Here is a 57,671-nt window from a genome sequence, read left to right on the forward strand (position 1 = left end):
GAAACCCTCGACTTCGATCAGATCGGTGTGCATCCGGACAGCGCCATGTACGCCGTATTCCGGCGCCTTGCCGCCGAGCAGGGCAAGACGGTCAAGTTCCGAATCCATGTTTCCACGTTCGAAGCGGTGTGCCGCATGGTGCGGGCCCAACTCGGTCTGGCGATCGCCCCGAAAGAGGCCGTTGGGATCTATTCGCAGGTAACGAATGGCGAGGCACTGCGCATGGTGCCGTTGACGGATTCGTGGGCCGACCGGCGGCTGGTCGTCTGTGTGCGCCGCTACGACGCCTTGCCGGTGGTCTCGCGCATGCTGGTCGACCACCTGTGCGCACGTAACGTAACGGGGGGGAACAAGGACGGGACGCCAGAGGCATCGTGAACCGCGATGTCTGGCATGCCGAAACACCTCTTGTCGCGATGTCTCGTGCAGCGGATGCTCTGGAAGCCGATAGCGATTCCGGCCGGCGAGCCGGGGCGCGCCTGTATCTCGCACTGTGCGGGAGGAGACACGCGATGACACATGCCGAAGCGCGCCGCGTGCGCGAAGCCGTGGGACGTCTGGTTCTCGTCCTTACGCTGATGGCGTTGGGCCTGATAGCGCTCAGCCTTAGTGCCGGGGCGTCGGCCGCGCCTGCGCCACCCCTCGAAAAGCCCAAGATTACGATTGCCGTGGGCGGCAAGCCGGGCCTTTATTACCTGCCGCTCACCATCGCCGAGCAGCTCGGCTATTTCAAGGAAGAGGGGCTCGACGTCACCATCGACGATTTCGCGGGCGGGTCCAAGGCCTTGCAGGCCGTCGTCGGGGGGAGTGCCGACGTGGGCACCGGCGCCTTCGAACATACGTTGCTCATGCAGACCAAAGGGCTGACGTACCAGTCGTTCGTCGTGCTGGGCGCCGCGCCGCAACTGGTGTTGGGGGTGGTGAAAGCCAAGGCTGGCGAGGTCAGGTCCGTCAAGGATCTGAAGGGCCTGCGTGTCGGCGTGAGCGCGCCGGGATCGAGTACGCACATGCTGGTGAGTGTGGCGCTCACGAAAGCCGGACTCAAGCCGAACGATGTGTCGATCGTGGGCGTCGGAAGCAACGCGACGGTGATCGCCGCCACGCGCAACGCGCAGATCGACGCCGTTTCCAACGTGGACCCGATGATGACGTTGCTGCAAGAGTCGGGTGACGTGAAAGTGCTCATCGACACGCGCACGCAGGCCGGAACGCGCGCCATGTTCGGCGGTCCGATGCCCGCGGCCGTGATGTACGCCCCCCAGAGTTTCATCCAGAAGCATCCCCGCACGGTGCAGGCGCTGGCCAACGCCATCGTGCGCGCGGACAAGTGGCTGCAACGTGCGTCGGCGGCGCAACTGCTCAAGACCGTCCCCGAACCCTATCTGCTTGGCGACAAGACACTCTATCTGAAGGCTTTCGCGAATTGCCGCGAAGCATTTTCACCCGACGGCATGATGCCGGCCGACGGACCGGCCACGGCTCTTAGGGCGCTGGCGTCGTTTACACCCGAGGTCAAGCCGGCACAGATCCGGTTGGGCGACACATGGACCAATGCGTTCGCGGTGCAGGCGAATCGGCAGTATCCATGAGGGTGGTCGGGCGAACGGGCGTTTGGACGTCATGACTTCATTGTTTCCTCGCTGCCGCATGCCGGCCCGGCACGCAACTTGCAATCGAGACGGGTGACCCCATGGGGGAACATTCGAGGAGCGATCTCATGCAAGCGACCGTGCGACTGGATGGGCGGGTGCTGTGGTTGAGCGATCGTGCCGAGGCGATGACCCGGCAGCTCGCGGGCGAGACATTGACGAGGGCCGAGGCGAGCCCGCTTCGCGATCAGATTTCCACCGACGAAATGACACCGGCGCGGGCGTGTCTGGCGTTCGACGATTCGCTGGGCGATTACATCTACGTCGGATTGCGATGCAACGACGGGATGGCCGAACCGGAGGGCGTGTTTCCGGTCAAGCCGAAAGCCGTGCGAGAGGGGGGCTTCGCGCTGTCCGTGGCGGGGCTTCGGCGCGGCAAAGGCTCGTCGCGCGAAGCCAGTCCGTTTGCGGAGTGGTGTGCCGGTATCCGCATCGTGATCGCGGAGAGTTTCGAGCGAATCTACGCACAAAACTGCCAGAACCTGGGGCTTCTCACGTCCACCGATCTCTCGCTTGCCGAACGTTTGCAGGCAGGCGAGGCGGTTCCCATCGAAGCGTTTCTTGAAGACTGCGATCCCCTTGGCGAAGCGATCGTCCGTAGCGGCGGGCTGTTCGGCTATACGCGGCGCAGGTTGTCCGGGGACATGGTGCCGCCGAAGCCTGCGCATGCGCCGGGTGCCATGACATACGGCGAAAAGATCATCGCGAGGGCGCTCGGCGTGGACCGCATACGTGCGGGAGATGCGGCGTTTGTCCCCGCAGATTGGCGGTTCTCGCACGAGTACGTGACCCCGATGGCAGTGAGCGTTCTGCGGCACGCCTTCGGCGATGAAATGCCTGCACTTCACGATCCTGCGTCGGTCTTGTGCTTCGAGGACCACCTGACGCATCTCGATGCGGTGTCAGGCGACGGCAGCCGCACACCGCAGATCGTGGATGCCGCGCGTCGCCTGGGCAGCGTGCAACGGGCGTTCTGCGCCGAGCAGGGCGTGCGTCTGCATGGCCGCGCGGCGGGCGGTGGGTCGGAAGGCATCTGTCACGCGTTGATGCTGGAGCGTTACGCACTGCCCGGTCAGGTCGTCGTCGGTACCGATTCGCACACGCCGCATTGCGGTGCGGTCGGTGCCTTCGCATTCGGAGTGGGCGCGACCGAGATGGCGAACGCATGGCTTACCGGGGATGCGCGACTTTCGGTGCCCGGCACCTGCCTCATCCATCTGCGCGCGCGCCTGCCCGCTGGCGTCGGCGCTAAGGACCTCGCACTGCATTTGCTTCATTTGCCTTATATCCGCGAGGGCCGCGCCATTGGTCAGATCATCGAGTTTTCCGGTGGGGCGGTGGCGCATCTGTCGACCGACGAACGCGCGACGCTGACCAATATGGTGGCCGAGATCGGTGGATTGACGGGGCTTGTGGCGCCCGACGCCGAGACGGTTCGCTACCTGCGTGAGCGGCGCGGCATCGATTTCACGCTGGAGGCGTGGATGAACAGCGATACGCAGGCGTCGTACGCCCACGTGATCGAGATCGACTGTGCGCGACTGGGGGCCATGGTGGCGAGTCCCGGCGACCCGGGAAACGGTGTGGTACTCGACGAGTTGCCGGCCGCCGTGCCGATCGACATTGCGTACGGTGGCTCTTGCACCGGAAGCAAACGCGACGATCTGCGGGCGTGCCACGACGTGCTCGCATGGGGACTCTCGCGGGGACATCGTGTGGCCGACGGCGTGCGCTTCTATCTGCAATACGGCAGCGAGGACGTTCGCCTCTGGTGCGAGGCACAGGGGTACGCGGACGTGTTCAGGGCCGCGGGCGTGACCATGCTCTCTCCGGGGTGCGGCGCCTGTGTCAACGCGGGGCCCGGCGTGTCCACGGCGCCGGACGACGTGGTCATCAGCGCTCAGAACCGGAACTTTCCCGGGCGCTCGGGACCCGGGCAAATGTGGCTGGGCAGTCCGGCTACCGTGGCGGCGAGTGCGCTGGCAGGGTACATCGTAGGCTTCGATCAATTACGGCGTGATGGATTTGCCGCTTACGCGGCCGGCCGGCGGGCGCGGCAATGCGGCGATACGTTACGTACGTCACGCGCAGGTTCGGGAGGGTAGCCAATGCAGGACGCGTCCCCTGCGGCGCCGATGCCGTTGAAAGGCATTCGTGTCGTGGAGTTTTCTCATATGGTCATGGGGCCGGCCTGCGGCATGGTCCTCGGTGATCTCGGTGCGGACGTCATCAAGGTCGAGCCGGTCGGCGGCGATGCAACGCGTCGTCTGCTTGGCACCGGCGCTGGCTTTTTCCGCACGTTTAACCGTAACAAGCGTAGCCTCGCCGTAGATGTCAACCGGCCGGAAGGTCGGGAGTTGATTTTACGGCTGGTGAGTGTGTCGGACGTCGTGACCGAGAATTTCAAGCCTGGGCGCATGCGTCGGATCGGACTCGATTACGCGACGCTGTCGCGCCTGAATCCGGGGCTGGTGTATGTGTCGTTGAAGGGATTTCTGCCCGGGCCCTACGCTGCCCGTACGGCGCTCGACGAGGTCGTACAGATGATGGCCGGCCTCGCCTATATGACGGGGCCGCCTGGACAACCGCTGCGCGCGGGAGCGTCCGTCAACGACATCATGGGGGGCGTGTTCGGTGCGCTCGCGGCCATCGCCGCCCTCTACGAACGCAAGACGACCGGGCGTGGGCAGGAGGTGCAGGGCGCGCTCTTCGAGAATTGCGTGCTGCTCGCGGCGCAACACATGCAGCAGTACGCCGTGACCGGTGTGGCGCCCGATCCGATGCCGGCGCGCGTATCGGCCTGGGGAATTTACGACGTGTTTACCGCCCGTGACGGCGTACAGATCTTTCTGGCCGTCGTGAGCGACTCGCAGTGGCGCATTTTCTGCGACGTGTTCGGCCGTCACGATCTGTCGGAGGATCCGAGGCTTGCCACAAACAATGACCGCGTGCTCGCGCGCGACTGGTTGCTGCCGCTGCTGAGGGACGTGATGCAAGGGTTCGATGCGAGCTATCTCGCAGCGGCCTTCGAGCGCCACGGCCTGCCGTTTGCGCCGATCGTGAAACCGGAAGCGTTGTTCGACGACCCGCATCTGCTCGCGAGCGGCGGCCTTGGCGAACTGATGGCGGAGGACGGCGAATCGACGCGGGTGCCGCTGTTGCCGATCACGATGGCCGGGCAGCGTTTGCCGGCACGTCGGCCGTTGCCCGTGTCGGGCGAGCATACCAGCGAAATTCTGCGGGATCTGGGGTATCTCGACAGCCAGATCTCGCGTCTGTTGAGCGAGGGGGTAGTGGCGGGACCGGTAGACGGACCGGCGCCGGACGATGCATCCGGCTCGGGCGATTCTGCCGGTTCCGTTTTTTTGAAGGATGGCGCGAGCCAGGGGTGACGGCCCCCTTTTAAGCGTTTTCCGAACGAAGTCGGCGTGTTGTCTGCTTGCGGCGGGAGGGGCGGGCGCGGTACGGTGTGAACATCCACCGACACCGACCCTTGCCATGACCGAATCGCCCGACGTTGCCAATGCCCGTGAATCGTCCGCGCCCGCCGATGCATCCGACAAGCCGCTGTCCGGCGTGACGGTGTTGGATCTCACGCGGCTTCTGCCCGGCCCGCTCGCAGGGCTGCGCCTTGCGGAGATGGGGACGCACGTCATCAAGATCGAGGACAAGGGGGCGGGTGACTACGCCCGCGAGATGATGCTGGGCGAAGGCGAAACGCCGCCCGGCGCGTTCTGGCGTCTGCTCAACCATGGCAAGACCGTCGAGCGGCTCGATCTCAAGAGCGACGCCGACCGTGCCGTCTTCCTGGACCACGTGGCCCGTGCCGATGTTTTGCTCGAAGGCTTCCGGCCCGGTGTCATGGCGCGTCTGGGTTTCGATTACGAGACGCTGGCACGTGTGAATCCGGCGTTGGTCATGGGATCGATTTCCGGCTACGGTCAGCAGGGGCCGATGTCGCAAGCGGCAGGGCACGACATCAACTACATCGGCTATGCCGGGGTACTCGATCAACTCGGCGATGCGGGCGATGCACCGATTGTCCCGAACTTTCAGATCGGCGACTTGTATGGTGGCGGGCAGGCCGCCGTGCAATCCGTGCTGGCGGCGCTCGTGGCTGCGCAACGTACAGGGCGCGGGCGTTGGCTCGATATCTCGATGACCCATGAGGTGTTTCGCTCGAACATTGTGCCCGCGGTAGCGCTGCACCGGCAGGGGAAGGTGTCGCGAGCGGGCATGGATCTGCTTAACGGCGGGGTGCCGTGCTATCAGGTGTACCGCACGCTCGACGCGCGTTACATGGCGGTAGGCGCGCTGGAACTCAAGTTTTGGGAGACGCTTTGCGACGTGATCGGGCGTCCCGACTGGAAGGCGCGTCACTGGACGCTGGGGCAAGTCGTCGGCGGCGAGGACGCGCTGGCGCTTCAGACGGAGTTGGCCGCCATGTTCGCGAGCGCGTCACAAGCCGACTGGACGGCGCGCTTTGCCAACGTCGATTGCTGTGTCACCCCGGTGTTGCGGCTCGAAGAAGCAATGGCGCACCCACTGTTCGCGCCGCTGCGCGAAGCGTTGATGCCATGATGGCGGTTCGGCCGGAAAGTGAGGTGCGTGTTTGCGGGCCGATGCTCGCGCGAGGGGCGACGCGTTACCGAATGTCACAATTTTTCGGCGGCACGGAAGGCTGACGGCGGGCCTCGATCGCGTAGAGTCGTTGCTGACTCAAAACGACATCGCCATGACACGACGGCTCGCCTTTCCCCGACGACGACCCCTGCCACTGCGCGCCGCGCAGTGGCGACTCGCGACGACGGTTGCCGTCAGCGCCGCGGCCACTGTGCTGATGTGTGCAGGTTGCGCATCGTATCAGGATGCGCCAGTGGACCATGGCAAGGTCCGCTCGACGTCGATGACGACCGCGGATCTTGCGCAGACCGATATCAATCGCATGGCGACATTGGGCATGCGTGCGAATCTGGAGAGTCTGTATCGGTTGGCGGACAAGCTCTATAAACGGAATCCACGTGAATGGCGCAAAGGTGGCGCGGCGACGCAGGCCGAAGCCATGACGCAATTGCGAGATGCTGTCGAGGGACGACGAACGTTGACCGGCCTGAAGGACCTCCGCGACGTACGGGCATTGTCGCTTTCGCTGGATCCGGCATTCGGTGGGGATCGCGTGGCGGCATTCGTCTTCAGTCTCTCGGATACGATCATCGCTGCCCACGGGGGTACCACCGTGTTTTATTTGAGCGACGGGCTCGATGCGCAGCGCATTTACAATGCGGCCCGCAATGTGGAAATCGCGGCGTGGTTGCTGGCAAGCCGTCGCGATGTGACGGGCAAGCCGCTGCTGCTGGCGAACGAAATCGCCGATGTGCGCAACGTCAGCTTCGAGCGGGAGTTCGGCAAGATCATTGGTCGGCTCGATCTCCTCGCGGAAATGCTTGACGAAAAGTACCGGCGCGCCGGTATCGGCTACGTGCAGAACCTGCTTGGGGCGCAGTTTCTGCAATTCTTGCCGGTGCGGTGACTTTGGGGTGGTGATGTCCGGCAGGTCGCCGCGCGGCGGGTGGGGAAGGCAGGCGACGAAAGCCGGTGACGAAAGCCGGTGACGAAAGCCGGTGACGAAAGCCGGTGATGAAAGCCGGTGATGAGGCAGGATGCGGACATGTTACTGATGGAGCGCGGAATATGCGTGAATGCTGTATATTTGCACAGTGTTCTCGCCGCTTACCATGACCACTTCTCTGCGCAAGATCATCCATTGCGACGCCGATTGTTTTTACGCCTCTGTCGAGATGCGTGACGACCCGTCGCTGCGTGGCGTGCCGCTGGCGGTCGGCGGCAAGCCGGATCAGCGCGGCGTGGTTGCCACCTGCAACTACGAGGCGAGGGCGTTCGGGGTGCGCTCAGCCATGCCCTCGGCGCAGGCGATCAAGTTGTGCCCCGACCTGCGCATCATTCCTGCGTCGATGCAGCGGTATCAGGAAGCGTCGAAACGGATCATGGCGATATATCGGGACTATACGGATCTGGTCGAACCGTTGTCGCTCGACGAGGCATATCTCGACGTCACCGACAGCGAACATTGCGGCGGCTCTGCGACATTGATCGCTCGCGAGATCCGCGCGCGCGTGGCGGCCGAAGTCGGCCTGACGGTGTCGGCGGGTGTCGCGCCCAACAAGTTCATTGCCAAGATCGCCAGCGACTGGCGCAAGCCCGACGGCATGTTCGTGGTGAAACCCGCGGACGTCGACGCGTTCGTCGCGGTACTGCCGGTCGAGCGTCTATTCGGGGTGGGCAAGGTGACGGCCGAGAAGTTGCGTGCGCTTGGCATCGACTCCTGTGCGGATTTGCGCACCTATTCGCTTGCCGACCTCACCGAGCGCTTCGGTGTCTTTGGTCAACGTTTGTATGAGCGTTGCCGCGGCATCGATACGCGAGAGGTCAGCCCGGATCGCGAGCGCAAATCGATCAGTGTCGAGACGACGTACACGCGCGATCTGCGCACGCTGGCGGAATGCGAGACCGCGCTCGAACCGTTGCTTCGTCAGTTGGGCGAGCGGATCGAACGGGCGCGTCGCAGCGAACCGGTGGCCATCGCGAAAATCTTCATCAAAATCCGATTTGCGGACTTCTCGCGAACCACGGCGGAAGCCGGGGCGCTGGGTGTCGATCCGGTGCAATGCCGGGAACTGCTCGCGCAGGCGGTGGGGCGAAAACGTCGGCCGGTGCGGTTGATGGGCGTCGGCGTGCGCATGCTCGAGGCGCAGGCAACGCGTCAGTTGCGATTGTTCGACGACTGGGACGACGTGCTGCCACTCAGGCCGCCGGCGGGCGATAATGCGCCTACCCAGACTTAGAACGCGCAGACGAGCGAGGTGAGGGATGGCGGAGATCATCGAAGTCACATTGCGGCTCACGGCGGCATTGATCCTTGGCGGACTCGTCGGGCTCAACCGGAATCTGCATCACAAGTCCGTCGGACTGCGAACACTCGCTATCGTCTCATTCGGCTCGGCGTTGTTCGTGCTCGCTGTCGTCCCTTTTCCGGGAACGGCGCTGCCTTATGACGGATCGTCCGTGAGCCGGGTCGTGCAGGGAATCGTCGCCGGCATCGGTTTTCTCGGGGCGGGTTGCATCGTACGGCCGAGCCATGGCGCGTCGGTGCATGGTTTCACGACGGCGGCGGCGTTATGGAGCACGACGGGGATCGGCATCATCTGCGGCCTCGGCCGCTGGCACATCGCGCTGGTTGCGATGGTGTTGCTGCTTATCGTGCTGGCGCTCGGCGGACGAATCGAATCGCTCGCACACCGTTGGCTGGGGCACGACGAGCCGGATAAACACTCGCCTGACGGGGACGCGCCGGCGCCGCGTGTGCACGATGACAAGCGAGCGCCGCGCGGCTAATGCGAAAGACGCACATCGTTGCCTCCTCGCCCTTAACGCCCGGGGCAAATTCCTGCGGATACCGAAGAAAAATGCCCGCCGAAGCGGGCAAATGACGTTGTCGCAGTACCCCCAAAAGGACGTAAGAGGGCGATTTCATTTTGGTCACCTGCCCGTATTTCGCCAATCGGGGCTTGCCCGATTAGGGAAAGCACGTTCGGGTGACTACGTAATCGCGGCCAGCATCGATGCCGTGCATTGGAGCGTCGCTTCGGCTCATTGAAGTGCGCGCAACTCCGTTGCGCGAGCGCGAGCGACGCGCAGGCCATCGGTCTGGAGGGCGAGCGTTGCGGCATCGGCTTGCTGCGCGGCGTCCGATGCCGAGGTGTACGTCATGATCGCTGCCTGTCGTTCGCGCCGAAATCGTGCGGTAATCGGGGCGCACTCGGCGGCAGCTTCGTCGGCAAGGCGAACGGGGTCGGGCACGAGATCGACGTAGCGCGCGACGTGCCCGTAGAGGCAGGTGCGATATTGATTGGCGGCCGCGTCCGCCGCAGCCAGATGCCGCTCGCGTAACGTGGCGGCGTCGGGTGCAGCCGGATGCGTTGCCGGCGATGCCGGCGAAGCACCATGAGGCTTCGTTGGGGCGGCGCAACCGGCAAGGAGCAGGGCGGCCGCGACGCAGAACAGGGCCGGCACAATACGGTGAGGGCGGTCAAAAATCGGAAACTTCCGAGTCATGAAGTCAGCGAGGCCGTTGGCGAAAAGTCCACGATCCCGCTATGGTACGAGATTTGGCGGATGCGTCCCGGATTCCGCGAGAACACCTGCGACTTAACCCGATGGCGGCGCGTCTTCGTCGCGCCGATCAGACATGAGCGAATTCCAAAAAGGGCTGGTATGGCTGCGGCGCGATCTGCGCTGCTCGGACAACGCGCCACTGGCCCAGGCCCTGGCAATCTGTGCCGAAGTCTATGTGGTGTTCGTCTTCGACACGACGATTCTCGACGCATTGCCGCGCGACGACCGGCGCGTCGCGTTCATTCACGACTGCGTGAGCGAGTTGGCGACGACATTCGCCGAGGCGGGCGGCACACTCATCGTGCGTCACGGGGACCCAACCCGTGAGGTTCCGGAACTGGCGACGGCCTTGGGCGTTCAGGCCGTTTTCGCCGGGCGTGATTACGAACCCGGCGCCGTCGCACGCGATCGCGCAGTGGCGCGCTCCCTCGGCGAGGCGGACATTGCGTTCGAGACGGTCAAGGACCAGGTGATCTTCGAAACGAACGAGATACTGACGGCACAGGGCGAGCCGTATAGCGTTTTCACACCGTATTCGCGGGCGTGGCTCAAACAGGTGCGCCCGGTGGACCTCGCGCCGCATGGCCGAAAGTCCGACCTGAAACGCCTTGCAAAGGCGATGGATGGCGAAGGTGAGGTTCCGTCGCTGGCGTCGTTGGGTTTCGACGTACCGGCGTCGCGTCGAATCGCGATTCCTGCGGGGGAGTCAGGGGCGCATCGGTTGCTGGACGATTTCCTGCCTCGCATGTCGCACTACCACGAGCGGCGCGACTATCCCGCGGTGCGCGGGCCAAGCTATCTGTCTGTCCATCTGCGCTTTGGCACTGTGTCGATTCGTGCGCTGGCGCGCGAGGCGCATGCGGCGATGCTCAAGGGGGGCGATGCGGGCAGCGGCGCGAAGACGTGGTTGAGCGAACTGATCTGGCGCGAGTTCTACTTCATGATCCTGCACCACCATCCGGAGGTTGTCGGCAATGCATTCAAGCCCGCCTACGACGCGATCGAATGGGCGTCGGGCCAAGCGGCCGATATCGCGTTTCAGGCATGGTGCGAGGGACGAACGGGATATCCGCTGGTCGATGCCGCGATGCGCCAGATCAATCGGACCGGATACATGCACAACCGGCTGCGGATGGTGACGGCCAGCTTCCTGGTCAAGGATCTCGGTATCGACTGGCGACGCGGGGAAGCGTACTTTGCGCGCCAGCTAAATGACTTCGATCTGGCCGCGAACAACGGCGGATGGCAATGGGCGGCGTCCACGGGCTGCGACGCTCAGCCATATTTCCGTATTTTCAACCCGGTCTCTCAGTCGGAGAAGTTCGACCCGGAAGGACGTTTCATCCGGAAGTACCTCCCTGAACTGGCGAATTTGTCCGACAGGGCGATACATGCGCCATGGCGTGCCGATGCGCAGGCGCTGGCGGCTGCCAATGTGACGCTGGGGCAGGATTATCCCTGGCCATTGGTTGCCCACGACGTGGCGCGTAAGGAAACGCTCGCCAGATATGCCGTCGTCAAGACGCCGAGGGTGTCCGGCAACGCGTACGGCGGCGTGCCCGGCGATTGACCGACCGCGTCCGGATGCGAGACCCGGGACTGGGGTGCGATCCGTGTATACCCCGGTCAACTTTTTGCGAAATCGTCCGTTGATACGCTTATGGCACGCAAGAGGCCTGGGCTTCGATACGGTTCGCAACGTCGGGGGGCGTTAGCGAGCGTCAGAGAGGAAGCAGTACTACAACAGTTGGGCTTAAAATGCTCTGAAATGAGCAAGGGCAGGCCAAAACCACACGGGGAAGCTGGAGAAGATCCTTTGCCGCATAGACGGCAGCTTCGAACCACGGGGTTCGCGTTGAGCGAGTGCCCGGAACGGACGTTCCGGGCATTTTTTTATGCCGCGGCAGCCCGACGGGGCTTTGCCGATATGCCCAGCACCGCCCATACGGCCAGATTGAACGGCAAGGTGAAATATGGCCAGTCCCACGATTCGAGCCATCCACCCAACACGACGCAGATCACCGCTGCCAGCGCGCCGCCGATCAACCGCACGGTGGGGTGACGTCCGAAAACGCCGAGGCCGAGTGCCGCGAGGAACGCATTGACGCCAACGCCCCCGGCCTGTGTTGCCATGGACGGCCAAACCGTGGCCAACGCGCTGAATCCCGCCCAGATCGCGGCACTCGCCACCAGCGCCCAGAGCGTAGCGCGGGGGGTAAAGAGTGCTACCACGTACCAGGTCAGCAGGCCGAGCGCGAGCGGGGCGATGAATACGACCTGTCCGACCGAACAAAAGACGAACGCCGGCGTACTAGCGTCGCAGGCCGGTGTGCCCGCACGCGGCGTTAGTTCGAGCCATGGCTGTAACGTCCAGGTGAGGATCATGGCGGCCACGAAAGGACCCGTCAGCGCCGGCAAGCGGTAACGCGCCAGCAAGGCCGTCGCCAGGACGGTCAAGCCGACACAGATCGCCAGCCACGCGGCGAAGGTCACATCTGGTTCCCATAACGTGCCGAACGCGATGCCCGTCAGCGCCCCGTTGTAACCGAGCAGTCCGGCGCGCCGCAGCGCATCCGGGAGTCGCAGAACGATGGCACACGCCGATGCGATCGCGCTCGCTGCCACCCCCGTCACGGCGGCGGGCAGATCGGCCAGCGCGAGTACCGCCAATAGCAGGGCGCCAATGCCGGCGGATGGGACGAAATAGATTTGTGAGAAATTAGCCGCCATTGCGCGCAGTTCGGCGATCAACCAACGGTGTTCACGGGCAAGCGACGGGGGGCGAATCGACGACGCCGTCGACGGTGATGGCTTGGACTGCGTCAAGGCGCCGGCGACGGGGACAGTTGGTACGGCAGGCGGGGCCGGCGAGGTGGGCGACGCCGACGAGGGGCGGGAGAGGGGCAGGGACATGGAAGGCGGCGCTGACGGACGTGACGGTAAGCCCCACAGCCGACATCGCCAGCGGCGCGCAAGGCTACGGAACATGGGAAGCGCGAGGAGCGCAAGGAGTGGTTCCGGGCGAGATTACGCCGAACCACCGATTTCGGGCTGGCTCGCGCCTTATAGTCGGTATTTGCGCGGTCCGGGGGCGCCTGCTCGTCCCAAAAAGCAAAACCCGCGCACGCAGGCGCGGGTTTCGTCCAACGAAGCCTGTGCGGCGCTTATTTGCCGCCGCCCTTGGCCGGCTTGACTGCCCAGCTGTCCTTGAGCGACACAATGCGGTTGAACACCGGCTTGCCCGGTAGCGAATCGTGGCGGTCGGCAACAAAGTAACCGTGGCGCTCGAACTGCACGCGGTCCTCGGGCGCGAAGTTCAGCATGCCCGGCTCGACATAAGCTTGCGTCACGCGCTTGGCGTTCGGATTGATCGCGTCGAGGAAGTTCTTGTCGCCGGCGTCCGGATTCGGGTCGAGAAACAGACGGTCGTAAATACGCACTTCCGCCGCCAGGGCATGCGGCGCGCTCACCCAATGGATGTTGCCCTTGACCTTGTAATTGTCGGCGCCCGGCGTGCCCGAACGGCTGTCTTCGAAGTAGTTGCAGTGCACGGCAGTGACGTTGCCGTCGGCATCGGTATCGAAGCTCGTGCATTCCACGACGTAGCCGTAGCGCAAACGCACCTTGTTCCCGGGGAACAGACGGAAGAAGCCCTTGACCGGCTCGGCCTGGAAGTCTTCCCGTTCGATCCACAACTCGCGCGAGATCGGGAACGTGCGCATGCCGCGTTCAGGGAAATGCGGGTGGACCGGTGCCAGACAATCTTCCTGCTGACCTTCCGGATAATTGTCGATGATGAGTTTGAGCGGGTCGAGCACAGCGGTGGCGCGCGGCGCCTTCGGGTCGAGGTCGTCGCGAAGCGCCTGCTCGAGAATGCTCATGTCGATCCACGACGCCGACTTGGCCACCCCGATACGATCGCAGAACAACTGGAGGCTTTCCGGCGTAAAGCCGCGGCGACGCAGACCCACGAGGGTCGGCATGCGCGGATCGTCCCAGCCATCGACGTATTTCTCGTCGACCAATTGACGCAGCTTGCGCTTGCTCGTGATCGCGTAGGTCAATTGCAGACGGGCGAATTCGATCTGTTGCGGCGTCGGACGTGTGAACATGCCCGCATCCGCCAACTCACCGAGCACCCAGTCGTAGAACGGACGCTGATCTTCGAACTCCAGCGTGCACAGGCTGTGCGTAATGTTCTCGATGGCATCTTCGAGCGGGTGTGCATACGTGTACATCGGATACACGCACCACGCGTCGCCTGTGCGATGGTGATGGGCGTGGCGAATACGGTAGATGGCCGGGTCGCGCAGGTTGATGTTCGGCGATGCCATGTCGATCTTCGCGCGCAGCACGTGCGTGCCGTCGGCAAACTCGCCTGCGCGCATGCGACGGAACAGATCCAGGTTTTCCTCGACCGTGCGCGTGCGGAACGGCGAATCCTTGCCCGGCTCGACGAGCGTGCCGCGATTGGCGCGCATGTCCTCGGCGCTTTGGCTATCGACGTACGCCTTGCCGCGCTGAATCAGGATTTCGGCCGCCTGATAGAGCTGCTCGAAATAGTCGCTGGCGAAATAGAGGTGTTCCTTCTGCGGCGTTTGATAGCTGAAACCGAGCCACTTGACCATGTCGATGATCGAGTCGACGTATTCGGTTTCTTCCTTCTCGGGGTTGGTATCGTCAAAGCGCAGGTGGCACACGCCGTCGTAGTCGCGCGCCATGCCGAAGTTCACGCAGATGGCCTTCGCGTGCCCGATGTGCAGATAGCCGTTCGGCTCCGGCGGGAAGCGCGTTTCCACGCGCTGACCCCATTTTCCCGAGCGGTTGTCTTCGTCAATGATGTTGCGGATGAAATTGGATGCCGCGTTCAGCTCTGTGCTCATGCCTGTCCAGTATTCGGAGTTTGGCGAATATTCTACCGTACCGCATTGCACCATGGGCGAGCGTCGACGCGGCACCACAACGTGATGCCGGCCGTATTTCCTCACCTCCCGTACTCAGGTCGTGCGGACCGGTGTGCGCTGACTCGGCCAGTTGGCGTAGGAGAGCAGCCAAAGGGAAATGATGTTCACTAGCGGAATGAAGGCCAGCACGGTGAGCCAGGGCGAGTAGCCGAGGCGGGTGAGAATGCGCCACACCGGCACGCCGATGAGCACGATGCTGACGAGGAGCGCGAGAAAACTGGACGTATTAGCCATCAGACATCTTCCTGAACACCCCGCCCAATGCAGGGCATACCGGCAAGTATAGGGGCGCGGGGGAGCGGGGGAGCGGCCCGGCGCGCCGGACCCATTTCCCGGATTGTGTCCTATGCTGGAAACACTGCCGGTCTTGCCGGTGGCTCTGTGCGTCACCCTCAACGGAGGAGATCATGGAACTGCATCTCAGCGCGCACCGCTATACGCACCGCACGCCGGATTGGGCGGCTGCCGCCGTTGCCGGCTTCGTCGCCTGTGCCTTCTTTTCCGCCGTGGAAATGCTCATGGTGCTGCTCGTCACCGGGCAGAGCCCGTGGGTGCCGCCGCGTATGGTCGCGGCGATTGTGCTGGGCCCGGGCATTTTGTCCCAGCCCGCCACGTTCGACGTGTCGATCGTCGCCATGGCGCTGTTGGTGCATGCCGCCATCGGCGTGGTGCTGGGGATCGTGCTCGGCGCGATCATCGCCCCATTCCGGCTCGATTCCGACATCGTGACGGTGTCGATTGCCGGGGGCATCTTCGGGCTCATCGTGTATGTCGTCAATTTCTACGTAATGACGCAAATGTTCCCGTGGTTCATGGAGTCGCGCGGCTGGACGATGGTGGCCGGCCATGTGATTTTCGGGGCGTTCGCAGGCTATATGTATTGGGTGTTGCGTCAAATGGACGATGCCGGCGCCCCGTCATAAGACCGGGTGATCCGATCGAATGGAGACCGCCGCGTCGGGGCGGGGCCACGCACTATGGTGCAGTTGGCCCGTTTTTCTGGTATGATTCGCCAACTGCATTCATCTGTGCGTCAACGTCGGGCTTGCTGAGTGTGGTTTCCAGTGGCATAGAACGGCATAAAACGCCTGGCAAGTTGCGCACCAGGTGTCGGTCAGGCTGCGGCGCGAAAATCATTACAGATGTGCCGCACGGTTTGCGCCGACATAGTTGTCGTCGGCATGCCACACGGAACGCTTTGGTGTTCCCGCCGCCGATCCGAATGGACGGCCGGCCATCATTCCCCGAAACAGAAGTCGCGAAGGGCGTTCGTACGCCCGGTCGTCCGATCGCATCCGCATTGGGCCTTGCGTGCGCAATGCGGGCGCGTACCGGACTTGCGCCGGCGCCAGGTCCGGTCGCCGTGTGCGTCGCATGTCGGTCACGTTTTTGTCGTGCGACTGTCACATTCGGTAGCTACGCTGCGTGCACTTCACGGAAACATTTGTGCAACTTTGCACTCTCACCACCGTAAGCCGATTCGAGAGGGATAGTTATCAGTCGAATTTTTTGCAGTAAAGAAGGATACAAAATGACAACATCGCAATATCAGGAATTCCAGTACAGCGTCCACGCCGTCGAACGAGATAACGCCCGTTGGGACGCGTTCTACGAAATTCACCGCCCGACCCATCAGGGCCTGGAAAAAGTTGGCGCCTATCAGGTACAAACCGCATACGGCTTTGCCACGCAAAGGAACGCCCTCGACGACGCCGAGCGCAATGCGCGCGCCGACATCGAGCAAGGCATCGTCTACTTCCAGTAAGTCCGGCGCTTCCCGGTTCGTCCCGCGTCTTCTCCCCTCTTCATTTCATGTGCGCGATCCTGGCATCGTCGCTTTGCGACGGTGCTATAGTCCCGCTTTTCGTCGTGTTGCAATGCCGCATTGCACGGGCTGGAGATTTGGGAATGGAATGGATGTGCAAGACGTTCGACGCGTTGGGCAGCACGCTGCTCTATCGTATTTTGGCCGCGCGTAATGCCGTGTTCGTGGTCGAACAGCAATGTCCGTATCAGGACATCGACGGACGCGATCCGCACTGCCTGCACCTCGTCGCGCAAGCGAATTCCGAAACATCGAACGTGCCGCAAATCGCTGCCTATTTGCGACTGTTGCCGCCGGGACTCGCTTATGACGAAGCGTCGATCGGACGTGTGATTACGGCTGCATCGCATCGGGGCACCGGCCTCGGCCGGGAATTGCTCGCACGGGCCATGGAGATTGCCGGCGCGCAATGGCCGGACGCCGCGCTGCGCATCGGTGCGCAGGCCCATCTCGAAGCGTTTTACGGCAGCTTCGGGTTTGTAAGGGCGAGCGAGCCGTATGACGAAGACGGCATCATGCATATCGAAATGGTGCGTGCGTCGGTTCGATCGTAGTGATAAGGTCGTCGACGTCCACCGCATTCCCGGCCGGGCCATCGCGCCCGGCACTACAATACCTCTCATCGTAGTTCACGCGTTTCCCGACACATGGCCTTGTATTCCATCACGGGCGCCCAATTGGCGTTCGGTCATCTGGCATTGCTCGACAATGCCGATTTTTCGCTCGAAGCCGGCGAGCGCGTCGGGCTTATCGGCCGCAATGGCGCAGGCAAGTCGTCGCTGCTCAAGATCGTGGCGGGCCTGACGTCTCCCGACGATGGCCTCGTGGCGCGTCAGGCGGGCTTGCACACGGTGTATGTGCCGCAGGAGCCGGTATTCGATGCCGAACAGTCGGTGTTCGAAGTCGTCGCGCTCGGCCTCGGCGATGCGCACGTGCTGCTCTCCGAATACGACCGTACGGCCGAAGCGCTTGCCGTGGCGCCGGAAGGCCCGGAGCACGACGCGCTGCTGGCACGTCTGAACACGCTGCAATCGTCGCTCGATGCGGCCGGCGCCTGGCAACTCAAGACGCGCGTGGAGACGACCATCGCGCAGCTCGGCCTCGACGGGCACGCCCGTGTGGGCGCGTTGTCGGGCGGGATGCAAAAGCGCGTCTCGCTCGCGCAGGCGTGGGTCGCCAAGCCGGACGTGCTGCTGCTCGACGAGCCGACCAACCATCTCGACTTCGACGCCATCCGCTGGCTTGAAGAATTGCTCGTCAACTATCGTGGCGCGCTGCTGTTCATCACCCACGACCGGAGCTTTCTCGATCGCGTGGCAACGCGCATCGTGGAACTGGACCGCGGCCGTCTGCTCTCGTACCCGGGCAATTTCACGCAATATCAGGAACGCAAGGCCGAGCAGCTTGAGATCGAGCGCGTCGAGAATGCGAAGTTCGACAAGCTGCTCGCGCAGGAAGAGGTGTGGATTCGCAAGGGCGTGGAGGCGCGTCGCACGCGCAGCGTGTCGCGTATCGAACGCCTGAAAGCGATGCGCAGCGAGCGTGCCGAACGCCGCGAGCAGCAGGGCAACGTGCGCATGGACGTCGCGCAAGCGGAGAAGTCCGGCAAGATCGTTGCGGAACTCACCAACGTGACGAAGTCGTACGGCGGGCGCACGATCGTGCGCGACTTTTCGGCGACCCTCATGCGCGGCGACAAGGTCGGTCTCGTCGGTCCGAACGGGGTGGGCAAGACCACGATGCTCAAGCTCATTCTTGGCGAGATTCAGCCGGACAGCGGCCAGATTCGCGTAGGCACGAACCTTCAGGTCGCGTACTTCGATCAGATGCGCGCGCAACTTGATCCCGAGCGCAATCTGCTCGACACCATCAGCCCGGGTAGCGACTGGATCGAGATCAACGGCGCGCGCAAGCACGTGATGAGCTATCTCGGCGACTTCCTGTTCTCGCCCGAGCGTGCGCGCTCGCCGGTCAAGTCGCTCTCCGGTGGCGAGCGTAACCGTCTGCTGCTTGCCCGATTGTTCGCGCGCCCGGCCAACGTGCTGGTGCTCGATGAGCCGACCAACGACCTCGATATTCCGACACTCGAACTGCTTGAAGAACTCCTTGAGGAATATAGCGGCACGGTGTTCCTCGTCAGCCACGATCGTACGTTCCTCGATAACGTCGTGACGTCCGTCATCGCGGCCGAAGGTGACGGCAACTGGCGCGAGTATGTCGGTGGCTTCACCGATTGGCAGGTGCAGAGCGAGCGCTCGGCGGCCCTCGCGGCGCAGCGTGCGCCTGTGGAAGCGGCGGCGAAGGAAGTCGCCGGTGCACAGAAGCGCGGCACGAACCGTACCGTCAAACTCAGCTACAAGGAGCAACGCGAACTCGACGGGCTGCCCGAGCGTATCGCGTCGTTGGAAAACGAGCAGAAAGAGGCCGCGGCGAAGATCGAAGACGGCTCGATCTTTGTGAAAGATCCGGCGGCGGGGGCGGCGTTGTCCGAACGTTTCGAAGCGATTGAACTGGAATTGCTCGAAGCGCTCGAACGCTGGGAAGTGCTTGAAGCCAAGCAGCGTGGCGAGAGCGCATAAGTTTGCCCCCGTCGTGTCGGCAATGTCGGCGGCCGGTTTTCCGGCCGCGTTTCGTTGGGTGCCGGGGCGCGCCTGGCAATGTCACGCGACCGCGTCACGAGTGACAGTACAATAGGCCGCGAATCATCAAGTGCGACACGCTCGCCGGACAACGGTACGACGTGATGCGCACCTTGAGTGCCCATTATGTGGGCGTCGCAACACAAGTCGTTGATCCGGCGTCACTTTTGTCATGTGTTAATGGGTTTTCCCCGTGGTTGTCCACAGGAAATGTGGATAATCGGCGGGCGTCGAACCCCAATTCAGTCACGCTATGTCGAAAAAAAATACGCCTGCCCAATACAGCGAAGCTTCCATCAAGGTCCTGAAGGGGCTTGAGCCGGTCAAGCAGCGCCCGGGCATGTACACCCGTACCGAAAATCCGCTGCACATCATTCAGGAAGTCATCGACAACGCTTCGGACGAAGCGCTGGGAGGCTACGGCAAGCAGATTCTCGTCACGCTGAACAAGGACGGTTCGGTGAGCGTCGAGGACGATGGTCGGGGCATTCCTGTCGGCATCCATCCGGAAGAGGGCGTGCCGGTCGTCGAAATCGTGTTCACGCGTCTGCATGCCGGCGGCAAGTTCGACAAGGCTGCCGGTGGTGCCTATACGTTCTCCGGCGGCTTGCACGGTGTCGGCGTGTCCGTGACGAACGCTTTGGCGACGCGACTCGCGGTCACGGTGTGGCGCGATGGTCAGGTCTCGGAGCTCGAATTCGCCGACGGTGGCAATGTCAACGTGGCGCTTCATTCGCGTGAGGCGCAGCGCGGCGAGAAGAAAAGCGGAACGCGTGTGACTGTCTGGCCGGATGCGAAGTACTTCGATAGCCCGGCACTGCCGCTGGGCGAACTGCAACGGCTGCTGCGCTCGAAGGCGGTGTTGTTGCCGGGCGTGCGCGTGACGTTGCGCCAGGAAAAGAACGGCGAAGAGCAGACCTGGTTCTACGAGCACGGCCTGCGCGGCTACCTCGTCGAATCCCTGGGCGGGGCGGAGCCGCTCATCCCGTTGTTCGAAGGCGAACGTTTCGCCGACGGCAGCGAAGACAGCTTTGCCGAAGGCGAGGGCGCTGCGTGGGTCGTGGCGTGGACGGAAGACGGTGCACAGGTGCGGGAATCCTACGTCAACCTGATTCCGACGCCCGCAGGCGGCACCCACGAGTCGGGGCTGCGCGAAGGTCTGTTTCAGGCGGTGCGGGGCTTCATCGAATTGCACAACCTTCAGCCCAAGGGCGTGAAACTGCTGCCCGAAGACGTCTTCTCACGCGTGTCGTTCGTGCTGTCGGCGAAGGTGCTCGATCCGCAGTTTCAGGGGCAGATCAAGGAGCGTCTGAACAGCCGTGACGCCGTGCGTCTGGTCTCGTCGTTCACGCGTCCTGCGCTCGAACTGTGGCTCAATCATCACGTCGAGCACGGCAAGAAGCTGGCCGAACTGGTGATCCGGCAGGCACAGGCTCGCACACGTGCGGGCCAGAAGATCGAGAAGAAGAAAAGCTCCGGTGTGGCCGTGTTGCCGGGTAAGCTGACCGATTGCGAGACGGAAGACATCGCGCGTAACGAGCTGTTCCTCGTCGAGGGCGACTCGGCGGGCGGGTCGGCGAAGATGGGGCGCGACAAGGAATTCCAGGCGATTCTGCCGCTGCGTGGCAAAGTCCTGAATACGTGGGAGACCGAGCGCGACCGTTTGTTTGCGAACAACGAAGTGCACGACATCGCGGTGGCTATCGGCGTCGACCCGCACGGTGCGAACGACACCCCCGATCTGTCGAACCTGCGATACGGCAAGATCTGTATTCTCTCGGACGCCGACGTGGATGGCTCGCACATTCAGGTGTTGCTGCTCACGCTGTTCTTCCGTCACTTCCCGCAACTGATCGCCAAGGGCCATGTGTACGTGGCGCGCCCGCCGCTGTATCGCGTCGATGCGCCGGCCCGTGGCAAGAAGCCCGCGCAAAAGCTGTATGCGCTGGACGAGGGCGAACTCGAAGCGATTCTCGACAAGCTGCGCAAGGACGGTGTGCGTGAGTCTGCGTGGTCCATCAGCCGCTTCAAGGGGCTGGGCGAGATGAGCGCCGAGCAACTGTGGGAGACGACGATGAATCCGGATACGCGTCGCCTGAGTCCGGTGTCGCTCGGTCAGCTCGACTTCGACGCGACCGTCGCCCGCATGAACATGCTCATGGGCAAGGGCGAGGCGGCGCAGCGGCGCAGCTGGCTCGAGGCCAAGGGCAACGAGGTCGAAGCCGATATCTGAGCGATGTCGGCGCACACACGGGTGGGCCGCATGCCGACGGACACAATCGGAGGCTTTCGGTCCGTCCACGCCGGCCCGCATGGTCGGAATGATCGAAGTGGCCTCATGCCTCGCCGGGCGGGCCATAGCGGACCCTTGCCAGGACATTGGCATTGTAGGAATGCGCATTTTCGCCGCACTCACGCGGGGCAAACCAGCGTGAGTGCTCACATAGTGGGATAATCCACCCCTCACCCTACCGGGAGTCGCGTTATGTTGCGTTCCATGCGTTACATTCTCGTGCCCATGCTGCTTGCTGGCGCAAGCGCCACCGCTTTGGCACAGTCGGCCCAACCGCGCGTCTTCTTCGTTGCACCGTCCAATGGTGCGACGGTGTCGAATCCGGTAGTGGTCAAGTTCGGCGTCGAGGGCATGGCGATCAAACCGGCGGGCGACATGGCGTCCGACACGGGCCACCATCACCTCATCATCGACGGCGATCCGGTTCCGGCAGGTCAGGTCGTTCCCACCGACGATACCCACCTGCATTTCGGCAAAGGCCAGACCGAGACGAGCGTCAATCTGACGCCGGGCGATCACACGTTGACGATGCAATTCGCCAACGGTGCCCACCAGTCGTACGGTCCGGCCATGAGCCAGACGATCAAGGTGCATGTCAAAGGTCAGCAATAGCGATGTTTCGACGGCCAAACGCGTAAGCGCGCTTCGCCGAAAGTTCTCTCTGCGCCAACTCGCAGGTCCCGCGCTCGCCGCTTTGCTGCTTGGCGCGGCGCCGCTCGCGCACGCCGAACTGTATGGCTACGTCGACGAAAACGGCGTAGCCCATCTCGCTGCGCGCAAGCTCGATGCTCGCTATCGGCTCGTTGTGGGCAATGGCGGTAACGTCGATCTGCGCACCGGGCAACGGCAAGGCGTGGTCAGCGGCCCCGACCGCTCACGTCTGTATGACGCGCTCGCACGTCATCCCAATCTGAAAAAGCTGGCACCGGTGATCGCGCAGGCGGCCCAAAAATTCAACGTCGACGCCGCGCTGCTCAAAGCGGTGATCGCCGCCGAATCCGGCTTCGACAGCGCGGCAGTGTCACCCAAAGGCGCTGTGGGGCTGATGCAGGTGCTGCCGGCAACGGGCGAGCGTTACGGTGTGCGCGCCGACGCACGACGCAGCGTTGCCGACAAGTTGACCGATCCGCGTGTCAATGTGCTGACCGGCGCCCGCTATTTACGCGACCTTCAGGCCCGTTATCCCGACCGTCTGGAATTGGTGCTCGCATCCTACAACGCGGGTGAGGGCGCGGTGGCGCGTCACGCCGATCAGATTCCGCCTTATGCGGAGACGCGCGACTACGTCGCTGCCGTCCTCGAACTCTATCGACGTTTCCATCCGGGCAACGCCGACGCGGTGCCCGGCCGTCGCGTCATCCAGGCCAGCGGCAGTGGCGGGACGCTGGGAAATGCGCGGATCAACGGGTCGCGCGATGGGCGTATCCACGTCATTCTGGGTGCGCCGTCAGGTTTGCCCGTGGTGCCTGCTACCATGCCGAACGCATCGGCGCGCGATTCGGCGCCCTCCGCACTGTCGGCACCGCCCGCGACCGACTGAGATACCGCTGCGCATCCGTTGGCGCTCCATTTGGCGATCTCGGAAACCCCCTCTCGGAATCGTCCGAAGCGCGGCCGGAATCCTGGAAATCCGGGGTGCCGGGCGACCTAAATCGCATTGCGCTTTGCCATTCGGGCGCGTTTTTGCCGAAATGTACCGGCGAGCTTGGTATGATCTCGCGGTCAACATCCACTCGAACTCTCGTCAAACGTTCGCAGCAAACCCACAGGTTTTATGGAACAAGTAGAAGATCTCTTTACGCAACCGTCGGATGACGACACCCTAACGCTCGGCGCGTACGCTGAGCGCGCTTATTTGGACTACGCGATCAGCGTTGTCAAGGGCCGGGCCCTGCCGGATGTTTGCGACGGCCAGAAGCCCGTGCAGCGCCGCATTCTGTTTGCGATGAACGAAATGGGCCTCGCCGCCGACGCCAAGCCGGTGAAGTCGGCGCGTGTGGTCGGCGACGTGCTCGGTAAGTTCCACCCGCACGGCGACCAGTCCGCGTATGACGCGCTGGTGCGTCTGGCGCAGGACTTCTCGATGCGCTATCCGCTCATCGACGGTCACGGCAATTTCGGCTCGCGCGACGGCGACGGTGCCGCAGCCATGCGATACACGGAAGCGCGCCTCACCCCCATCGCGAAGCTCCTCCTTGAGGAAATCGACGCGGGCACGGTGGATTTTGTCCCGAACTACGACGGCTCGACGGACGAGCCGCGCCTGTTGCCGGCGCGCCTGCCGTTCGTGCTGCTGAACGGCGCATCGGGCATCGCGGTGGGGCTCGCGACGGAAATCCCGTCGCACAATCTGCGCGAAGTCGCGTCGGCGGCGGTTGCGCTGATCCGCAATCCGAAGCTCGACGATGCCGAGTTGATGAGCCATGTGCAGGGACCGGATTTTCCCGGTGGCGGTCAGTTGATTTCGAGTGCTGCCGAGATTCGCGCCGCCTACGAAAGCGGCCGCGGCAGCCTCAAGGTGCGTGCACGCTGGAAGATCGAAGAGATGGCGCGCGGCCAGTGGCAGGCGGTGGTGTACGAGTTGCCGCCGAATACGTCCGGCCAGAAGGTGCTGGAAGAAATCGAGGAACTGACCAACCCGAAGGTCAAGCTGGGCAAAAAGTCGCTCACGCCTGAGCAGCAAAACCTCAAGCAGTCGATGCTGGCGATGCTCGACGCTGTGCGCGACGAGTCGGGCAAGGATGCACCGGTGCGCCTCGTGTTCGAACCCAAGTCGAGCCGTATCGACCAGCAGGAATTCGTCACGATGCTGCTCGCGCACACGAGCCTGGAGTCGAGTGCATCGGTCAACCTCGTGATGGTGGGGGCCGACGGCCGCCCGGGGCAGAAGTCGTTGCGCGACATCATCACCGAATGGATTGGCTTCCGTTTCGCGACGGTAACGCGCCGTACGCGACATCGTCTGGGCAAGGTCGACGACCGCATTCATATTCTCGAAGGCCGGATGATCGTCTTCCTGAATATCGACGAAGTCATTCGCATCATTCGCGAGTCGGACGAGCCGAAGGCTGCGCTGATGAGCGCGTTCCAACTGAGCGAGCGTCAGGCGGAAGACATTCTGGAAATTCGTCTGCGTCAGCTGGCGCGACTCGAAGCGATCAAGATCGAGCAGGAACTCGCGTCGTTGCGTGACGAGAAGGCGAAGCTCGAAGAACTGCTCGCCAATGAAAGCGCGATGAAGCGCCTGCTCATCAAGGAAATCGAAGCCGACGCGAAGCAGTTCGGCGACGAACGTCGCACGCTGATTCAGGAAGAGAAGCGGGCGGTCGCAGAAGCCCGCGTGGTCGACGAGCCGGTGACGGTGGTCGTGTCCGCCAAGGGCTGGGTGCGGGCGCTCAAAGGGCACGGCCTGGACGCGCAGGGCTTCTCGTTCAAGCAGGGCGACTCGCTGTATGGGGCGTTCGAATGCCGGAGCGTCGATCCGCTGATCGCATGGGGCAGCAACGGTCGCGTGTATTCGGTCGCCGTTGCGCTATTGCCGGGCGGACGAGGCGATGGCGTGCCGCTCACCTCGTTGATCGAGCTCGAATCCGGTTCGCGTCTGTTGCATTACTACGCCGCGTCGGGCGAGCAGCAGTTGCTGCTGGCGACGTCGGCGGGCTTCGGCTTCACGACCCGGCTTGGCGACATGGTCAGTCGCGTGAAGGCCGGCAAGTCGTTCATGACCATCGACGATGGCGCCGAACCGCTGGTGCCGACGCCAATTTGGCCGGGCGCAAGCGCGGTTGCCTGTCTATCGAGCGACGGCCGTCTGCTCGTGTTCGGCATGGACGAAATGAAGGCGCTGAGCGGGGGCGGACGTGGCGTCACGCTGATCGGTCTGGAGGCCAGGCAGACGCTGGTGTCGGCTGTTCCGATCAGCGAGGCGGGTGTCACGGTGTACGGCGAAGTGCGAGGCGGTAAAGTCCAGTCCGAGACGCTTTCGGGTACCGCGCTGGCGCCCAACATCGGCAAGCGCGCCCGCAAGGGCCGTGCGCCGGCGGTAAAGTTCGCGACGTTCAAACCGCGTTCGCTCGAGCCGGTGTTGCCGGCCGTGCCGAAAGCATCCTGAGGGAGTCGCGCATGACTGTTTACGCCTTCAGCCTGTTTCTGCATCTGGTGAGTGTTGCCGTCTGGATCGGCGGAATGTTCTTCGCGCTGGTGTGTTTGCGTCCAGCGTCGTCCGAGTTGTCGCCACAGCAACGCCTGCCATTATGGGAGGCTGCGTTCACGCGCTTCTTTACGTGGGTCGGCGTGGCAATCGTGCTGATTCTGCTGTCCGGCGGGCACATGATGATGGGCATGGGCGGTTTGCATGCCCGTTGGCCGGTGCACGCCATGGCGGGGATCGGTGCGCTGATGATGCTTGTCTTCGGACACATCCGTTTTGCGCTGTTCCCGCGTCTGCAACGTGCCGTGCAGGCGCAGTCCTGGCCGGACGGGGCGGCGGCGGTCAACGGGATTCGCCGGCTGGTGATTCTCAATCTCGTGCTGGGTGTCGTCGTGATTGGCCTGGCGGCATCGTTGCGTAGTTGACAGGCATTACGTGGCAGGCTGTCGTTCGACGTGCTGATGGCCGGCCACTTCGTGACATATTGCGACGAAAGCCTGGACGAGCGGGCTGTTGTCGTCGTGGCGCTTGCCGAGCAACAGCGGCGCATGCGCATCGGGTTCGCCCAAATCCATGAAATACGCGCCTTCGATCTGGATGCAGCGCACGGCGGCGGGCAGTACCGCAACACCCAATCCACTCGCCGCGAGCGCGACGATCGTCGTCGACTCGCGCGCTTCCTGAACGACGCGCGGCGTGAAGCCGGCGCGTTCGCACATTCTTCGGATCTGACCATCGATGGCCGTGCCTACGCCGTGCGGATGCATGATAAAGGCTTCCTCCGCCAGATCGGCAATCGACAGGCTGGAGCGCTGCGCCAACGGATGGCCCTGGTGCAGAACGACGACAAGCGCTTCGTCGATCAACGTTTCGAAACTCAATCCGGGCACTGGCGGGGCTTCCTCCGCCTGACGCAGCAAGCCGATGTCCAGCGTGCGTTCCATCAGGGCTTCGCGCTGATTCTCCGAGGGCGATTCGCTCAACGTGAGTGTGACGCGCGGGTATCGCTGGCGATAGCTCGTGAGCACGCGTTTCATCAGATTGGTCATCGGCGCGGAGGTCGTGAACGCGATGCGCAACTCGCCTGCATAGAGTCCTGCGATCCGTTGCACTTCAAGACGCGCCGCGTCGGCGTCTGCCAGGATTTGGCGCGCTCGCGCGAGGAAGGTGCGTCCGGCTGGCGTCAAAAAGACGCGCCGCTGTGAGCGCTCGAAGAGCGGCACCCCCAGCTCGTCCTCCAGAGCGCGTATTTGCATCGACAGGGGAGGCTGCCCGATATTCAGCTTTTGGGCGGCACGGCTGAAATGTAGCTCTTCGGCGACGGTCACAAAGTAGCGCAGGTGCCGCAATTCCATGCCTGGCTCCTTGAGTTGATTGCTTTTATATATAGAAAACTCGCTTAAATATATATTGGACGCGAGGTATCGGCAAATCTATCATTCGTTGTATACATTTCTCTTCCATGGCTCGCGCGAGGCGAGCCGGCACCATGGCATCACCGAATTCTCTACCCTTGTCTTCCGGAGGCGCGCGCACTGGCGGTGCATCTGCGCCGAAACTTCCGGCGGGTGTGGCACGCGGCACCCGCGAATACGCCGTCATCAGCCGGGCACTCTTCTTCGGCGGTTTTTCCACGTTTGCTCAGCTTTACTGCATGCAGTCGCTGTTGCCGTTGCTGACGGCGACGTTTGGTATCAGCCCGGCGCAGGCCAGCTGGTCGGTATCCGGTGCGACCATGATGATGGCGCTGGGTCTGCTCGTGACGTGCGTTGCGGCCGATCGCGTGAGCCGCAAGCGGATGATGACCATCGCGTTGCTGACGTCATCGGTGCTGACGCTGGCCAGTGCCTTTTCCACCAACTTCGAGACCATCGTCGTTCTGGCCGCGCTCAAGGGCCTTGCGCTGTCGGGACTGCCCGCCATTGCCATGGCTTACCTGAGTGAGGAAATCGATCAGCGCTCGCTCGGCATGTCGATGGGCCTGTACATCGGCGGCAATATTCTGGGCGGGATGGCGGGCCGGGTCATGGCCGCTTTCGTCGCGGACATGTTCTCGTGGCGGGTGTCGGTCGCGCTGATCGGGTTGGTGTGTCTGGCCATGGGCCTGGAGTTCGCGCGCAGTCTGCCTCATTCGCGCCGCTTCACCCCGCGCCACATGACCGTTCGCGAGGCCCTCGGTCATGCGCGGCGCCATCTGGGCGATCCCGCGTTGTTGGGCCTGTATCTGTTTGCGGGGCTCATGATGGGCAGCTTCGTGAGCGTCTACAACTATCTCGGCTTCTATCTGTCGGCGCCGCCGTTTCATCTGCCGCATGCGGCGATCGGCGCTATCTTCACGATGTACCTGATCGGCGTGGCTGGCTCTTTCATCGCGGGGCCGCTGTCCGACCGGGTGGGGCGTCCGCGATTGTTGTGGGTGCTCGTCGCGCTGGCGATGGTCGGCCTGGTGACGATGCTGGCGTCGCAGGTCTCGGGCGTGGTGCTGGGGTTGGCAATCTTCACCTTCGGCTTTTTCGGCGCGCATACCGTTGCCAGCAGTTGGGTCGGCCGACGCGCCACCGAAGGCCGTGCTATTGCCTCGGCGCTTTATCTGTTCTTCTATTACCTCGGTTCGAGCCTGTTGGGCAGCTTTTCGGGCGTGGTGCTCAAATCGCACGGTTGGCACGGTGTGGTCGCCTTGCTGTCGGTCGCCGTGGTGATTTCGCTGGGCGTTGCGATTGCGATGCGTCGTGCGTACGGCACGGGCAAACCGGTCTGAGGCGATACGCGTTCGAGTCCGCAAGCCCGCGACGCTCTCGGCACAAGCCGCGCCAAAGAGAAACAGCCACCAACGGTGGCTGTTCTCGTATTCGCCGGATGATGGTCACGCTATGGCGCGCGAGGCATCTCACCTGGCATCGTGCGCTGCCTCGCGTTTCCTGTCACGAGCCTTACCGTCGACGCGAAGCCGATCCACCGAATCAGGCGAGTTCGGCAATCAATTCGATTTCGACACATGCGCCGAGCGGAATCTGCGCGACACCGAATGCGGAGCGAGCGTGCTTGCCCGCGTCGCCGAACACTTCACCGAATAGTTCCGACGCGCCGTTTGTCACCAGATGCTGATCGGTGAATTCCTGCGTCGAGTTCACCAGGCTCATCAACTTCACGATGCGCTTGACCTTGTTCAGGTCGCCCGTGTGCGCGTGCAGCGTGGCGATCAATTCGATGGCGACGGCGCGCGCTGCGGCCTTACCGTCTTCGACGCTCACGTCCTTGCCGAGTTTGCCGGTCCAAACCTTGCCGTCCTTCTTCGGCAGATGGCCCGAGAGGAACACGGTGTTGCCGGTTTGCGCGGCCATCACGTAGGCGGCCGCGGGGGCGGCGGAGGTCGGCAGTTCGATACCCAGTTGCTTCAGTTTGTCGTAGACGGACATTTACGGCTTCCTTGCAGAGGCGTTGAAATTGGACCGATCGGTCGGTCGGGCCGATCGGTGGGAGTCTGGTGTGGCAACTCGCGTGGGTTCGTGACTGCCGGCGCCAACCAAGGTCCGGCATGTAGGTGAGCGGACGTCGATGCCTGCGGCAATCGACCGAAGCCGTGTCCGGACCGGTTGCCGGGGCGCAACGGGGGGCCCAGCGCCAGATTAGGCGGCGCGGCGCGGCAGGGCGCCGGAGATCAGTGCGCCAAGACGCGCGACGCCTGCTTCGATCTTCTCCGGCGGCACCGTCACGAACGACAACCGCAGCGTGTTCGATTGTGGCGTGCCCACATAGAACGGCGCGCCGGGCACGAACGCCACATTCTGCGCAATCGCTTTTTCCAGTAGCTGCATGGTGTCGATGCCTGCGGGCAATGTCAACCAGATGAACATGCCCCCGGCGGGGGCCGTCCACGTGGCGTTTGCCGGCATGTGTGTCTTCAGCGAGGCGAGCATTGCCTGCGCCTGCGCGGCGTAAAGCGTGCGGATCGACGGGATGTGGGTGTCGAGAAAACCATCCTTCACGACTTCGTAAGCGATGCGTTGCGTCACACTCGGTGTGTGAAGGTCGGCGGCCTGCTTGGCCTGCACCAGCTTCGCGATCACTGCCCGCGGTCCGATGATGAAGCCAAGTCGCAGACCGGGAGCGAGCACCTTGGAAAAGGAGCCCATGTACAACACATGCTCGGGCGCCAGCGACAGCAGACTCGGCAGGCGCTGTCCTTCGTAATCGAGGTCGCCATAAGGATCGTCTTCGATAATCGCGAGGCCATCGCGTTTGGCAACGGCCGCCAGCGCTTCGCGGCGCGCCATCGGCAAACGGCGCCCCGTCGGATTCTGGAAATTCGGCATCGCGTACAGGAAACGCGCGCCCTTCACGAGCTCCGGCGTGAGGGCTTGCGGCAGCAGACCCTGATCGTCGGTGGTCACCGGCACATATTTCGGTGCGAACAGCGAGAACGATTGCAGCGCACCGAGATAACTCGGCGCTTCGACGAGCACGCGGCTGCCTTCGTCGATGAAGATCTTGCCAATGAGATCCAGTCCTTGCTGCGATCCGGTCGTGATGAGCACGTTTTCCGGGGCAAGCGTCAAACCGTCGCGCGAATAGCGTTGCGCGATCCATTCGCGCAGCGGTGCAAACCCTTCGGTCGCGCTGTATTGCAGAGCCGCCTGGGGCGAGTCGGTGAGGACACGTTGTGCGGCAGCCCGCATCTGTTCGACGGGAAACGTGGCGGGCGAGGGCAGGCCGCCGGCGAAGGAGATGACCTCGGGGCGCTCGGTGACTTTGAGAATTTCGCGAATGGCCGAGCTGGTCAGATTGCGGGCGCGTTCGGAATATTGCCAATCGTGCATGATGGTCTCGCTTGAAGGTGCGGCCTTTCTGTATGAGCCGCGAGTATCGGGCGTTGCGGGTGCCGAGCGCTTGATGGCAGGCGCAACGCCAGGGGGGCAACAAGTGACGACGCAGGGATCGCATGCGCCGTCAGATGTCGTCAGACCGGTTTGCCCGTGAGTCGCGAAGCGCCGATCTTCGTGTTCTTGCCGAGTGCGATGGTCAGTACGACGCCTGCGGCGAATAGCCAGGTGATGGCGTCGACCTGTTCGCCGAAAAACAGGGCGGACAGCGCAATCGTAAAGAAAATCTGGAGCAATTGTACTTGGCCGACACGCGCGATCCCGCCCATGGCGAGGCCGGCGTACCAGGCGAAGAATCCGATGAATTGCGAGAAGAGGGTGACATAGGCGAACGCGCCCCACGCCTTGCCGCTGATCGGCCACGGCTGCTGCCACGCAAGCCAGCCGACGGGCAACAGCAGCACCGGCGCCGATACGACGAGCGCCCAGCAAATGACTTGCCAGCCGCCCATCTCGCGGGCCAGCTTGCCGCCTTCCGTGTAGCCGAGCGCACCGATGACGACGGCGAGCAACATCAGCCCGTCGGCGGCGTGCAGGCTTCCGCCGCCGGCACGCAGGGCGAACGCGATGACGAGCGCACTACCCAGCAGCGCAAAGCCCCAAAAGCTGCGCGACGGCCGCTCGCCGCCGAGCCAGTAGGCATAGATCGCGACGAAGAACGGTTGCAGGCCGTTGACGACGGCGCCATGCGAGGCCGGAATCGTCTTCATCGCCCATGCCGAAAATACCGGGAACGCGATGATGACGCCAAGCGACGTGACCGCGAGGCTCGTGAGCTGCGCCCGCGTGGGCCACGCTTCCTTGCGCCACCAGAGCAGCGCGCCTGCGAAGATGGCGGCCACGAGTGCTCGTCCCAGTCCGTTGAGCAGCGGGTTGACCTCTGCGACGACGATGCGTGTCATTGGCAGCGTCAGACTGAAGATGAGCACGCCGATCAATCCGATCAGCATGCCCCGGGATTCACGCGAATTCATGATGTCGCCTCGTGGTTCTGGTAAGTCTGCGCCCGCCATGCGCTGTGGCCGGGCGTCTGGAACGGCATGGCCTAGCGCAACGTGCGCGGGCCGTTGGGTGTCTCGATTTCTGCGGCGAGCGACGGTTCGACCAGCGTAGCTTCGACGTTGATGAGCGCATCGGCGCTCAGCCAGTGCAATTGTTCGGAAATCGTCGCAGCCTGCGGATGAAAGCCACGCAACGAGGTGACGGCGCAATCGGCGCAGGGCAGAGTGTGAGTAGGATGCTGTGGCGAATCCCACTGGATCAGCGTGGGCAACACGCCTTGGCCGGCGCCTTGCCATGACGGAAGGCTGCCGTCCTCCGGTACGCCAATCTGCCACGTCAGTGCGCCGCGCTGCATTGCGAGCACGGGAGCCAGTCGTCGAGGGTACTGGGCCTGCCAGCGGGGCAGCGAACGCGGACGATCCACGCGCGCAACCCAATGCGCGAGATACGGGCCGCGGGCAAGACGCGCCCGCACGGTGTCGTCATCGAGACCGAACCAGCGCGGGCGGCCGGGTGCCGGGGCGTCGGGGTCGATCGCAATGATCTCCAGATAGACGCCCCCCCACAGACCGAGCAAACTGTTGTGCGTTCCCATCCTGGCATGCTTGCCCCCGCGTTGCGGCACCACGTCGGTGAGTCCGAGTTGCTCGATGACATGCGCTTCGCCCGCCTCCAGCGTTTGCGCGGCAACGACAAGGTGATCCAGTTTCAGGGCGTGAGGTGCGGTCATGTTCGGTTGGGGCAGCAAAGTCTGGCGACAAAAAGCGATAGCTTACTCTGCCTCATTGCGGGTGCCACGTATCCGCATGCGCGTGTCGCGTCATTTGCGCGGCGGTTGCGGTGTTGCTCGACTTCGAAGCCGTTCTTTATCCGCGCGAGAGCCGCGCTACCGCCCGTTGCGTCATGCGAGCGGCGACCCCACGCCACGCCAGCCGCAGGCCCGCGCGTAGCGAACGTCGGCGCGGCGCGCATAGCGTGCTCGCCGGCTGACTCACCCGCATGCGCGCCCCTTCCCGCCAAGTGCCCAGCCACACGCGCTGGCCGCCGCGAATCTCGAAGCTCTCCCCTGCGCCCAGCCAATGGTCGATGTGTTCGCCTTCCACGGTCAGCCACAGCAGGCCCTGCAACACTTGCAGCGACTGAGGCGGCTCAGTGGCCGGGCTTTGCCAGAAGACGGTCTGTCCCGGGTCCAGTTCGAAGAGTCGGATTTCACGCATGGCGGTCTCCAGTTGAGAGGACACTTTATCGGTTAACTCCGGTACAGTACCGATACAGATATGAAGGGAGTTTTCGGTACAGTTCGGGGTTGACAAGGCAAGGCGCCGGCGTAGAGTGGCGATCCATGAGCCGCTCATGTGCAACAGGGGCGGACACTTCGACTGGGAGATACCTGTCAACTTTGCGGGAGGCGCCGATCGGTGCCGCACCCCAATGCATGCGTACCGGCACGACCGGTGCGCTCTGTCGGACATGAAGCGGTCTGCAGGCCGCGCAACAAAGGTGGAAGACGATGGCGATAGCGACAACGAACCGCATTTCTCCGTTGATCCTGACGGACAATGCCGCGCTGGACACGGCGCGCATGACGCTCGTCGATCAACTCGTTCACTGGGCACGGTTGCGTATCGAAGAGCGCGTTTTCCTGCCGGGCATGCGTATGCCGTCGATTCGTTCGCTTGCCGAAGACAAGCGGGTTTCGCGCTTTTCCGTTGTGGAAGCGTACGAGCGTCTGGTCGCGCAGGGCTATCTCGAGGCGCGTCGCGGTTCCGGCTTTTACGTTCGCGAGCGTCCGGCAATGCCGCCGCAGAACGCGGCTGCGCCCATGGTGCCGCAGGGACCGCTGGACGTGGCGTGGCTCGTGCGCAGCATGCTGCATCAGGTCGCGCCGGAGCGCGGGCCCGGCATGGGGTATTTGCCGCCGGGTTGGCTGGACGCCGAGATGATGACGTCCGCCATGCGCTCGATGAGCCGGCAGTCGAGCGCGCACTTGCTTCAGGCGGGCAATCCGCACGGCTTTCTCCCCTTGCGCGTTCAGCTCCAGACACAGCTTGCCGAGTTGGAGATCGGGGCGCGACCCGAGCAAATCGTGTTGACGTCGGGCATCACGCAGGCCGTCGATTTCCTGCTGCGCCTGTACGTCAGGGCAGGCGATACGGTCCTTGTGGGCGATCCCGCGTGGTTCGTGATGTTCGGACGCATTGCTTCGCAAGGTGCACACACCGTTGGCGTACCCTACACGCCCGACGGCCTCGACATGCAGGCGTTGGAGCGCCTGGTGCAGCAACATCGTCCCAAGCTCCTCATTCTGAATTCGATCCTCCAGAATCCGACTGGCACCTCGTTGACGCCCGCGCGCGCTTTCCAGATTCTGCGGCTCGCCGAACAGTACGATTTCATGGTGCTGGAAGACGACATTTACTGCGACCTGTGTCCGCCGCATCAGCAGGTGGCGCGTCTGGCAAGCCTCGATCAGCTCAAACGGGTGATCTACATGGGCAGCTTTTCGAAGACGCTCACGGCTAACTTGCGTGTCGCGTTCGTTGCCTGTTCGCCGGAATTGGCGAAGACGTTCGTCGACCACAAGATGCTTTCGAGTTCGACTACGCCGGAGATCAACGAGCGGATCGTCTACAAGGCGCTGACCGAAGGACACTACCGCCGGCATGTCGAACGGTTGCGCACGCGACTGGACGAAGTTCGCGACGGCGCGCGCCGTCATATGGAGCGTCTCGGGTTGCGGCTGTTCGGTGAACCCACGTCGGGCATGTTCCTGTGGGTCGACACCGGTATCGATACCAACGCCATTGCGGCCGCCGGGCACGAAGCGGGTTTCCTGTTCGCCCCGGGCGCGTTGTTCTCGCCACGCCAGACGCCGAGTACCTGGATGCGCATGAACATCGCCTGTTCGAGCGATCCGTCCATGTTGTCCTTTCTGTCGCGGCAACTGGAGTTGGCCGCATGAGGTTCGGGCGCGCGCGGGCACCCTGCCTGGCCGGAACCTCGGCCGATGCGCTGGCCGACGCTGTCGATGATCTGAACCGACCAATTGGTCGGTTGGTCGCCCAAGGTTGCCGGCGAACGGCGGGGTGGCCGGCGTGCCGGTGCGGCACGCGTCCACCGCAGAGTTGAGTTTTTGCCGGGTCTGCCCCGTTTTCCGGACATTGGCGCATCCTCCCCCTGCAAAATAACCCTTCGAGCGGCCTTGAAATGCCGGTCGCCCGTCCCTATGTTCGGACCTGTATCGCCGTTGCGGCGGCGCTCGCGCAAGTGCGCCGGGCGGCGGTCCGAGTCGACATTTCTTCCATCTCACCGATTCACGAGGTTCCCGACCATGGCGCAAGAAACCATGAGCTTTCAGGCGGAAGTCAAACAGCTTCTGCAACTGATGATTCATTCGCTGTACAGCAACAAGGAAATCTTCCTGCGCGAACTGATCTCCAATGCCTCGGACGCCGCGGACAAGCTGCGCTTCGAAGCGATCAACAATGCCGCGCTGTACGAGCAGGATCCGGAACTCAAGATTCGCGTGTCGTTCGACAAGGACGCGCGCACCATCACCATCGAAGACAATGGCATCGGCATGAGCCGCGATGAAGCCATCGCGCACCTCGGCACCATCGCCAAGTCCGGCACCAAAGAGTTCTTTTCCCGCCTGTCGGGCGATCAGCAAAAAGACGCAGCGCTGATCGGCCAGTTCGGTGTGGGCTTTTACTCGGGGTTCATCGTCGCCGAGCGCATGACGGTCGAGTCGCGCCGTGCCGGACTGCCGGCTTCCGAAGGGGTGCGGTGGTCGTCGGCGGGTGAGGGCGACTTCTCGGTCGAGACGATCGAACGCGCACCCCGGGGTACGGCCATCACGTTGCATTTGCGCGAAGGCGAAGACGAACTGCTGTCGTCCTGGCGACTGCAATCGATCATCCGCAAGTATTCGGATCACATCTCGCTGCCGATCGTGATGCGCGGCGAGTCGTGGAACGAAGAGAAGCAGGCGATGGTGCCCGCCGAAGCGGACGAAACCATCAATCAGGCCAGCGCGCTGTGGACCCGCAGCAAGAGCGAGATTTCGGACGAGCAATACACGCAGTTCTATCAACATATCGCGCACGACATGCAGCCGCCGCTGGCATGGACGCATAACCGCGTGGAAGGGCGCAGCGAATATACGCAACTGCTGTACGTTCCGGGTCATGCACCGTACGATCTGTGGGACCGCAACTCGCACGGCGGCCTCAAGTTGTACGTCAAGCGCGTGTTCATCATGGACGACGCCGAGCAACTTCTGCCGAATTACCTGCGTTTCGTGCGTGGGGTCGTCGATTCCGCCGATCTGCCGCTGAATGTCTCGCGCGAACTCCTTCAGGAGAGCCGCGATGTGAAGGCGATTCGCGAAGGTTGTACCAAGCGCGTGCTCAGCTTGCTCGAAGATCTGGCCGAAAACCAGAAAGACAAGTACACGCAGTTCTGGGGCGCTTTCGGTCAGGTGCTCAAGGAAGGCACCGGCGAGGACCACGCCAATCGGGAGCGCATCGCCAAGCTCTTGCGCTTCGCGAGTACGCACAATGACTCCGCCGAGCAGACCGTATCGCTGGCCGATTACGTTGGCCGCATGAAGGACGGTCAGGACAAGATCTACTACGTGACGGCGGAGAGTTGGGTGGCCGCAAGCCACAGCCCGCATCTCGAGGTCTTCCGCAAGAAGGGCGTTGAAGTGCTGTTGCTGACCGACCGTGTCGACGAATGGATGCTGTCTTATGTTCACGACTTCGACGGCAAGGCACTTGTGAGCGTGGCGCGCGGCGATCTGGATCTCGGTGCGCTCGAAGATGCCGATGAGAAACAAGCGCAGGAGAAGACCAGCGACGAACTCAAGCCGCTCGTCGAAAAGATGAAGGAAGTTCTCGCGGGCAAGGCGAAGGACGTGCGCGTGACTTTCCGTCTGACCGATTCGCCGTCCTGCCTCGTCTCCGACGAAAACGACATGAGCGGTACGCTCCAGCGTCTGATGAAGGCGGCCGGTCAGAAGATGCCGGAATTCCGTCCGATTCTCGAAATCAATCCGGACCATGCGCTGATCAAGCGTCTGAGTGCGGACAGCGCCGATCTGTCGGACTGGACGCAGTTGCTGTTCGACCAGGCATTGTTGGCCGAAGGCGGAAGCCTGGAAGATCCGGCCGCGTTCGTGAAACGTACCAACGCGTTGTTGCTAGCTGCACGCTGATTGCGTCGACGCAGGCAACTGACATTGCCGACGCGTTACGCGATAAACGTAGGGCTGTTGTGCCGCACAAAGCCTCCGCGACGAAATGTCGCGGGGGCTTTTTCATGGTGCGGATGGCGCGAAGGGCTTTCGGCTCGGGCACGCCTCGCCACGTTGCCCCCGTATAATGCCGAGCCATGACTTTCCGATTCGATGTAAGCGGGCGGCGCTGGCAGGCTGTCCCGTCACCGGCGCTCTCGCGCCATCACAAGGACTGGCTGACCCGAGGCGGTGCTCTCACGCGCCATCTGTCCGCGCTCGGCCGCGTGAGCGTACGTGTCGTGGCCGAGCGAGTGATGCCGGCCGATGCGGATCAATGCCGCGCGATCGGTGTGCCGCTGCGCACGCCCATGTGGGCGCGCGATGTCATCCTGCTGGTCGACGACGAGCCGGTCGTGGTCGCGCATAGTGTCACGCCGCTTGCGTACAGCCGGTCGGTTTGGCAAGCCATGCGTCGTTTGCGTACCCGCCCGCTCGCGGACTTGCTGTATCACGATCGCACGGTCACGCGATCCGCTCTGGTATCGAGCCCCTTGGGGCCACGCCACCTATTGCACGGCCGCGCGCGCCACGACGCGCGCGATCCGATCGTCGGCGGTTGTCCGCGTGTCAGGTTGTGGGCGCGCCGTTCCGTGTTTCTGCGCCATGGTGCGCCACTGCTCGTTACCGAGGCATTTCTGCCGCGCTTTTGGCGCCGGCTGCAATCGGTGCAATCGGTGCACGGCGAGCATGTCCGCGATTGATCGCCATGCCGACGTCCCCCGCCTCCGATCTCAAACGTAATTTCCCACCGGTCGTAGACGCGAACACGCGCCTTCTGATTCTCGGCAGCCTGCCGGGTGAAGTGTCGCTCGCGCATCGGCAGTACTATGCGCATCCGCAGAATCGCTTCTGGCATCTGGTCGGCGAAGTGATCGGCGAGCCGCTGCCCGCCCTTCCGTACGAAACACGACTCGACGTGTTGCGCGCATACGGGGTAGGGCTGTGGGACGTAGTGGCTCAAGCGCGTCGCGAGGGCAGTCTCGACAGCAACATTCGTCTGCATACCGGCAGCGACCTCGCGGGGTTGATTGCAACGTTGCCCTTGCTGCGGGCCGTTGCGTTCAACGGCGGGACAGCAGCCCGGATCGGCCAACGCGCGCTGGCGCAGGGCAACGTGAGCCTGCCGGTCGTGTTGCTGCCGTCGAGCAGCCCGGCATATACGATTCCCTTCGCGACGAAACGCGATGCCTGGCTTGCGTTGCGCGACTGGCTCGACATGGGCGAGCCGCGCCAGTCCGTCTGAGCCATCCCATTCGACCGTGCGGCGTACACCACATTGCGTATTCGCAAACAACGTACCGCGACCGAAGGCCGAGCGTCTGAACCCGGTACAATGCGAACCCATCGGAATTTTCCGAGCTTCACTGAAGGACACATGACCCTCATCAAACGCAAATCCATCGAAGCCGAAGCGTTCGTCGCCGACGATCGTGCCGCCCGTTCACTGCGTCCTGCGTACAAGCCGCGTTTTGCACCGGTGACGTTCTCCGAAATCGGTGGCGTGCGTTACCTGCATTTCGGCACGGAGTGGGTGCAGGGGGCGATGCGTCTGTCCAAACCCGATCGTATCGAACTCGAATACGCGCAGCAGATGATGGCGTGGTTGCTCTTCATGCGCGCACCGAAGCATGTGGTGCAGCTCGGGCTTGGCACGGGCTCGATCACCAAATTTTCGGCAAAGCAATTCGCGCGCACGCAAGTCACGGCGGTCGAACTGAACCCGGCAGTGGTCGTGGCCGCGCGCACGATGTTCGATCTGCCGAGCGATTCGCGTCGACTGAAGGTGCTCGAAGCGGATGCCTGGGACTTCGTCACGGACACGGCGAATCACGGCACCGTCGACGTGCTGCAAGTCGATCTCTACGACGCCACCGCACGCGGGCCGGTGCATGACACGCCCGCGTTCTACAAGGCGTGCCGTGCGACCCTGCGCGAACCGGGCATGCTGACCATGAACCTGTTCGGCGATCACGACAGCTATCCGAAGAACATCCGTCGTCTGCGTCAGGCGTTTGACAATCGCGTGATCGAATTCCCGGAAGTGCATGACGGCAACGTCATCGTGCTCGCTTTCAACGGGCCGCTGCTGTCGGTCGAATGGAAGGACGTGGAAGCACGCGCCAAAGTGGTCGAAGCCGCGACCGGCTTGCCGGCCAGACGTTGGGTCAAGCAACTGCGCGATGCGAACGGGGACGGCGGCCCGGTACTTACGGTCTGACGTTACCTGCGTAGCACGGTGTGTGGCCCTGTGTGTGGCCATGAGGTAGCGCGCGGCAGATGCAAAAAAGCCAGCCGGGAAGGCTGGCTTTGCTTTAGTGCGGCCCGCGCGAGGCGTCAGACCGCGACTTCCTCGATCGTCAGCGCTTCGCCGCCGGCGACGATCGCGAGCAGCCGGTCCACGTTCGGATGTGCGCCCGGGCGGTTGCGTGCATCGGCCGTGTGCTCGCCGAAAACGGCCAGCGCATGTTCTGCGGCCTTGGCATCGAGCGTGCCGAACGCTTGCTTGAGGTAGTGGTACACGGCCAGCGAGCCTTGTTTGCCCGGGGCGTTTTCGATGGTGCCGACGAGCGCACCGCTGCCGTTGCGCAGATCGATGCGGGCGATGTTTTCGATGCTGCCGATGCCGGCGATCAGTGCGAGGTTGTCCTTGAATACCGGGGTCGGGTCGATCACTGCCATGGTTCTGCTGCTCCTGCGGTTACGTCGGAAAAAGAATGAAAAACGGTGCGGGCCGAATGTTACCACCCCGACCCGACCGGCAGGGGATGCGACCGGTTCAAGTCGATTCGGATCAGGTACGTCGCCATTGCAGGATCGCAAGCGTCAGCATCCCGGCAATCAGTCCCCAGAAGGCTGAGCCGATGGAAAGCAATGTCAGGCCCGACGCCGTGACCATGAACGTGATGAGCGCGGCTTCGCGCTGCTTCGTGTCGTGCATGGCGTTGGCCAGTCCGTTCATGATCGAACCGAACAGGGCGAGGGCGGCAATCGAGACCACGAGGGCTTTCGGGAATGCAGCGAACAGCGCCGCAATCGTCGCGCCGAACGTACCGGCAATCAGATAGAAAACCCCTGACCATACTGCTGCCGTATACCGTTTGGCCGGGTCTTCGTGCGCTTCGCGTCCGGTGCAGATGGCCGCGGTGATCGCCGCGAGATGTATGCCGTGCGAGCCGAATGGGGCAAGGAGTACCGACGCGATACCGGTCGTGGAAATCAGCGGCGACGCCCCCACGTTGTACCCATCGGCACGCAGCACGGCCAACCCCGGTACGTTTTGTGAGGCCATGGCCACCACAAACAGCGGGATGGCGATGCTGATCGTCGCCGGCAACGAAAACGACGGAGTCGTCCATACGGGCTTTGCGAGCGAGATGTTGAAGTGGCTGAAATCGAGCAGACCCAGCCCGCCGGCGACGGCCGTTCCCACGATCAGCGCCAACAGAATTGCATAGCGCGAAGCCACGCGCTTGACGACGAGGTACGTAAAGAACATGGCGAGCACCAGCGCCGTCTGGTGCTGCGCGGCGACGAAGATTTCCAGTCCGATCCGAAACAGGATCCCTGCGAGCAGGGCGGACGCCAGCGCAGGCGGTACCCGCCGCATGATCGTCTCGAAACCGCCCGTCAGTCCGCAAATGGCGATGAGCGCATTGCAGACGATGAATGCCCCGATGGCCTCGCCATAGGGAACGCCCGGCAGCGACGTAATCAGAAGCGCGGCGCCGGGGGTCGACCAGGCGACGACGACCGGCGTGCGGTAACGCAGCGACAGGCCGATGGTCGTCACGCCCATGCCGATGGACAGCGCCCAGATCCATGAGGAAATCTGCGCCGGTGTGAGGTGAGCGGCCTGGCCGGCCTGGAACATCAGAATGAGCGAACTGGTGTAGCCCGTCATCATGGCCACGAAGCCGGCCACGATGGCCGACGGCGACGTATCCGCCAATGGGCGCAATGGCGGCAGGGGCGGCACGGGAGTGGTGCTGGACGTCATGGTGGAATGTTGTCTCTTTTATTGCGTTGTTGTCGTGTGTCGCCGCGTGCCGTCGTGTATCGGCGCAGCACAACCCGATGGAACGAAGCGGTCGGTGCTGCACGCCGGACAGGAGGGACGGCGTTGGAGGATGCGGCAGGGCGAGCGCGGAGCCTACTTGGTCAGCACCCGCATCGCCGACTCCAGACCCGCTAGCGTAATCGGATACATGCGATTGGCAAATAGCTGGCGGATCACCGAAATCGACTGACGATATTGCCAGATGGCCTCAGGTTCCGGATTGAGCCACGCGTAATGCGGGAAGCGATCAATGAAGCGCCGTAGCCACACAGCGCCTGCTTCCTTGTTGTTGTACTCGACCGAACCGCCCGGTTGCAGCACTTCGTAGGGACTCATCGTCGCGTCGCCCACGAAGATCAGCTTGTAGTCGGACGGGTATTTGCGCAGCACGTCCCACGTCTCGAAGCGCTCGTTATGACGCCGCCGGTTCTGCCGCCAGAGATAGTCGTAGACGCAATTGTGAAAGTAGTAGAACTCGAGATGCTTGAATTCGGATTTCGCGGCGGAAAAGAGTTCTTCCGTACGTGCGATGTGGTCGTCCATCGAGCCGCCGACGTCGAGCAGCATCAGCACCTTCACATTGTTGTGACGCTCGGGTACGAGCTTCAGGTCGAGCCAGCCGGCGTTGGCGGCGGTCGAGCGGATGGTGTCGTCGAGGTCGAGCTCTTCGGCGGCGCCTTCTCGCGCAAACTTGCGTAGACGTCGCAACGCTACCTTGATGTTGCGGGTGCCAAGCTCTACGGTATCGTCGTAGTCCCGGTACGTCCGCTGGTCCCAGACTTTGACGGCGGTGCGATTGCCGTTGCTCTCGCCGCCAATGCGGATCCCTTCGGGGTTGAACCCGCCATTACCGAACGGCGACGTGCCACCTGTGCCGATCCACTTGCTGCCGCCTTCATGGCGGCCCTTTTGTTCGTCGAACAACTGCTTGAGGCGCTCCATGAGCTTGTCCAGCCCGCCCAGTGCCTGAATGCGTGCCTTGTCCTCGGGGGACAGTTCGCGCTGCATGCGCTTCCTGAGCCACTCCAGCGGCACTTCTCCGGACGCGTCGACCGTCTGCTGTACGCCTTTGAAGTACGCACCGAACGCCTGATCGAACTTGTCGTAGTGCTTCTCGTCCTTGATGAGGGAGAGGCGCGCCAGATAATAAAACTCGTCGAGCGAGGGCGCGATGACCTGACGTTGCAACGCTTCGAGCAGCGTCAGGTATTCTTTGACCGACACCGGCAATTTCGCCGCGCGCAAGGTGTAGAAGAAGTCGATCAGCATGACGTTGGCGCGCTCACCGGTTGGCGCGATTCATGAAGACGAGGCGCTCGAACAGATGCATATCCTGTTCATTTTTCAGCAGGGCGCCCGCAAGCGGCGGTATCGCCAGTTTGTTGTCGGAACTGCGCAGCGCTTCGGGGCCGATTTCCTCGGCCATCAACAGCTTGAGCCAGTCGATGAGTTCGGATGTCGACGGCTTCTTCTTGAGACCCGGGATCTCCCGCACCTCGAAGAACGTCGCCATGGCGGCATTCACGAGTTCGCGCCGGATGTTGGGGAAATGCACGTCGATGATCGACTGCATCGTCGCGGGTTCGGGGAACTTGATGTAGTGGAAGAAGCAGCGACGCAGGAAGGCGTCCGGCAGTTCCTTCTCGTTGTTCGACGTGATGATGACGAGCGGGCGATGACGCGCCTTGACCAGCTCGCGCGTCTCGTAAACGTAGAACTCCATGCGATCGAGTTCGCGCAGCAGGTCGTTCGGGAACTCGATGTCGGCCTTGTCGATTTCGTCGATGAGCAGCACGACCGGTCGGTCGGCTTCGAAGGCTTGCCAGAGCACACCCTTGACGATGTAGTTGGCGATGTCGCGCACTCGCTCCTCCCCGAGCTGCGAATCGCGCAGACGCGACACGGCGTCGTATTCGTACAGACCTTGCTGCGCCTTGGTGGTGGACTTCACGTGCCATTGCAGCAGCGGCATGCCGAGCGCGGCGGCGACTTCCTCCGCGAGCATGGTTTTACCGGTGCCGGGTTCCCCCTTGATCAGCAATGGTCGTTGCAGCGTGGCCGCCGCATTCACGGCGAGCTTGAGGTCGTCGGTGGCGACGTAATGGGAAGAGCCTTCGAAGCGCATTGTCTGAGCCGTCCGCAAACAGCCGGCCAACCGGCCGGGCAGGGAAAAAGTTCAGTATAAGACATTGCGCATAAGGCCCGCTTGGGCGTTGGAAATGTGCATTGACATCAAAGGCTTGTGGCAAAACTTCGGAGAACCGTGCGGGTCAGCACCGAGTTTGCGCCTGCGAGGGTGTGGGTTACAATCGATTGCTTTTTTCACAGGTCGGCGGCCTTGGAGCCAGGACGGCGATCTGCGTGTTGCGGGCCGGTATTCCAACCAAAAACGTTCCCAAGAAGACCATGAAAAAGTTCCTCACGATGATGGCGCTGGCGCTTGGCGGCACGTCACTCATGTCGCTTAGTGCGCTTCATGCGGCCGAACTCAAGCCTGACATGGAGGCGGCAAAGGGCAAGGTAGCCATGTGTATCGGCTGCCACGGCATTCCCGACTATCGCACCGCATTTCCCGAGGTGTATCACGTCCCCAAAATCGGCGGACAGAACGCCAAGTACATTGAAAACGCCCTGAAGGAGTACGCCAAGGGCGACCGCAAGTTCCAGACGATGCATGGCATCGCAGCCACGTTGACCGATCAGGACGTCGTTGATATCGCCGCCTATTACGCGGCGCAGACGGCGTCGACGCCGGTCAATCCCCAGAAGTAAAACGTGCGTGGCTGAGGAGAACACGATGAAGCATTCGATGCATTCGATGGCAAAGGCCGCTGCCGCGGTGTCCCTGACACTCGGTGCGGCGCTCGCCGGATCGAGCGGCGCTGCGATGGCCGCAGGCAACGTTGCCAACGGCAAGGCACTGGTCGACAAAGGCATGTGCGCAAGCTGCCACGGCGCCAACCTGAACGCGCCGATCACGCCGGAATACCCGAAGCTTGCCGGTCAGTACGCGGACTACATCTACAACGCGCTGCGCGCTTATCAAAACGAAACCAGCCTCGTGTATGGGCGCAGCAACGCGATCATGAAGACGCAGGTCATGTCCAACCCCGCTACGATCGGCAAGGACGGCAAACCACGGCCGTTCACCTCGAAGGAGCTCAAGGACATTTCGGCTTACATCGAGTCCTTGCCGGGCGACCTCGTCACGAAAAAGTAAATCTGTGGGTGTTTGCATGAAAAAACGACGGCTGCCGTGCAGGCAACCGTCGTTTGTTTTCCTCTGCCGCGCACGCGCGTAATGCACTCGGCTACGTGGGCTACGTGGGCTCGCAGCGCCCGCGACCTTATCGCGAGGCCTGCTGCTCGATACGTTGCAGGTAAGCGTCCGAGTCGGGCGGCTGTCCGCTGTGTTGCGCTTCCCACAGCGTTTGGCCGAGGCATTCCATGATGCGGTGTTGCGCTTCGTGCGGCGAGTCGAGGCGATGGGTCAGTCTTTCATAGGCGGCACGGATGCCCGGCGGCTGGTCGATCGAGACTTGTTCGCTGATCGCCAGATGCATCGACAGATGCAGGAAGGGGTTGGTCTGGCCGCCTTCCGGCGAGTACTCGCGGGCACTGGCTTCGTCGGTGTCGGCGAGGGCGTCGTGATATTCCGGGTGTTCGTTGATCCAGTCGGCGGCAATCGTTTCGAGCGGCGTCAGAATGCTGCCGCTACGTTGTTTTTGCCAGGTGGTGCAGAAGAATTGCCGGACTTCGTCGCGGCTTGGATTGAACATGGGGACTCCGTGGAGGTTCTCTTATGGCATCTTGCGGCGCGCCTTACCGTGACTACCATCGCGGGTCGGATGGCACCGCGCCGCAGTACCGCAAAATGCCGGGCGAGCCGGTAGTGACCGGAATACGCCGATAACGCAATAAAAACACGCCGTATTGTCGCTCAATTCGTTCAATCATGCCGCAAAACCCCCGCACCCCTGTCGTACCCACGGTCGCCGGCGACGCGCCGCTCGCCCAGCCTGCACCTCCGCCGTCCGCATGGGGCGGCGTGGCGCTCATTGCGGTATCGGCGTCGGCATTCGGGGCGATGGCGATCTTTGCCCGTGGGGCCACGGCCGCCGGGACCGACATTTTTGCGATGCTGCTGTTCCGCTTTTTTATCGCTGCTGTCCTGCTGGTCGTCTGGTCCCGCTTGCAAGGCGTGCGATTCCCGTCACGCCGTCAATCGTTGCATATCGCCCTGATGGGCGGCGTCGGTTATGTCGGACAGTCGCTGTGCTTCTTCGGCGCGCTTCAGTACGCGCAGGCGTCGCTCGTAGCGCTGTTGTTGTATCTCTATCCCGTGTTCGTGACGATATTGGCGGCCGTGTTTCTGCGCGAACGGCTCACCCCGGTAAAGCTCGGCGCACTCGCGCTTTGCTCGCTGGGAACGGCGCTCACGGTCGGCGGCGGTCAGGGACAGCCGCTCGGCATGGCGCTGGCCGTGGCCGCGGCGTTGATCTATTCGGGGTATATCGTCGTCGGCGCCCGGCTGACGCGGGGTGTCGATGCGCGGGCCACGGCAACGCTGGTCTGTCTGGCGGCCACGGTGTCGTTCGCGGCGATGGCCGCTGTACGGGGGGCGCAGGGCATGCCGCTGCACTGGCCTGCGAGTGCCGGCGGCTGGGGGGCGCTCAGCGCCATCGCGGTGTGTTCGACGGTCGTTGCGATCCTGACGTTTTTCGCCGGCTTGCAGCGCCTTGGGGCGGGACGCGCCTCGATGCTCTCCACGCTGGAGCCGGTTGTGACGGTTCTGCTTGCCGCCATGTTGCTAGGCGAAACGCTCACGGCGGCGCAGTGGGGCGGCGGAGTGTTGATCGTCGCGGGTGTTGTCTGGCTTTCAGCACGAGGGGCATCGTCGAACGGCTGACGCTGCGCGATTTTTTGGCGCGTCAGCGCGTGCCATGCCGCGACGGTACAATCGCCCATCGTTTGCCATTCGTCTGCCATTTAACACCAGAGGTCAATCGTCATGAGCATCATTGCCAAAGAAGCCATCGCCCAACTGTTCACCGACGCCCGCACGCACAATGTGTGGCTCGACAAGCCGGTCAGCGACGAAACGCTGCGTGAACTGTACGAATTGGTGAAATGGGGGCCGACTTCCGCCAACACGACACCCGCGCGCATTGTTTTCGTGAAAAGCCCGGAGGCCAAGGCCAAGCTGCTCGAATGCATGGCGCCCGGTAACGTGGACAAGACGCGCACGGCGCCAGTTACGGCCATCATTGCGTACGACCTGAAGTTTTACGAACACCTGCCCAAGCTGTTCCCGAACGGTGCGGAAAAGATGGTGCCGATGTTCTCGGGAGACGCAGCCAAGGCGGCCGGTGCCGCACACATGAACAGCTCGCTGCAAGGCGGCTATTTCATTCTGGCCGCTCGCGCATTGGGTCTCGATTGCGGTCCGATGGCGGGCTTCGACGCACAAAAGGTCAACGATACGTTCTTTGCCGGCACCGAATGGCGTGTCAATTTCATCTGTAACCTCGGCTACGGCGACCATGGCAAGCTGTTCCCCCGTAATCCGCGCCTCTCATTCGACGAGGCGGCTCGCATCATCTAATACGTAGCACGCGGGAGCCTTGCGCACGACGTGTCGTGCGGACCTGTGACAACGCGGGCGGCACCAGCAAGGAGCCGCCCGCGTTGCCATTTGACGTTCTTGGTTTGTCGCTTGCCGCTTTCCGTGCCGCCGGCGTATTTCGCGTCAGGCCTTCGGTGCCGGCGTCTTGGGACGGAAGTCGCACAGCGCCTCGATGGCGCAATGCCAGCACTCGGGCTTGCGCGCCTTGCATACGTAGCGGCCGTGCAGAATCAGCCAGTGATGGGCGTCGTGCCTGAATTCGCGCGGGGTCACGCGCTCCAGCGCCAGTTCCACGGCCAGCGGATCCTTGCCGGGCGCAAGGCCCGTGCGGTTCGCGACCCGGAAAATATGCGTATCGACGGCGATCGTGTCTTCACCGAATGCCGTATTGAGTACGACATTTGCGGTCTTACGCCCTACGCCGGGCAACGACTCCAGCGCTTCACGCGAGCGAGGCACTTCGCCGCCATGCACGTTGAGCAGCAATCGGCATGTAGCGATGACGTTCTTGGCTTTCGTGCGGTACAGGCCGATCGTCTTGATGTAATCCGCCACACCCGCCTCACCGAGGGCGAGCATTTTCGCCGGCGAGTTCGCCACGGCATACAGCTTGCGGGTGGCCTTGTTCACGGAGACGTCGGTGGCTTGCGCGGAAAGCAGCACGGCGATGAGCAACTCGAACGGCGACGTGTATTCCAATTCGGTCGTGGGCGTCGGATTGAGTTGTTGCAGCGTCTCGAACAGGGCACGGCGTTTTGCGTCGTTCATGGCATGGGCGCGTGTGGCGCGTCGGTCTTGTTATTTGAGCGGGGGCGCGGGCGGCGATGAGTACGCCCTCAGGCCTTGTGAGTGTTGCCATCCGGCGCGGTATTCAGTCCCAGGCGCTTTCGGCGGGCTTCCGCTTCGTCGATCTGCGCCTGGACGGATGCGGAGACGTTTTCGGTATTCTTCGGCCCGCGGCCCTCGGCGGCCAGCGCCGCTTTCTTCTGGCGCGCCCGTTCGAGGGCTGCCTGAATGATGGCTTGCTTGCGCGCTGCGGCGGCGGCCGCTTCATCCGCCGCGGGCACGCCCGCTGCTGCCGTTTCGGCGTCGTGCCGGGCGGACGCGGCGCTCGGGGCGGACGGGGTGGACGGCGTCGTTTGCGCACCTGTGTCGCTCGGCGCAGCTGCGCCAGCGGCGATGGCCTCTGCCGCTGCGGCTGGCGTGCCCGGTACGACACGCGCCGCGCGGGCCGCCAGGCGCGCTTCGCGCTCGGCCTTTTCCTTTTCCAGACGCGCCTGATGGGCTTCGAAATGCGAGCGTGCCCGGTCCGCCTGCGCCTGCGACCAGGCATCCCAGCCGGTACGCTCGCCGGTTACCGGGACCATGTCGATGCAGTCGACGGGGCAGGGCGGCACGCACAGATCGCAACCCGTGCAGCGGTCTTCGATGACCGTGTGCATGAGCTTGGCCGCACCGGCGATGGCGTCGACCGGGCACGCCTGGATACACAATGTGCAGCCGATGCACAAGGATTCGTCGATGACGGCGCGCAGGCGCGGCCGCTCCACGCCGTTCTCCGGATTGAGCGGAATGACCGGGCGGCCAAGAAGTTTCGCCAGACGCGCCACGCCTTCGGCCCCGCCGGGCGGGCACTGGTTATAGCCGGCTTGCCCGCTGGCGATGGCGTCGGCGTACGGACGGCAACCCGCATAACCGCATTTGGTGCACTGCGTCTGGGGCAATAGGGCATCGATGCGCTGAGCGAGCGCGGTGACTTCGGACACGTCTTTTGTGGGGGATTCGGCAGAAAGTCGAATTATCCTGCATTTTGCGGAAACACTGAAACCGTTGTGCCATAATTCCGCCCGATGAGAACGACCGGCCGATCATGACAACACGAGAAACCAAGATCAAACGCGACCCGGAACGCACCCGCCAGCGCATTCTTGCTGCGGCGATCGAGGAGTTTGCAGAACGCGGGTCGAGTGGGGCGCGCGTGGATAGCATCGCGCGGCGAGCCGAGATCAACGAGCGCATGCTCTATTACTACTTCGGCAACAAGGACCAGCTCTATCTCGCGGTGCTCGAAGAGGTCTATGGCGAGTTCAACCGCGCGGAGCACGCGCTCAAGCTCGATCTGCTCCCACCGCTCGACGCCGTTGCCGAACTGGCCCATTTCGTGTGGGACTACTACGCCGACCACCCGGAACTGATCCAACTCATCAACAACGAAAATCTGCACGAGGCGAAGTCGATGCGCCAGTCGACCGAGATTCGCCAGCAGGTTTCGCCGATTGTGGATTTGCTTGCCGAGACGCTCAAACGCGGTCAGTCAAGCGGCGAGATTCGCGAGGGCATCGATCCGGTCGACCTGTACGTGACGATTTCGGCGATGGGCTATTACGTGATGTCCAATCGCCATACGTTGTCCATCGTGATGGGGCGTGACGTCATGGGCGATGCGGCGCGCAAGACGTACGCGTCATTCAATACGCAGATGCTGCTGGATTCGTTGCGTACGCGATAAACGGATCGCCACGGCAAGCCTATTTGCTGCCGATCCGGACCGTGCCTCGAAAACAAAACCGCCGCGTGGGCTTAGGCTCACGCGGCGGTTTCGTTATGGCCTTCGCCAATAGCGATTGACGCTCAGGCGTGCTTCGCGATGAAGTCGCGAATCTGCGGATAGATCACGTTACGCCAGCGGCTGCCCGAGAAAATCCCGTAGTGGCCGCACTTCGGCGCGGTAAAGTGTGCGCGACGCTTGGCCGGAATGCCGGTGCATAGTTCGTGAGCCGCCTGCGTCTGGCCGCTGCCCGAAATGTCGTCCAGTTCGCCTTCGATCGTGAAGAGCGCCGTGGTCTTGATGTCCTGAGGGCGCACGCGCTCGCCGGCCACATCCCACGTACCGCGCGCCAGACTGAAGTCCTGGAACACCGTCTTGATGGTGTCGAGGTAATACTCGGCCGACATGTCGAGCACGGCGTTGTATTCGTCGTAAAAGCGGCGATGCGAGTCGGCATCGTCGTTGTCACCACGCATCAGGTCCAGATAGAAGTCCCAGTGAGACTTCAGGTGGCGGTCCGGGTTCATCGCGACGAAACCCGCGTGCTGAAGGAAGCCCGGATAGACGAGGCGGCCTGCCCCCGGGTAGTTCGACGGGACGGCGTGGATCACGTGATTCTCGAACCACTCGTACGACTTGTTCATCGCCAGCGAGTTGACCGCGGTCGGGCTCTTGCGAGCGTCGATCGGGCCGCCCATCATCGTCATGGTCCGGGGCGTTGTTTCGCCATTGGATGCCATGAGCGAAATGGCACCCAGCACCGGCACCGTCGGCTGGCACACCGAGATGACATGCAGGTTTTCCGCGCCGATGTGGCGAATGAATTCCTGGATGTACGCAACGTAGTCGTCCAGATGGAACGACCCGGCATCGAGCGGGACCATGCGCGCATCGACCCAGTCGGTGATGTACACCTTGTGGTCCTTGAGCAGCGTAGACACGGTGTCGCGCAGCAACGTGGCGTGGTGACCCGAGAGGGGAGCCACGACCAGCACCACCGGGTCGTCTTTCAGTTGGCCGACCGCGCCCGCATCATCTGCGTAGCGCTTGAAGCGCAGCAGCCGGCAGAACGGCTTTTCCATCGCGGTCATTTCCACGACCGGGATGTTGTGTCCGTCGACTTCGACTGCCTTGATGTTGAATTCGGGTTTCTCGTAGTCCTTGCCGAGCCGGTAGAGCAATTCGTATCCGGCGGCGATGCGGGGGGCGCCCGGCATCATGGCAAGCAGGCTGCCCGGGTTGACGAATGTCGTCGCCGCCGCCTTGGCCCACGTGGTGAGAGGATTCAGCCACGCACGGTTGTACTCATGAATCTGATACAGCATGTTGTGTGCCCTGAGGCGGATGATGGGGGAATTATGCAACCGTTTATCGCGGCTGTGCAACGCAGCATAACCCTGATATATGGCATTTCCGCATCAAGACGATAGTGTTAGCTTATTCGTCCGATTGTTATAAACTATCGATGCTGCGTTGCAGCAATCGTGTGGCGAAAAAAAGCCCGCCGCGTTGGCGGGCTTTCTCGTTGGGCGGGAATTTCTCGCCGGTCGAGCGTTTTAGCGCAGGACCTGAGCGATTGCCGAAGCGACGTGATCGATGTTTTTGTCGTTGAGCGCGGCAACGCAGATGCGGCCGGTACTGACGGCGTAGATACCGAACTCTTCACGCAGGCGTTCGACCTGATCGGCGCTCAGGCCCGAGTACGAGAACATGCCGCGTTGCTTGATCACGAACGAGAAGTCGCGGTCCACCCCATGGGCGCGGAGCTTTTCGACCAGGGCCAGACGCATCGCGCGGATCCGCTCGCGCATTTCGGCCAGTTCCTCTTCCCACAGGGCGCGCAGTTCGGCGTTGCCCAGCACTGCGGCAACCACCGAGCCGCCGTGCGTCGGCGGGTTCGAATAGTTCGTGCGGATCACGCGCTTGAGTTGCGAGAGCACGCGGGCCGACTCGTCCTTGTTGCCGGTCACGATGGACAGCGCGCCAACGCGTTCACCGTACAGCGAGAACGACTTCGAGAACGAGCTCGAAACGAAGAAGTTCAGGCCGGCGGCAGCGAACAGGCGAACCACGGCGGCGTCGGCATCGATGCCGTCGCCGAAGCCCTGATAGGCGATGTCGAGGAACGGCACCAGCTTGCGCGCCTTCACGACGTCCACGACTTGCGCCCATTGTTCCATCGTCAGGTCGACGCCGGTCGGGTTGTGGCAGCAAGCGTGCAGCACGACGATCGTGCCTTCCGGCTCCTTGCCCAGCATGTCGAGCATGCCGGTCAGGTTCACGCCATGCGATGCGGCGTCGTAGTACGGGTACGACACGACGTTGAAGCCGGCGGTCGAGAACAGGGCACGGTGGTTTTCCCAGCTCGGATCGCTGATGGCGACCGTGGCGTTCGGGTTCAGTTGCTTGAGGAAGTCGGCGCCGATCTTCAGCGCGCCGGTGCCGCCCAGCGCCTGGGCGGTGACCACGCGGCCTTCGGCCAGCACGGGCGATTCCTTGCCGAACAGCATTTCCTGCACGGCCTTGTCGTAGGCGGCAATACCTTCCATCGGCAGATAGCCGCGCGGCAGACCGGCTGCCACACGTTGTTCTTCCGCTGCCTTCACGGCCTTGAGCAGCGGCAGTTTGCCCTCTGCATTGAAATACACGCCCACGCCCAGGTTCACCTTATTGGTACGGTGATCGGCGTTGTAGGCTTCGTTCAGGCCAAGAATGGGGTCGCGCGGGGCGAGTTCGACAGCGGAAAAGAGGGTCATTTCGACGGCTCGAGGCAGGTAGTAGGAAAATGCAGCGGGTCGGCCGCAACTTACGCAGGATCGGCCCAGCGGGCTATTTTAGCGAAGATTACCCGCGCTTGTGGTAAACACCGGTGCGCCGCACGCGAATTCCTGTCTTTTCGGCACGAAAAGTGCCACCTATTGCCAGAAATTGACGAAATCGTGTGGGAACACGTCCGACCCATCGGTCGGTAGCCCCGGTGCTGCGCGCCGTGGATACCGATCTGCGTGCTGTTACCCATCGGACTCAGGGAATTGTCCGACGCGCTAAAATGCCGGATTACGTCCCTCATGTTCGCGCCCCGCCATGACTCCTGCGGCTGACAACGATCTCGACGAAAGCAAGTTTCTGACGTTTCCGGATTCGCCCTATCAGCTGTACTGCCCGTTCCCCGCGGCAGGCGATCAGCCAACGGCGATCGCACAATTGGCCGAGGGCATCGACGACGGACTTGCCTTCCAGACCCTGCTTGGCGTGACGGGCTCGGGCAAGACATTCACGATGGCCAACGTCATCGCCCGCATGGGGCGGCCCGCCATCGTGTTTGCACCGAACAAGACACTCGCCGCGCAGTTGTACTCGGAGTTTCGCGAGTTCTTCCCGCGAAACGCGGTGGAGTATTTTGTCTCCTACTACGACTACTACCAGCCGGAAGCGTACGTTCCGCAGCGCGATCTCTTCATCGAGAAGGATTCGTCGGTCAACGAGCACATCGAACAGATGCGTTTGTCGGCGACCAAAAGCCTGCTGGAGCGGCGTGACGTCGTGATCGTGGCGACCGTATCCGCGATCTACGGTATCGGGAATCCGAGCGAATATCACCAGATGATTCTGACCGTGCGCCAGGGGGACAAACTGGGGCAGCGCGAAATCATCGCACGGCTGATTGCGATGCAGTACACCCGCAACGAGACGGATTTCGGCCGCGGCACGTTCCGCGTGCGCGGCGACACCATCGATATCTTCCCGGCGGAACACGCCGAGTTGGCGCTGCGTGTCGAATTGTTCGACGACGAGGTCGATTCGCTGCAATTGTTCGATCCCCTCACCGGGCGCGTGCGTCAGAAGGTGCCGCGATTTACGGTGTATCCGTCCTCGCACTACGTCACGCCGCGCGACACGGTGCTGCGCGCCATCGAAACGATCAAGGACGAATTGCGCGAGCGCCTGGACTTTTTTTACAAGGAAGGCAAGCTGGTCGAAGCGCAGCGTCTCGAGCAGCGCACCCGCTTCGATCTGGAGATGTTGCAGGAGCTTGGGTTCTGCAAGGGCATCGAGAACTACTCACGCCATTTGTCCGGCGCTGCGCCCGGCGAACCGCCCCCGACGCTCGTCGATTATTTGCCGCCCGACGCGCTGATGTTCCTCGACGAATCGCACGTGCTCATCGGCCAGTTCAATGGCATGTACAACGGTGACCGGGCGCGTAAGGAAAATCTCGTCAATTACGGCTTCCGGCTGCCCTCGGCGCTCGATAACCGCCCGCTCAAATTTGCGGAGTACGAACGCAAGATGCGTCAGGCGATCTTCGTCTCGGCAACGCCCGCGGATTACGAGGCAAAACGCACCGGGCAGGTCGTGGAGCAGGTGGTACGGCCCACAGGGCTGGTCGATCCGACTATCGAGGTACGCCCCGCGCGCACGCAGGTCGATGACGTGCTCTCCGAAATCAACAAGCGAGTGGCGGTGCAAGAGCGCGTACTCGTCACGACGCTGACGAAGCGCATGGCCGAGCAATTGACCGAGTACCTGTCGGACAACGGCGTGAAGGTCCGTTATCTGCATAGTGACATCGACACCGTCGAGCGCGTAGAGATCATCCGTGACCTGCGTCTGGGCGCGTTCGACGTGCTCGTCGGGATCAACCTGTTGCGCGAGGGGCTGGATATTCCGGAAGTCTCTTTGGTGGCGATTCTCGACGCCGACAAGGAAGGTTTCCTGCGCGCGGAGCGGTCGTTGATCCAGACGATCGGACGCGCGGCGCGTAACGTCAACGGCACGGCCATTCTGTATGCCGACAAGATGACCGATTCGATGAAACGGGCCATCGGTGAGACCGAGCGGCGTCGCGCCAAGCAGATGGCGTACAACGAGGCGCACGGTATTGTGCCGCAGGGTGTGAAAAAGCGCATCAAGGACATCATCGACGGCGTCTACGATCCGCAGGACGCCAAGGCGGAATTGGCCGAAGCCAAAGAGCAGGCGCACTATCAGGACATGTCGGAAAAGCAATTGGCCCGGGAAATCAAGAAACTCGAAAAGCAGATGCAGGAGCACGCCCGGAACCTGGAGTTCGAAAAGGCCGCCAAGGTGCGCGATCAACTGCTGCACATCAAGGCGCTGGTGTTCGGTACCGACGGTGCGAGCGAGGCGGAGCTCGGACCGAAGGCCTGAGCGCGGGGTGCGTCTCTGAAAAGCGCGGGCGCCGCACGGAGACGTTCGACGCATCGTCAATCCAGCTTTCAAATTCAAATGAAGAAGACTTCGGTCCTGTTTGTCTGCATGGGCAACATTTGTCGTTCCCCGACCGCCGACGGCATATTTCGTGATCGCATCGAGCGCGCAGGGCTGCGCGGTATCGTGGAGATCGATTCGGCCGGCACGCACAGCTATCACATCGGTCATGCGCCCGATGCGCGCACGCAAGCCGCCGCCCAACGGCGTGGCTACGACCTCAGTGCGTTGCGGGCGCGTCGTGTGCAGGCGAGCGACTTTGAGCGGTTCGAATGGATCGTTGCCATGGACAACGCTAACGTTGCCGAACTGATGCTGCGTTGTCCGCCCGAATTTCGTCACAAGATCGTACGGTTGATGGATTTTGCGGCGCGTCACGATGCGACCGAAGTGCCGGATCCCTATTACGGCGGTGCGCAAGGATTTGAAACCGTGCTCGACTATATTGAAGACGGTCTGGATGGCTTTCTCGCCCACTTGGGGGCGGCCGATTGAGCGCCGATCAAGCCGCCGATCAAGCCTCCGATCAAGCGCCGGTTCCCCGGCGCACGATGATTGGCCGACATTGATTGGGCCGACATGCATTCGTCCGTAGTTTTCTCCTTTTCATTCCGGTTTTAATCGATGCTCAATTCGCTTCGTTCGTACTGGCGCAAATGGCGCGCTTCGCGTCATGCCGGCCATCAACTCGACGAACTGCTCGCGCACGCCGATCCGTCTGCGCCGCTGGCGGTCCGTAATCAATGGCTCATCGAATTGGCGCATTGGGTGCAAAAGCGTGGAGCGATCGTCAATGAAGATCGTGCGCAAGGCGAGGCGGCCCGGTATCGGCCGCATACCCGCTTGCGCTATCTGCTGCAAATGCTCGATCGGAACCCGCAGTGGCGATTGCCGGTGGCCCGTTCGTTGCGTAGCGTCATCAACGACAGCGATGCGATTTCCTTACTATGCGACACCGGCATGCCGGTGCGCCCGGGGTTTTGGGGGGCATTGGCCGAGCGAATCGAAAAGGCGCTGATTCCGCCCCCGCCGACGCGGCGCGACCTGTCGGCGCTGTGCGCGCTGATGTTTCCGGACGGTGACGCGGCCGACTGGATCGGCGCGATGCCACCCGACCTTTTGGGCGATCTCATTGCGTTGCTGCATTACGGCGAGGCCGAAGATGCACAGACCGACTGGAACCCGTTTGCCGAAGACCTGCTCGCCGCCATGCACCACCTCGTCGATCAGATCGCATCGACCGGGATGTCGCAGGCCGTGCGCTCTCGCCTGACGTATTCGCGCGTTACCGATTCGCCGTTTTATCGGCTCGGGCGCGCCATGCAGACACTGGAAGACGCGGGGCAGGAGTTCGCGCACGGGGCACCGCCCTCGCAACTGTTCGTGCAGCGGATCAACGTCTTTCGCGCCCTGCTGGACGATTGCGGGCGTGCCATACGCGAGGTGTACGCGCATTTGGACGAGAACGGTGTCAGCGTAGACATCGTGTTTCAGGTCGAGCGCGCCAAAACGCGGATTCGCCGGCTCGAACGCTTGCTGGAGGCCTGGTTGACGTACGGGGACCGCGGTGAACGGGCCGCCGCTCGCGTGCGACTGGTCGCGGATCTGGTGCGGGCCAATCGAGCGAGCCAGAGCGTGGGGGAACTGGCCCGCACGTCGTTTGGATTGCTTGCGCGTAAGGTCGTCGAGCGCAGCGCCGAGACGGGCGAGCATTACATCGCCCGGAACCGCGGCGAATATTTTTCGATGCTGAAGATGGCCTGCGGTGGCGGTCTGGTGACCGTGGTGACCGTCTACATCAAATTTCTGATTGCCGGTGCGCACCTGCCCACGGTGGTCGAGGGGTTTCTCGCAGGCGCCAACTATGCGCTGTGCTTCGTGTTCATGCATTTCTGCCATTTCACGTTGGCGACCAAACAACCGGCGATGACGGCACCCGCCATTGCCAGCAAGCTGGACGACGTCGACACGCCCGAAGGCATGGACGCCTTCGTAGGAGAAGTGATCGCGCTGGTGCGTACGCAGGCAGCGGCGATTTTCGGGAATCTGGCGATGGTCTTCCCGTTCTGTCTGCTGGTGCAATGGGCCGTGTCGTCAGCGCTTGGCGTGAACACAATTTCTCCGGAGAAGGCGCACGCGACGTTGCATTCGTTCTCGATTCTCGGAGTGACGCCGTTCTTTGCGGCCTTAACGGGTGTGCTGCTCTGGTGTTCGAGCCTGATTTCCGGATGGGCCGACAACTGGTTTGCGTTGCACGGCATCGGCGACGTACTTGCGTACAACCGTCGTCTGCGGTTTGTTTTCGGACGAAATGGGGCTGCGCGATTTGCGGACTGGTGCCGCCGGCATATTGCGCCAGTGCTCGGCAATCTCACGCTGGGTTTCATGTTGGGGCTGGTTCCGGCGGTGTTGACAGCCTTTGCCCTGCCGTTCGAAGTCCGTCACGTGACGCTGTCGACCGGCTCGATCGCCACGTCGATGGGCGTGCTTGGTATGCCGGTATTGCACGATCCGGCGCTCTGGCTCGCCTTCGCAGGCGTTGCGACGATGGGGCTGCTCAACGTCGGCGTCAGTTTTGCGTTAGCATTCCACATGGCGCTCAGATCGCGTCCACTGCGATTGGGCGACCGTCGGCAAATCCACCGCGCCATCTGGCGCGCCGTGCTGCGCAATCCTCTGGTGCTGTTGTTTCCGCCGCGTGTTCCGCAAATGGACGTTCGTCCCGAAAAATAAGAATTTTCACAAATGGAATCGGGAACTTTCGCAAAAAGCAGGCCAGAAGTACTTGACTAAATTCGTAGGGAATTTATACTTGACGAAAATAGTCGAGATTAATCCCCTGCATCATCATGAGACTTACCACGAAAGGCCGTTTCGCCGTCACGGCGATGATCGACCTGGCCATGCGCCAGGACGCGGGTCCCGTGACGCTTGCGGGCATTAGTCAGCGTCAGCGAATTTCCCTCTCTTACCTGGAACAACTGTTCGGTAAGCTGCGCCGCCACGAGATCGTGGAAAGCGTGCGCGGCCCCGGCGGTGGTTACAGTCTCGCGCGCCGCGCGGAAGAGGTGACGGTCGCCGACATCATTATTGCGGTCGACGAACCGCTCGACGCCACACAGTGCGGCAGCAAGGGCAACTGCGAGAAGGGCCAGGACGGTCATCGCGGCCACTGCATGACGCATGAGCTGTGGGCAACGCTCAACCAGAAGATGGTCGAGTATCTTGATTCCGTTTCGCTGCGCGACCTCGTCGAGCAGCAACGCAGCAAGCAGGCCCAGCAGGCTGTGCTGCGCGACACGCGCGAGTCCGGT

The 57,671-nt window shown here is 62.7% G+C and carries 52 protein-coding genes (2 of these 52 running past the window's edge); 33 read left to right on the forward strand and 19 right to left on the reverse strand.

The window, feature by feature from the left end:
- The 8 genes from AB870_RS07745 to AB870_RS07780 all read left to right on the forward strand — a co-directional run.
- Positions 1-378: the final stretch of a LysR family transcriptional regulator gene (locus AB870_RS07745; RefSeq protein WP_047907557.1), read on the forward strand. The gene continues 567 nt to the left of window position 1, outside the view; only the last 378 of its 945 coding nucleotides appear in the window; its start codon lies off the left edge, out of view; it ends in the stop codon at positions 376-378.
- A gap of 134 nt (positions 379-512) precedes the next feature.
- Positions 513-1,589 (forward strand): ABC transporter substrate-binding protein, encoded by a 1,077-nt coding sequence (locus AB870_RS07750; protein ID WP_084663442.1) that lies wholly within the window; start codon positions 513-515, stop codon positions 1,587-1,589.
- 128 nt (positions 1,590-1,717) lie between these two features.
- Positions 1,718-3,754, forward strand: coding sequence for an aconitase family protein (locus tag AB870_RS07755; RefSeq protein ID WP_064674794.1), 2,037 nt, complete (start codon positions 1,718-1,720; stop codon positions 3,752-3,754).
- A gap of 3 nt (positions 3,755-3,757) precedes the next feature.
- Entirely contained in the window at positions 3,758-5,041 is a 1,284-nt protein-coding gene (locus AB870_RS07760; RefSeq protein WP_047907558.1) for a CaiB/BaiF CoA transferase family protein, read from the forward strand.
- Positions 5,042-5,147: 106 nt separating this feature from the next.
- Positions 5,148-6,230 (forward strand): CaiB/BaiF CoA transferase family protein, encoded by a 1,083-nt coding sequence (locus AB870_RS07765; protein WP_047907559.1) that lies wholly within the window; start codon positions 5,148-5,150, stop codon positions 6,228-6,230.
- A gap of 259 nt (positions 6,231-6,489) precedes the next feature.
- Positions 6,490-7,179, forward strand: coding sequence for a hypothetical protein (locus AB870_RS07770; protein ID WP_047908952.1), 690 nt, complete (start codon positions 6,490-6,492; stop codon positions 7,177-7,179).
- Between the two features lie 205 nt (positions 7,180-7,384).
- Positions 7,385-8,512, forward strand: coding sequence for a DNA polymerase IV (gene dinB, locus AB870_RS07775; protein WP_064674914.1), 1,128 nt, complete (start codon positions 7,385-7,387; stop codon positions 8,510-8,512).
- Positions 8,513-8,537: 25 nt separating this feature from the next.
- Positions 8,538-9,062: an MgtC/SapB family protein gene (locus AB870_RS07780; RefSeq protein ID WP_047907560.1), complete on the forward strand. Its 525-nt coding sequence runs from the start codon at positions 8,538-8,540 to the stop codon at positions 9,060-9,062.
- 255 nt (positions 9,063-9,317) lie between these two features.
- On the opposite strand, the gene AB870_RS07785 is transcribed toward AB870_RS07780, so the two are convergent.
- Positions 9,318-9,782, reverse strand: coding sequence for a hypothetical protein (locus tag AB870_RS07785; protein WP_157112272.1), 465 nt, complete (start codon positions 9,780-9,782; stop codon positions 9,318-9,320).
- 133 nt (positions 9,783-9,915) lie between these two features.
- Here AB870_RS07785 and AB870_RS07790 point away from each other — a divergent pair, with 133 nt between their 5' ends.
- Entirely contained in the window at positions 9,916-11,412 is a 1,497-nt protein-coding gene (locus AB870_RS07790; protein WP_047907562.1) for a cryptochrome/photolyase family protein, read from the forward strand.
- A gap of 323 nt (positions 11,413-11,735) precedes the next feature.
- Here AB870_RS07790 and AB870_RS07795 read toward each other — a convergent pair whose 3' ends face one another.
- The 3 genes from AB870_RS07795 to AB870_RS07805 all read right to left on the reverse strand — a co-directional run bounded on the left by AB870_RS07795 (position 11,736) and on the right by AB870_RS07805 (position 15,040).
- Positions 11,736-12,668, reverse strand: a complete 933-nt coding sequence (locus AB870_RS07795) for an urea transporter (RefSeq protein WP_167362688.1) — start codon at positions 12,666-12,668, stop codon at positions 11,736-11,738.
- 338 nt (positions 12,669-13,006) lie between these two features.
- The gene (locus tag AB870_RS07800; RefSeq protein WP_047907564.1) at positions 13,007-14,725 is read right to left on the reverse strand and encodes a glutamine--tRNA ligase/YqeY domain fusion protein; all 1,719 of its coding nucleotides are present in this window, start codon (positions 14,723-14,725) and stop codon (positions 13,007-13,009) included.
- Positions 14,726-14,839: 114 nt separating this feature from the next.
- On the reverse strand, positions 14,840-15,040 hold the full coding sequence (locus tag AB870_RS07805) for a hypothetical protein (protein WP_047907565.1): 201 nt from the start codon (positions 15,038-15,040) through the stop codon (positions 14,840-14,842).
- 173 nt (positions 15,041-15,213) lie between these two features.
- Here AB870_RS07805 and AB870_RS07810 point away from each other — a divergent pair, with 173 nt between their 5' ends.
- The 9 genes from AB870_RS07810 (at position 15,214) to AB870_RS07850 (ending at position 26,138) form a co-directional block, all read left to right on the forward strand.
- The gene (locus AB870_RS07810; RefSeq protein ID WP_047907566.1) at positions 15,214-15,729 is read left to right on the forward strand and encodes a membrane protein; all 516 of its coding nucleotides are present in this window, start codon (positions 15,214-15,216) and stop codon (positions 15,727-15,729) included.
- Between the two features lie 608 nt (positions 15,730-16,337).
- Positions 16,338-16,571 (forward strand): hypothetical protein, encoded by a 234-nt coding sequence (locus AB870_RS07815; RefSeq protein ID WP_047907567.1) that lies wholly within the window; start codon positions 16,338-16,340, stop codon positions 16,569-16,571.
- A gap of 143 nt (positions 16,572-16,714) precedes the next feature.
- On the forward strand, positions 16,715-17,185 hold the full coding sequence (locus AB870_RS07820) for a GNAT family N-acetyltransferase (protein ID WP_047907568.1): 471 nt from the start codon (positions 16,715-16,717) through the stop codon (positions 17,183-17,185).
- Between the two features lie 93 nt (positions 17,186-17,278).
- On the forward strand, positions 17,279-19,210 hold the full coding sequence (locus AB870_RS07825; protein ID WP_047907569.1) for an ATP-binding cassette domain-containing protein: 1,932 nt from the start codon (positions 17,279-17,281) through the stop codon (positions 19,208-19,210).
- Positions 19,211-19,523: 313 nt separating this feature from the next.
- A complete protein-coding gene (locus tag AB870_RS07830) occupies positions 19,524-21,503 on the forward strand; it encodes a DNA topoisomerase IV subunit B (RefSeq protein ID WP_047907570.1) in 1,980 nt (659 codons plus the stop codon).
- Between the two features lie 285 nt (positions 21,504-21,788).
- Positions 21,789-22,175 carry a DUF4399 domain-containing protein gene (locus tag AB870_RS07835; RefSeq protein ID WP_418304000.1) on the forward strand — a complete coding sequence of 129 codons (387 nt, stop codon included), beginning with the start codon at positions 21,789-21,791 and terminating at the stop codon, positions 22,173-22,175.
- Positions 22,156-23,103, forward strand: coding sequence for a lytic transglycosylase domain-containing protein (locus AB870_RS07840; protein ID WP_064674795.1), 948 nt, complete (start codon positions 22,156-22,158; stop codon positions 23,101-23,103). Before AB870_RS07835 ends, AB870_RS07840 begins: the two co-directional genes overlap by 20 nt.
- 234 nt (positions 23,104-23,337) lie before the next feature.
- On the forward strand, positions 23,338-25,674 hold the full coding sequence (gene parC / locus AB870_RS07845) for a DNA topoisomerase IV subunit A (protein ID WP_047907571.1): 2,337 nt from the start codon (positions 23,338-23,340) through the stop codon (positions 25,672-25,674).
- Between the two features lie 11 nt (positions 25,675-25,685).
- The gene (locus AB870_RS07850) at positions 25,686-26,138 is read left to right on the forward strand and encodes a CopD family protein (RefSeq protein ID WP_047907572.1); all 453 of its coding nucleotides are present in this window, start codon (positions 25,686-25,688) and stop codon (positions 26,136-26,138) included.
- 6 nt (positions 26,139-26,144) lie between these two features.
- Here the strand turns inward: AB870_RS07850 and AB870_RS07855 are convergent, their stop codons facing one another.
- Positions 26,145-27,068 (reverse strand): LysR substrate-binding domain-containing protein, encoded by a 924-nt coding sequence (locus AB870_RS07855; RefSeq protein WP_047907573.1) that lies wholly within the window; start codon positions 27,066-27,068, stop codon positions 26,145-26,147.
- Positions 27,069-27,202: 134 nt separating this feature from the next.
- Between AB870_RS07855 and AB870_RS07860 the strand changes: the two genes are divergently transcribed.
- Positions 27,203-28,471 carry an MFS transporter gene (locus AB870_RS07860; RefSeq protein ID WP_047907574.1) on the forward strand — a complete coding sequence of 423 codons (1,269 nt, stop codon included), beginning with the start codon at positions 27,203-27,205 and terminating at the stop codon, positions 28,469-28,471.
- A gap of 202 nt (positions 28,472-28,673) precedes the next feature.
- On the opposite strand, the gene AB870_RS07865 is transcribed toward AB870_RS07860, so the two are convergent.
- The 5 genes from AB870_RS07865 to AB870_RS07885 form a co-directional block, all read right to left on the reverse strand.
- Entirely contained in the window at positions 28,674-29,129 is a 456-nt protein-coding gene (locus AB870_RS07865; RefSeq protein ID WP_047907575.1) for a RidA family protein, read from the reverse strand.
- A gap of 210 nt (positions 29,130-29,339) precedes the next feature.
- Entirely contained in the window at positions 29,340-30,530 is a 1,191-nt protein-coding gene (locus AB870_RS07870; protein WP_047907576.1) for an aminotransferase-like domain-containing protein, read from the reverse strand.
- 140 nt (positions 30,531-30,670) lie between these two features.
- The gene (locus AB870_RS07875; protein WP_047907577.1) at positions 30,671-31,567 is read right to left on the reverse strand and encodes a DMT family transporter; all 897 of its coding nucleotides are present in this window, start codon (positions 31,565-31,567) and stop codon (positions 30,671-30,673) included.
- A 71-nt stretch (positions 31,568-31,638) separates the two neighbouring features.
- A complete protein-coding gene (locus AB870_RS07880) occupies positions 31,639-32,325 on the reverse strand; it encodes a VOC family protein (protein WP_047907578.1) in 687 nt (228 codons plus the stop codon).
- A gap of 136 nt (positions 32,326-32,461) precedes the next feature.
- Entirely contained in the window at positions 32,462-32,812 is a 351-nt protein-coding gene (locus AB870_RS07885; protein ID WP_053059622.1) for a DUF2917 domain-containing protein, read from the reverse strand.
- Positions 32,813-33,105: 293 nt separating this feature from the next.
- Between AB870_RS07885 and AB870_RS07890 the strand changes: the two genes are divergently transcribed.
- From AB870_RS07890 to AB870_RS07910, 5 genes are all read left to right on the forward strand, one after another.
- Positions 33,106-34,557 carry an aminotransferase-like domain-containing protein gene (locus tag AB870_RS07890; RefSeq protein ID WP_047907579.1) on the forward strand — a complete coding sequence of 484 codons (1,452 nt, stop codon included), beginning with the start codon at positions 33,106-33,108 and terminating at the stop codon, positions 34,555-34,557.
- Between the two features lie 369 nt (positions 34,558-34,926).
- The gene (gene htpG / locus AB870_RS07895; RefSeq protein ID WP_047907580.1) at positions 34,927-36,813 is read left to right on the forward strand and encodes a molecular chaperone HtpG; all 1,887 of its coding nucleotides are present in this window, start codon (positions 34,927-34,929) and stop codon (positions 36,811-36,813) included.
- A gap of 176 nt (positions 36,814-36,989) precedes the next feature.
- Positions 36,990-37,595 (forward strand): chorismate--pyruvate lyase family protein, encoded by a 606-nt coding sequence (locus AB870_RS07900; RefSeq protein WP_047907581.1) that lies wholly within the window; start codon positions 36,990-36,992, stop codon positions 37,593-37,595.
- 5 nt (positions 37,596-37,600) lie between these two features.
- Positions 37,601-38,137 carry a DNA-deoxyinosine glycosylase gene (locus AB870_RS07905; RefSeq protein ID WP_047908957.1) on the forward strand — a complete coding sequence of 179 codons (537 nt, stop codon included), beginning with the start codon at positions 37,601-37,603 and terminating at the stop codon, positions 38,135-38,137.
- A 132-nt stretch (positions 38,138-38,269) separates the two neighbouring features.
- On the forward strand, positions 38,270-39,112 hold the full coding sequence (locus tag AB870_RS07910) for a spermine/spermidine synthase domain-containing protein (RefSeq protein ID WP_047907582.1): 843 nt from the start codon (positions 38,270-38,272) through the stop codon (positions 39,110-39,112).
- A 116-nt stretch (positions 39,113-39,228) separates the two neighbouring features.
- Here AB870_RS07910 and AB870_RS07915 read toward each other — a convergent pair whose 3' ends face one another.
- From AB870_RS07915 to AB870_RS07930, 4 genes are all read right to left on the reverse strand, one after another.
- The gene (locus AB870_RS07915; protein ID WP_047908958.1) at positions 39,229-39,567 is read right to left on the reverse strand and encodes a DUF2322 family protein; all 339 of its coding nucleotides are present in this window, start codon (positions 39,565-39,567) and stop codon (positions 39,229-39,231) included.
- A gap of 118 nt (positions 39,568-39,685) precedes the next feature.
- On the reverse strand, positions 39,686-40,891 hold the full coding sequence (locus AB870_RS07920; RefSeq protein ID WP_047907583.1) for a benzoate/H(+) symporter BenE family transporter: 1,206 nt from the start codon (positions 40,889-40,891) through the stop codon (positions 39,686-39,688).
- 153 nt (positions 40,892-41,044) lie between these two features.
- Positions 41,045-42,220, reverse strand: a complete 1,176-nt coding sequence (locus AB870_RS07925) for a vWA domain-containing protein (protein ID WP_047907584.1) — start codon at positions 42,218-42,220, stop codon at positions 41,045-41,047.
- Between the two features lie 13 nt (positions 42,221-42,233).
- On the reverse strand, positions 42,234-43,076 hold the full coding sequence (locus AB870_RS07930) for an AAA family ATPase (protein WP_047907585.1): 843 nt from the start codon (positions 43,074-43,076) through the stop codon (positions 42,234-42,236).
- Positions 43,077-43,357: 281 nt separating this feature from the next.
- On the opposite strand from AB870_RS07930, the gene AB870_RS07935 reads away from it, so the two are divergent.
- A complete protein-coding gene (locus AB870_RS07935; RefSeq protein WP_047907586.1) occupies positions 43,358-43,723 on the forward strand; it encodes a c-type cytochrome in 366 nt (121 codons plus the stop codon).
- Between the two features lie 46 nt (positions 43,724-43,769).
- Positions 43,770-44,171 carry a c-type cytochrome gene (locus tag AB870_RS07940; RefSeq protein WP_047908959.1) on the forward strand — a complete coding sequence of 134 codons (402 nt, stop codon included), beginning with the start codon at positions 43,770-43,772 and terminating at the stop codon, positions 44,169-44,171.
- A gap of 127 nt (positions 44,172-44,298) precedes the next feature.
- Here the strand turns inward: AB870_RS07940 and AB870_RS07945 are convergent, their stop codons facing one another.
- Positions 44,299-44,730: a DUF1841 family protein gene (locus AB870_RS07945; RefSeq protein ID WP_047907587.1), complete on the reverse strand. Its 432-nt coding sequence runs from the start codon at positions 44,728-44,730 to the stop codon at positions 44,299-44,301.
- Positions 44,731-44,906: 176 nt separating this feature from the next.
- On the opposite strand from AB870_RS07945, the gene AB870_RS07950 reads away from it, so the two are divergent.
- Both AB870_RS07950 and AB870_RS07955 read left to right on the forward strand, forming a co-directional pair.
- Positions 44,907-45,860, forward strand: coding sequence for a DMT family transporter (locus AB870_RS07950; RefSeq protein WP_084663446.1), 954 nt, complete (start codon positions 44,907-44,909; stop codon positions 45,858-45,860).
- 102 nt (positions 45,861-45,962) lie between these two features.
- Positions 45,963-46,556: a malonic semialdehyde reductase gene (locus AB870_RS07955; protein WP_047907588.1), complete on the forward strand. Its 594-nt coding sequence runs from the start codon at positions 45,963-45,965 to the stop codon at positions 46,554-46,556.
- Between the two features lie 144 nt (positions 46,557-46,700).
- On the opposite strand, the gene nth is transcribed toward AB870_RS07955, so the two are convergent.
- A complete protein-coding gene (nth, locus tag AB870_RS07960) occupies positions 46,701-47,345 on the reverse strand; it encodes an endonuclease III (protein WP_047907589.1) in 645 nt (214 codons plus the stop codon).
- A gap of 68 nt (positions 47,346-47,413) precedes the next feature.
- Complete coding sequence (gene rsxB, locus AB870_RS07965) at positions 47,414-48,343, reverse strand: electron transport complex subunit RsxB (protein WP_047907590.1); 930 nt, start codon at positions 48,341-48,343, stop codon at positions 47,414-47,416.
- A 104-nt stretch (positions 48,344-48,447) separates the two neighbouring features.
- On the opposite strand from rsxB, the gene AB870_RS07970 reads away from it, so the two are divergent.
- Positions 48,448-49,086 carry a TetR/AcrR family transcriptional regulator gene (locus AB870_RS07970; protein ID WP_047907591.1) on the forward strand — a complete coding sequence of 213 codons (639 nt, stop codon included), beginning with the start codon at positions 48,448-48,450 and terminating at the stop codon, positions 49,084-49,086.
- 122 nt (positions 49,087-49,208) lie between these two features.
- Here the strand turns inward: AB870_RS07970 and AB870_RS07975 are convergent, their stop codons facing one another.
- Together AB870_RS07975 and AB870_RS07980 are read right to left on the reverse strand one after the other, a co-directional pair.
- Positions 49,209-50,450, reverse strand: a complete 1,242-nt coding sequence (locus tag AB870_RS07975) for a polyhydroxyalkanoate depolymerase (RefSeq protein WP_047907592.1) — start codon at positions 50,448-50,450, stop codon at positions 49,209-49,211.
- Between the two features lie 231 nt (positions 50,451-50,681).
- On the reverse strand, positions 50,682-51,881 hold the full coding sequence (locus AB870_RS07980; protein ID WP_047907593.1) for an amino acid aminotransferase: 1,200 nt from the start codon (positions 51,879-51,881) through the stop codon (positions 50,682-50,684).
- A gap of 328 nt (positions 51,882-52,209) precedes the next feature.
- On the opposite strand from AB870_RS07980, the gene uvrB reads away from it, so the two are divergent.
- The 4 genes from uvrB to iscR all read left to right on the forward strand — a co-directional run.
- Positions 52,210-54,297: an excinuclease ABC subunit UvrB gene (gene uvrB, locus AB870_RS07985; protein WP_047907594.1), complete on the forward strand. Its 2,088-nt coding sequence runs from the start codon at positions 52,210-52,212 to the stop codon at positions 54,295-54,297.
- 78 nt (positions 54,298-54,375) lie between these two features.
- The gene (locus AB870_RS07990; RefSeq protein WP_047907595.1) at positions 54,376-54,852 is read left to right on the forward strand and encodes a low molecular weight protein-tyrosine-phosphatase; all 477 of its coding nucleotides are present in this window, start codon (positions 54,376-54,378) and stop codon (positions 54,850-54,852) included.
- Positions 54,853-54,981: 129 nt separating this feature from the next.
- Positions 54,982-57,090 (forward strand): site-specific recombinase, encoded by a 2,109-nt coding sequence (locus AB870_RS07995; protein WP_047907596.1) that lies wholly within the window; start codon positions 54,982-54,984, stop codon positions 57,088-57,090.
- A gap of 116 nt (positions 57,091-57,206) precedes the next feature.
- A protein-coding gene (gene iscR, locus AB870_RS08000) for a Fe-S cluster assembly transcriptional regulator IscR (RefSeq protein WP_044455252.1) crosses the window boundary here: on the forward strand, positions 57,207-57,671 show its 5' portion. It continues 63 nt past the right edge of the window; 465 of the gene's 528 nt are visible here — the first part of the coding sequence; the start codon lies at positions 57,207-57,209; the stop codon falls past the right edge of the window.

Source organism: Pandoraea faecigallinarum (assembly GCF_001029105.3).
In the GTDB taxonomy this organism is placed as follows: domain Bacteria; phylum Pseudomonadota; class Gammaproteobacteria; order Burkholderiales; family Burkholderiaceae; genus Pandoraea; species Pandoraea faecigallinarum.

Coding starts and splice junctions, on each gene's coding strand:
- AB870_RS07770 (WP_047908952.1), top strand. CDS start 6,490: ATGTGTGCAGGTTGCGCATCGTATCAGGATGCGCCAGTGGACCATGGC.
- AB870_RS07800 (WP_047907564.1), bottom strand. CDS start 14,725: ATGAGCACAGAGCTGAACGCGGCATCCAATTTCATCCGCAACATCATT.
- AB870_RS07940 (WP_047908959.1), top strand. CDS start 43,770: ATGGCAAAGGCCGCTGCCGCGGTGTCCCTGACACTCGGTGCGGCGCTC.
- AB870_RS07750 (WP_084663442.1), top strand. CDS start 513: ATGACACATGCCGAAGCGCGCCGCGTGCGCGAAGCCGTGGGACGTCTG.
- AB870_RS07900 (WP_047907581.1), top strand. CDS start 36,990: ATGACTTTCCGATTCGATGTAAGCGGGCGGCGCTGGCAGGCTGTCCCG.
- AB870_RS07815 (WP_047907567.1), top strand. CDS start 16,338: ATGACAACATCGCAATATCAGGAATTCCAGTACAGCGTCCACGCCGTC.
- htpG (WP_047907580.1), top strand. CDS start 34,927: ATGGCGCAAGAAACCATGAGCTTTCAGGCGGAAGTCAAACAGCTTCTG.
- AB870_RS07955 (WP_047907588.1), top strand. CDS start 45,963: ATGAGCATCATTGCCAAAGAAGCCATCGCCCAACTGTTCACCGACGCC.
- AB870_RS07755 (WP_064674794.1), top strand. CDS start 1,718: ATGCAAGCGACCGTGCGACTGGATGGGCGGGTGCTGTGGTTGAGCGAT.
- AB870_RS07910 (WP_047907582.1), top strand. CDS start 38,270: ATGACCCTCATCAAACGCAAATCCATCGAAGCCGAAGCGTTCGTCGCC.
- AB870_RS07780 (WP_047907560.1), top strand. CDS start 8,538: ATGGCGGAGATCATCGAAGTCACATTGCGGCTCACGGCGGCATTGATC.
- AB870_RS07925 (WP_047907584.1), bottom strand. CDS start 42,220: ATGCTGATCGACTTCTTCTACACCTTGCGCGCGGCGAAATTGCCGGTG.
- AB870_RS07995 (WP_047907596.1), top strand. CDS start 54,982: ATGCTCAATTCGCTTCGTTCGTACTGGCGCAAATGGCGCGCTTCGCGT.
- AB870_RS07880 (WP_047907578.1), bottom strand. CDS start 32,325: ATGACCGCACCTCACGCCCTGAAACTGGATCACCTTGTCGTTGCCGCG.
- AB870_RS07905 (WP_047908957.1), top strand. CDS start 37,601: ATGCCGACGTCCCCCGCCTCCGATCTCAAACGTAATTTCCCACCGGTC.
- AB870_RS07810 (WP_047907566.1), top strand. CDS start 15,214: ATGGAACTGCATCTCAGCGCGCACCGCTATACGCACCGCACGCCGGAT.
- AB870_RS07870 (WP_047907576.1), bottom strand. CDS start 30,530: ATGCACGATTGGCAATATTCCGAACGCGCCCGCAATCTGACCAGCTCG.
- nth (WP_047907589.1), bottom strand. CDS start 47,345: ATGAACGACGCAAAACGCCGTGCCCTGTTCGAGACGCTGCAACAACTC.
- uvrB (WP_047907594.1), top strand. CDS start 52,210: ATGACTCCTGCGGCTGACAACGATCTCGACGAAAGCAAGTTTCTGACG.
- AB870_RS07875 (WP_047907577.1), bottom strand. CDS start 31,567: ATGAATTCGCGTGAATCCCGGGGCATGCTGATCGGATTGATCGGCGTG.
- AB870_RS07970 (WP_047907591.1), top strand. CDS start 48,448: ATGACAACACGAGAAACCAAGATCAAACGCGACCCGGAACGCACCCGC.
- AB870_RS07855 (WP_047907573.1), bottom strand. CDS start 27,068: ATGGAATTGCGGCACCTGCGCTACTTTGTGACCGTCGCCGAAGAGCTA.
- AB870_RS07840 (WP_064674795.1), top strand. CDS start 22,156: ATGTCAAAGGTCAGCAATAGCGATGTTTCGACGGCCAAACGCGTAAGC.
- AB870_RS07990 (WP_047907595.1), top strand. CDS start 54,376: ATGAAGAAGACTTCGGTCCTGTTTGTCTGCATGGGCAACATTTGTCGT.
- AB870_RS07805 (WP_047907565.1), bottom strand. CDS start 15,040: ATGGCTAATACGTCCAGTTTTCTCGCGCTCCTCGTCAGCATCGTGCTC.
- AB870_RS07835 (WP_418304000.1), top strand. CDS start 21,789: ATGCTGCTTGCTGGCGCAAGCGCCACCGCTTTGGCACAGTCGGCCCAA.
- AB870_RS07890 (WP_047907579.1), top strand. CDS start 33,106: ATGGCGATAGCGACAACGAACCGCATTTCTCCGTTGATCCTGACGGAC.
- AB870_RS07825 (WP_047907569.1), top strand. CDS start 17,279: ATGGCCTTGTATTCCATCACGGGCGCCCAATTGGCGTTCGGTCATCTG.
- AB870_RS07790 (WP_047907562.1), top strand. CDS start 9,916: ATGAGCGAATTCCAAAAAGGGCTGGTATGGCTGCGGCGCGATCTGCGC.
- AB870_RS07860 (WP_047907574.1), top strand. CDS start 27,203: ATGGCATCACCGAATTCTCTACCCTTGTCTTCCGGAGGCGCGCGCACT.
- AB870_RS07980 (WP_047907593.1), bottom strand. CDS start 51,881: ATGACCCTCTTTTCCGCTGTCGAACTCGCCCCGCGCGACCCCATTCTT.
- AB870_RS07920 (WP_047907583.1), bottom strand. CDS start 40,891: ATGACGTCCAGCACCACTCCCGTGCCGCCCCTGCCGCCATTGCGCCCA.
- AB870_RS07760 (WP_047907558.1), top strand. CDS start 3,758: ATGCAGGACGCGTCCCCTGCGGCGCCGATGCCGTTGAAAGGCATTCGT.
- AB870_RS07785 (WP_157112272.1), bottom strand. CDS start 9,782: ATGACTCGGAAGTTTCCGATTTTTGACCGCCCTCACCGTATTGTGCCG.
- dinB (WP_064674914.1), top strand. CDS start 7,385: ATGACCACTTCTCTGCGCAAGATCATCCATTGCGACGCCGATTGTTTT.
- AB870_RS07830 (WP_047907570.1), top strand. CDS start 19,524: ATGTCGAAAAAAAATACGCCTGCCCAATACAGCGAAGCTTCCATCAAG.
- parC (WP_047907571.1), top strand. CDS start 23,338: ATGGAACAAGTAGAAGATCTCTTTACGCAACCGTCGGATGACGACACC.
- AB870_RS07945 (WP_047907587.1), bottom strand. CDS start 44,730: ATGTTCAATCCAAGCCGCGACGAAGTCCGGCAATTCTTCTGCACCACC.
- AB870_RS07765 (WP_047907559.1), top strand. CDS start 5,148: ATGACCGAATCGCCCGACGTTGCCAATGCCCGTGAATCGTCCGCGCCC.
- AB870_RS07820 (WP_047907568.1), top strand. CDS start 16,715: ATGGAATGGATGTGCAAGACGTTCGACGCGTTGGGCAGCACGCTGCTC.
- AB870_RS07975 (WP_047907592.1), bottom strand. CDS start 50,450: ATGCTGTATCAGATTCATGAGTACAACCGTGCGTGGCTGAATCCTCTC.
- AB870_RS07885 (WP_053059622.1), bottom strand. CDS start 32,812: ATGCGTGAAATCCGACTCTTCGAACTGGACCCGGGACAGACCGTCTTC.
- AB870_RS07930 (WP_047907585.1), bottom strand. CDS start 43,076: ATGCGCTTCGAAGGCTCTTCCCATTACGTCGCCACCGACGACCTCAAG.
- AB870_RS07850 (WP_047907572.1), top strand. CDS start 25,686: ATGACTGTTTACGCCTTCAGCCTGTTTCTGCATCTGGTGAGTGTTGCC.
- AB870_RS07935 (WP_047907586.1), top strand. CDS start 43,358: ATGAAAAAGTTCCTCACGATGATGGCGCTGGCGCTTGGCGGCACGTCA.
- AB870_RS07865 (WP_047907575.1), bottom strand. CDS start 29,129: ATGTCCGTCTACGACAAACTGAAGCAACTGGGTATCGAACTGCCGACC.
- AB870_RS07950 (WP_084663446.1), top strand. CDS start 44,907: ATGCCGCAAAACCCCCGCACCCCTGTCGTACCCACGGTCGCCGGCGAC.